Here is a 43,789-nt window from a genome sequence, read left to right on the forward strand (position 1 = left end):
ATCTGCGAGGGTCCGTACGCCGCCATCATGACGGCGATTTCGTTGCTCTGCCAAAGCTGCACGACCTCTTCAGGATATTGGTAGTAGCTCAGAAGCTGATGCTGAAGGTCGATCAGCTTCGTCTTGCAACGCTGCAACTCGTCCTCCGACAGTTGGAAGGGGTCCTTCGCTCCGTCCAAAATTGCAGCAATTGTGAAATTGTATTCGTAGCTGTCGTGCGTCAGCACCTTCCCTTTGTATTTGGGATCCCAGAGGGAGCTCCACGACGTCGGGGCTTCACTTACAAGATCGGGATTGTAGGCCAGGAGATACGGCGCATACACATAAGGCATCATGAAGACTTTGCCGTTCCGCATGACGCCAGGAATCTTGGCCAGATCGCGGAACTGCTCCAGAACTTCCTTTTGGTTCGGTACCATGTTCAGATCGATCGGAGCCAGAAGGTTAGCGTCGATGTAGCGTTGCAACTGGCCAGTATTGGTCGTTATGATATCGGCATCCGCTCCGTTGGAACCCCTTACCTTGGCCCAGATTTCCGCGTCGTCACCTACGAATGTGACTTGAACGTCGGCGTTGTAGGCAGCCTCGAACTCCTCGACCCAATCGTCATCTGCGTAGCCCTGCCAGGTGACAATCCTCAGCGTTTCAGATTGTGCCAGACCCGTTGACGTACCGAGCCCGGCAAGCACTGCCAGTCCGGTTAATAATTTACGCATTCTGCCCATTTTGTTCCCCTTTTTTAGCTTGGATCGGCCATCCCATCAACTTTCCATTGAAACGATCAGCACCCCAGATCTAAAAACATATTGCTTATATGTCAACGATGTTGTTAACATCAGAAACGCGTGGTTAGTCGAGCGCCAGCGTAGGCAGGCTCGGAAAGTCGACGGCGAACAGGATTGGGTTCATGGCGATCGGAATTGGAATTGTTGGCACCGGCCTTGTGGCAGAGCTACACATGCCTGCTATCGCAGCAGTGGAAGGGGTTCGCGCCGTAGCAGTGGCCGACATTGCCGCAGATCGCGCGAAGGATTTTGCTGCTCGATACAATTTGCCGGCTCATTACGCGGATCTTCGCAGCTTCCTGGCTGACCCCCAGATCGACGCTGTGATTGTAGGCACACCCAACCGCTATCACACCGAGGTCGCCATTGAGGCGGCGGCCATGGGCAAACACATCCTCTGCGAAAAGCCGATCACTCACGATCTTGTATCAGGCGCTCACATCATCGAGGCATGCGCCAAGGCGGGCGGTCAGCTGCATATCGGCTTTAACCAGCGCTACGCCAATACTGTCACGGCAGCCCGCAACATTATTCAAAGTGGTTTGATCGGGGAGATAAAGTCTTTCCGGTCCGTCTTTTCGGAGAAATGGGATGAGTGGGTCGACATCGACAACTTCCGATACGATCGAAAGTTGTCAGGTGGTGATGGATCTTACAATCCATCGTATAGACCTGATCAGATACATGCTGAGCCGGGATTTCACCGCGGTCTGCGCCACGCTTCAACACAGTGCGATGCCTGTACCGTTGGATGACAATATACATGTGATAGCCGAGATGGGCGATGGCGTAGCCGGCGTCATTTCCTCAGAACGGTTCTGCCCTGTGCCCGGCGACCTGACGGAGTTCTACGGAACCGAAGGCTCTCTGCATTTGATTGAAGAGGCAACAACCGTTTCGTCGCCGACACCCCTAGCGGTCTTCGTTAACCGGCGATTCGACGATTTGCCGGCGGACATCAGAGCAGCTTGGTATCCTCGTTCGAAGCCCCGCAGGATGAGCGGTGGTGGCTTTGATGGATGGATCGCGCTCTCGCCCCCGCGCAATGACCCGTACGCTACGCAGATTGAGGTATTCGCCGACCTTATTTCCGGCCGCAAGCCGCGGTTACCCTCCGCTAGTGGTTTGGATGGTCTCAGGGCCAATGAGTTCGTTCTTGCTTCACATATGTCGATGATTGAAAGGCGATGGGTGGACCTTCCTCTGTCTCCAAAGTCTGAATGGATAGTCCCGTCGTTTGAATGAAAAGCAAATCACCAAGTTTCCGCACGATTTTCCAGCCAATCGACAAGCTGCCTTGGTTGCCTTCCGGCAAATCGCCTTGCCGGCAATCCGCACCAAAACGGCTGAGAGCGGCTCATTCTTCGAAGCTGATCCTCCGAATCTGGACATGCCGACCGAGTTCGCCCCTCTCTCGCGGAGGATGCTGATTATCTCGCGGGCCGAACAAAACGGAAAGCCATTTGCCCTTGTCGACGTTGCTATAGTGGATTACAATTTTGACAGTATGCGAACGATTTTGCTAGGTCGCGCTGGAGCGGACCGCGCGGCGACATGAGTTGGTTAAGGGTCAAGCGCAAAGCGCCTCGATTTCAATGCCTTCAAACCCGAGATTTGGCGAGTAAAAATGGAAGATATCAAAGGCAAAATTCTCGAGCAAAGTCTCGCAGAGAGCATCGATCTTGTCGATGGGAGTGACCAGCCCGGCATCAAGACCTTGGACAAGGGCCTGAGGATTCTTGACTTTTTTGCCTCCAAGCAGCGCAGCTTCGGTGTCAGTGATATTGCCCGGGAGTTCAGCATGGACAAGGGATCGGCCTACCGGTTCCTGACCACGCTTGAACGAAGTGGCGTCCTCAGCCAGGATTTCCAGACCAAAAAATACGGATTGGGCACCAAGTTCCTTGTATGGGCTTCGCGTGCGGGTCCCATGACCACGGTTGTCCGGGTTTCCCGGCCCTATCTGGAAGAGTTGGCCCAAGTGACCGGGCTGGAAGCACATCTGGCGTTGATGTCCCACCAAAGCGCCGTGTTGGTCGATACAGCTTCCCCGGATACGCCCATGTCCATCCGGAGTCTGGTCGGGCTTGAAGAGCCGCTTCACTCAACGGCCCTGGGTAAAGCAATCCTGGCGTTTCAGCCCGAAGCCAAACGTAACGAGTTGATAAAAAGCATTCCGATGCGCGCTGCGACATCGAATACGATTACCGATCGGGCCAAGCTCGCCGAAGCTGTAGAGGAGATTCGACGGACTGGGATTGCGACCGATTTCGGCGAGTTTATCGAAGTCCTGACCTGTTTCGCAGCGCCGGTTTTCGATGCGGATGAGAGTGTCTTCGCGGCAATGGGCGTATCCGTCATATCGGGCACGCTAACCGAGAAGGATGAGCGCGCGCTGCACAAACAGATCCTGACGGTAACCGACCGCCTGACCAAGCATCTGAATCCCGGACGCTGATCCGCCGGCTCCCGTCGGCCACGAAAGATTCCCACGCTCGGAATTTCCCCACTACCGTGGCCCCCCGGGTTTTGCCGCTGGATGAAATCCATGGTCGCCTGAAGTCCAGCCGCAGCGGCGAAACTATCGAGAGCCTGGGCCAGCCTATATCCGGCATGCTGCGCGGCGGTAGTCCGTCGGCTTGGGACATTGCCCAAGATCTGCGCGGTCGACTGGAAACCTGCCACAATCTGATTGGGAAAGATCGCGCCGCTTGCTTGCACCGCGATGCGGCGACCTGTCTCGGGTCGGCATATCCTCAATTCGATTGACATATATGAAACACTTGTGCCAGCATTGAAAACGCTGAGCAGCCCGCGTGCGGTTCGGTAAAGAAGAACAATACTGGCAAATACCGCTTCTCGGTGCCCGGCATCTCGCTCGTCAGAAGCGGGCCGAGGCTTCGACGGAGAGCCAGACGGACCGACGAGCAATGGGAGACACCAATGACTGACCGCCAAGACGACGTTTTGATGAAGAAACTGTCGGATGCAGCCCGCACCGGAACGATCTCGCGCCGCTCGTTTTTGTACCACGCGATGGCCGCGGGGCTGACGGCGACGACAGCGACGGGCGTGTGGACGCGTTCTGCTCGTGCTGAGCCGAAGCGGGGAGGCACATTCCGCGTCGCCTCGCATGACGGCAGCACCTCGGACTCCCATGACCCGGGAGCATATCTCAATTTTTCGGTCTATTTGCTGGCCAACGCGCACCGCTCCTACATCACGGCGATCGAATCCGACTCCTCACTAGGGCCGGACATCGCCAAGGAATGGAGCGCTACGCCCGATGCAAAGGAGTGGAGCTTCCAGCTCGACCGGCGCGCTGTTTTCCATAGCGGCAAGAAGGTGGTCGCCGACGACGTAATCGCTTCCCTGAACCATCACCGCGGCGAAAAATCCACTTCGGCGGCAAAATCATTGCTCGCGGGCGTGAAGGACGTCGTCAAGAACGACGACTACTCCATCACCATCAAAATGGAATCGGGCACGGCGGATCTTCCGTGGCTCTTGACGGACGTCCATCTAGCGATCTGCCCTGCCAACAGTGACGGCACCTTGAACTGGCAATCCGGTGACGGTTCTGGCCCCTACAAGCTGGTCACCGGCGAGTTCGGCCGCGGTTTCGAGTTGCAAAGGCACGACGGCTGGCATCTCCAGGGCGCTCATTTCGACGCGGTGCAGATCGTCGTCATCAACGATCCGAATGCCCGCCAGACGGCGCTCATCGCAAACGAAGTCGATGCCGTGACGCAGCTTGAGCTGAAGACCCTAGCCCTGCTGGGGCAGGATCCGAGCATCAAGGTCCTCAATCTCCCATCGGGCACGGCGATCACCATGCCCATGCACACAAACGTCGCGCCGTTCGACAATGTCGATGTCCGCAACGCCATGAAACTGGCGATCAATCGCAAGGACATGATCGAGAAGATCACCTTCGGAGCGGCTTCGCCCGGCAATGATTTCCACCATTCGCCAGAGATGCCATATTTTCCGAAAGGCATCCCCCAGCGTGAATACGATCCGGACCAGGCACGCACATTGCTGAAAAAGGCTGGCCTCGACCGGCTGAAAGTGGACCTCAGCACCGCCGACAGCGTCACCTCCGGGGCAGTAGACCTGGCTGTCCTGTTTGCGGAACATGCCAAGGCCGCGGGCATCGAAGTCAATGTGGTGCGCGAACCCAACGATCGCTACTGGTCGGATGTCTGGTTGAAGAAGCCGTTCTGCATCGCGCAGTGGGGCGCGCGCCCGACGCCCGACCTCATGTACAGCACGGCCTACAAGGACGATGCCGCGTGGAATGAATCGAAATGGAACAACCCACGCTTCAATGAACTCCTGCTGAAGGCGCGAGCAGAGCTCAACGACAGCCTGCGGGCCGAAATGTATCGCGAAATGGCAATGATTTCGCGCGACGACGGCGGAACTATCCTGCCGATGTTCCTGAACCTGGTGTTTGCCTCCAGGTCGAACGTCATGCAGCCCGAAAAGATCGCCACCAACTGGGCGCTCGATGGTGCGCGCGGTACCAGCCGGTGGTGGTTCGAGTAGCCAAGCCACACTCCCATCCTCCCCAACTTCCGGGCGGCAGAACAAGTCTGCCGCCCGTTTCATTGTGCAGGTGAATAACCTGCCGCCCGGCGTCAGATTTGGGGAAAAGCCGTCCGCGACAAGCCGCCATCCACCAGGAGATTCTGGCCGGTCATGTAGCTGTTTGCGCTGCTGGCCAGCCAGGCGACGATCTCGGCGATCTCCTCGGGCCTGCCATACCGGCCCAACGGGATGGTCTCGGCGTCTTTGGCGATACGTTCTTCGGCAAATCCCTTCGCCACGGCGTCCGTCAGGATGTAGCCCGGCGCCACCGCATTGACCAGAATTCCGTGTGGTGCGAGTTCCGGGGCAAGGGATGCCGTCATCCCATCCAATCCGAATTTGGAGGCGCAATAGGCCGCGTCCTGGCGCTGGGCGCGTACGGACCATAGCGATGTGATGTTCACAATACGGCCCCATCCACGCTGTTTCATATACGGGATCACGGCCCGGCAAAGTGAAAAAGGCGCCTTGAGGTTGATCGTCATGAGCGCATCGAAATCCGCATCCGCGAATTCATCGGTGGGTCCGAGGATATTCTTCCCGGCATTGTTGACCAGGATGTCTATCTCCAGCCCTGCTATCGTCTCGGCAAGCCGCGCCACATCTGCGGGCCGGGTAAGATCGGCAGCGAGCCCTGTCGCCCCATCCGGGACATTTTTGCAGGACACTTCCGTCGTGCCAGTGACGATGCATTCACAACCCGACTGCATCAGCCGTTGCGCAATCGCGCGGCCCATGCCCCGTGTGCCGGCGGTGACTAGTGCCTTCATACCATTCTACCTTCTGTCTGCAGGCTCGCGCGGGAGCCCTGGTTTTGAAAAACGGATCGATCTGGAGACGCAGTCCGCGGGCAGGCAGACGGGCGTGAATGCCAGGAAAATAGCATTTGCCATTTAACCATTTTTTGCGCATTGTGAATGATGCGTTGTGATATTAGCAAAATACGAGGACATCGCAACAGATCGACCGCCGATGAAACGAGCCTAGGCAAGGGCGTCATAGAATTTCGAGGCACTCGATCCCGCCCTTGCGCAGTTGCAAGATAATGGGTGTCGCAACTGTGAAACAAACCAGCGAAACATGCGCCGCAGAGCGCACAACGGGAGCGATGGTTGACTGATATAGTTTCGCTGATCATAAAGCGGCTCGGCTTGGGTTTGTTGACGATGTTGGTCGTCTCAATTCTGATATTCTTTGCGGTCGAGCTCTTGCCGGGGGACTCAGCGCAAGCCGCCCTGGGTCAAATGGCGACCGGGGAAACCGTGGCCGCGATGCGAAAGCAGATGGGATTGGATGTTCCGGCTATCGTTCGCTACTTCTATTGGCTGCAAGACTTCGTCCACGGCGACTTCGGCACTTCGATGATCAGCCACACAAGTGTGGCCGGCGCGATCCTGGGCCGGTTCGCCAATTCGTTCTTCCTGGCGGGTTTCGCTGCAATCATCGCCATTCCGCTGGCGGTCTCGCTGGGTGTCGCGGCCGCGCTGTTCCGCGACACGATCTTCGACAAGAGCGTTAACGTCACGTCCCTGACGGCCGTTTCCGCGCCGGAATTCCTGTTGGGATATATATTGGTCGTCATTTTCGCGGTTAAGCTCCGCTGGTTTCCGCCGATCTCCAACATCAGGGATGGCGCGGAGATCGGCGAACGCATCTTCCGCAGCTTTCTGCCGGCCATGACGCTTGTCCTGGTCGCTACAGCACACATGATGAGGATGACTCGCGCCGCTATCATCAACGTTCTTGCCGGCCCCTATATCGAGATGGCCCGCCTGAAAGGGGTGCCGCCGTGGCGGGTGATTGTCCGGCACGCGCTGCCAAATGCGTGGGCGCCGATCATCAATGTGGTGACCCTCAGTCTTGCCTACATGATAACCGGCGTCGTTCTGGTCGAGGTGGTCTTCGATTATCCGGGTATCGGCCAGCTTCTAGTGGACTCTGTGTCCAAGCGGGATTTTCCCATCGTGCAAGCTTGCTGCCTGATTTTCGCGGCGATCTTCATCCTGTTGAACATTGCGGCGGATGTCGGCTCAATCCTGACAAACCCCCGTCTCAAGCGTCCCAAATGAGCCCCCTCGGCGTGAGCGTCCTTTCCATTGGTTTCATTGCCCTGATTTGCGTCGCGTTCGCGGCGACGCTCTATCGTGGAGAAAAAGGGGGATCCGTGATCGCAGCGCTGCTGGCAGCGCTGACCGCGATCACCTGGTTTGTCGCTGGCCGAGATGGCGTCGACACGCTGGCCATCGTCGCGGTGGTGTTCGTGCTGGCGATGGTTGCTTCCTATGCTCTTCGCTGGCTCCTGATCAGATTGGTTCCCTCAACTCTTGCCACGGTGTTTCGTTCGGCGCCCCTGACGGCGATGTTCGGATTCATCGTGATCGGCGTCTGTCTCGCCATGGTCATTTTCGCGCCGTTCATCGCGCCTTTCAGTGAGTCCGAGATCGTGTCGAAAGCCTATGCGCCTCCCGCCGCAACCTACTGGCTGGGCACCGATCAACTCGGGCGGGACATATTCTCCCGCATCGTCTTTGGGGCAAGGAACTCCATCCTGCTGTCCCTGACCGCCACGATCGCGGCCTTCCTGCTGGGCACGCTTGCAGGACTCTTCGCCGCGATCAGAGGCGGCGTCATCGATCAGACCCTAGGGCGCTTGGCGGATGTCCTGATGTCGATACCGGCGCTGATCCTAGCGCTGCTGCTGCTGTCTATCCTGGGCACGAACCTGGTCGTCCTGGTTGGCGTCGTGGCCGCCATCTACGCGCCCAGGATTTTCCGGCTGACCCGCTCGGTCGCAGCCAATGTGGTGGTCACGGACTTTGTTGAAGCCTCGCGCATCAGGGGCGAAGGCGACTGGTATCTGATCCGGAGGGAAATCCTCCCGAACATAGCCGCGCCGCTGATTGCAGAGTTCGGACTGCAGTTCTGCTACGTGTTTCTGCTTATCGCGGGGCTGTCGTTTCTTGGCCTGGGCATCCAGCCGCCAACGGCCGACTGGGGTTCCATGGTGCGCGAGAACGCCGTGCTGATTTCATTCGGCAAGATCACCCCGCTGATACCCGCGATGGCGATCGCCCTGCTGACGGTTGGGGTGAATTTCATCGTCGACTGGATGCTGAAACTCACCGCCGGACTGAAGGAGCGCATGTGATGGCACCCGACGACAAGCGGCTGCTTCAGATCCGGGATCTGCGCATTGAAGCCATGGTGGGTGACACCATCTTGGAAATCGTCAAAGGCGTTGATCTTGATCTGGATCGTGGTGAGGTCATTGGCCTTATTGGAGAGTCCGGTGCGGGAAAGTCCACGATCGGGCTTGCTGCAATGGGATTTGCCCGTTACGGGACACGTATTTCGGGCGGGCGAATCACGTTCGACGGACAGGATTTGCGCACCGCCACCGAGGCGCAATTGCGCGCTCTGCGCGGGGCAAGAATTGCCTATGTGGCGCAATCGGCGGCCGCCAGCTTCAACCCCGCCCACAAAATAATCGACCAGCATGTCGAAGCCCCGGTGCTGCATGGATATCAGTCGCGTTCGGCGGCGCAGGACGACGGGATGAAGCTCTACGCAAAGCTTCGCTTGCCCGAGCCGGATGTCATCGGATTTCGCTATCCGCATCAGCTGTCCGGCGGGCAATTGCAGCGGGCAATGACAGCGATGGCCATGGCCTGCCGTCCCGACCTTATCATCTTCGACGAACCCACGACCGCGCTTGACGTGACCACCCAGGTGGAGGTCCTGTCAGCGATACGCGATATCGTCGAACAGTTCCAAACGGCTGCGATCTACATCACCCATGACCTGGCCGTCGTCGCCCAGATGGCCGACCGCATCAAAGTGCTTTTGAAAGGTGAAGAGGTTGAAGAGGCGCCAACCGCGCATATTCTGGCTCATCCCAAGGAAAGCTACACCCGGAAGCTCCTGGCCGTGCGGAGCTACGAGCGGCCTGAAAAATCGCGCTCGTCCAAGACCGCGCAGCCCGAACTCTCCATACGCGGACTGGACGTCGCTTATCGCAGCGGTCCGAAAGTGCTCCATGACGTCAGCTTCGACCTCCATCGCGGCATGACGGTCGCGGTCGTTGGAGAATCCGGTTCCGGCAAGTCGACCACCGCGCGCACGATCATGGGGCTGTTGCCGGCCACCAGCGGTGAAATTCGGCTGAGAGGCGAGATTCTGCCGTGGTCCTTCCGCGAGCGAAGCAAGGATCAACTGCGCCGGATCCAGATGATCTATCAGTCGGCGGACACCGCACTTAATCCGAGAATGCGCGTCAGCGAAATCATCGGCAGGCCAGCCAAGTTCTATGCGGGTCTTGAGGACCGCGCGCTGCACCGTCGCGTCGAGGAATTGCTGTCGCTGATTGAACTTGACCCGGCAAAATTCTACGACCGCCTCCCATCGGAGCTGTCAGGCGGCCAGAAGCAGCGCGTCGGCATTGCTCGAGCGCTGGCGGCCGACCCCGAAATCGTCATCTGCGACGAAGTGACGAGCGCTCTCGACCAGATTGTCGCCGAGGGCATCCTGCGCCTGCTCGACCGGCTGCAGAACGAGATCGGCCTGACTTACATGTTCATCACCCATGACCTGGCGACAGTCCGAGCTGTCGCAGACGAGGTCGTGGTCATGCAGCGCGGGCGTGTGACCGACAGCGGTGCAAGAAGCAAGGTCTTCGCGCCGCCGCACCACCCCTACACGGCACAATTGCTCGCCTCCGAACCAAAAATGGACCCGAAATGGCTCGATACCTACAAAGGCCGCGGGTCTGAAAGGCCCATGTAGGCGCCTGGACACGCCCTTAAAGGGCGACAAACTTTCGGGAATCCTTTTTTGTCGCCCGCGTTCGAGTGCCGTCGAAACTGACATCAGCTCTCGTTTTCCGTTTGCAATATAGCAAACATGTCGTTATTATAATCAACGATTGGATGCGTCCTAGGTCGGGAACCAGACGAATCTTTTCAGTCGGGAAAAGCAAACGGGAGAAGAACGCCGGCGCTGGCCCTTGGCCGAGCGATCGGCGTTGTGAAAGACATGAAAATCACCGGAATTCGGACTGTCGTCGTCAATGCGAAGATGCGCAATTGGGTATTCGTGCGCGTGGATACTTCCGTTCCGGGGCTCTATGGCTGGGGCGAAGCTACGCTGAACTGGAAGACCCGGGCGGTTACTGGTGCGGTCGAAGATCTCGCACAGCTGATGATCGGCACGGACCCGCGCAACATCGAGCAGGCCGTGCGCCGGATGAACAAGCACAGCTACTATCGTCTGGGCATTATCGGAGCCTCGGCGATCAGCGGCATCGAGCATGCGCTGTGGGACATTTCCGCCAAGGAACTCGGCGTCCCGGTGTGGCGGATGCTGGGCGGCAAGGTTCGCGAGCGCGTCGATCTCTATTCGCACCCGGGCCTCGGCGAGATGAAGGCGCTTTACGACGATACGTTCGACCCGTCGCTGCTCGTTGCGTCTTCCCGGGCAGTGATCGAAAAGGGCTTCCACGCCGTGAAGATCGTGCCGCTTCCCTACACCAATGCGACGACGACGCGCACTGCCTGCCGCAACCTTGAAAAGCTTGGCATCGCTCTGCGCGAGGGGCTTGGCGACGATGTTGCAATCATGGTCGATTTCCACGGCCGAGCCTCGACGGTCAGCGCCACGCTGGAATACATCAAGGCGCTGGAGCCGATGGGGCCAATGTTCGTCGAAGAGCCCGTGCAGCCTGGCGACACCAGGGCCATGCGAGAGATCGTCGAGCGCTCGAATGTGCCGATTGCGACCGGTGAGCGGCTGGTCGGATTGCGGGAGTTTGCCGACCTTCTGGACGCGCGCGCCTGCAACATCGTTCAGCCCGACCTCAACCACTGCGGCGGCTTGCTGGAGGGCAAGAAGGTTGCAGCGCTTGCGGAGCTTGCGCAGGCTGGCGTTGCGCCGCACAATCCCAACGGCCCGCTGGCAGCAATTGCATCACTGCATTACGGCATCTCCACGCCGAATTTCGTGATCCTCGAGGCCATGCCGGGAACCGTGCCCTGGTATGACGACGTCGTCAGCGGAATGCCGCAGATGATTGACGGTCGCTGGGCTGCCCCCGACAAGCCGGGCTTCGGCGTCGAAGTCGACGAAAAGGAAGCCGCGAAGCATCCGTTCCAGCAAGAGGTCCTGCATATCCAGACCGCAGTCCTCGACGACGGAACCCTGGTGGACTGGTAAACATGCAAGACTATCCTGAATTTGGCCCGATCATCGGCGGTCAACGCCTGAATGCTGCCGGGCGGCAGACGATCCCCGTGGAAAACCCGGCGACTTTGGAGGTTCTGAACCATCTCGTCCTGGCGACGACGGACGATCTGGACGCAGCGCTCGCCTGCTCCGCGCGTGGATTTTACGCGTGGCGCCGCACGTCCGCCCTTGAGCGTGGGCGGATACTGCGCGCCTCCGCGCAGCTTCTGCGCGAGCGCTCCGACCTGATTGCGCGAACCATGACCCTCGAGCAGGGCAAGGTCCTGGCGGAGTCCAAGGCAGAAATTGCTGGCGTCGCCGACATCTTTGACTGGTGCGCCGAGGAAGGCCGCCGCACCTATGGCCGTGTCATCCCTGGGCGGGAAGACGGCCAGCATTTCGAAATCCGGCGCGAACCGATCGGACCCGTCGCTGCCTTCAGTGCGTGGAATTTTCCGATGAATTTGCCGGCGAGGAAGATCGCCAACGCCCTAGCCGCTGGCTGTTCAGTCATACTGAAGCCGTCCGAAGAGACCCCTGGCACTGCGTTTCTACTCGTGCAGGCGTGCCTGGACGCGGGCGTTCCCGGGGACGTCTTGTCGCTGGTCTTTGGCGATCCTCCGAAAATTTCCGAGCATCTGATCGCGTCGCCGATCATTCGCAAGGCGTCAATCACCGGCTCGATTGCCGCCGGGCGCGCAGTCGGCATGCTTTGCGGGAAATATATCAAGCGTTGTACACTGGAACTCGGCGGCCATGCCGCCATCGCTGTTTTCTCCGACATCGATGTCCAGACGGTTGTCGCAAAGCTCGCTGCAACGAAATTCCGCAACGGCGGTCAGGTCTGCGTTTCGCCGACCCGGTTCTACGTGCAAGACAGGGTCTACGATCAGTTTGTCGATCGCTTCACCGCATTCGCCAAAAACCTTCGCGTAGGCAACGGCCTAGCCCCTGAAAGCCAGATGGGACCGCTCGCAAACGCCCGGCAGATAGGTTCTATCGAGGCCATCGTGGCAGATGCGGTCCGCAAGGGCGCAACCGTCGCCGCGGGTGGCAAGCGCATCAACAATATCGGACATTTTTATGAGCCGACAGTGTTGGTGGATGTGCCGGATGATGCCGCGATACTCGGCGATGAACCTTTTGGCCCGGTTGCTCCGATCCTGCGGTTTTCCGAAGCCGAAGAGTTTGTGGCAAAGGCCAATTCGCTCGAATACGGACTCGCCTCGTCAGTGTTCTCCAACGATCTGACGGTCACCCGGTATGTCAGCGACCGGCTTGAAGTCGGCATGGTTGGCGTCAACGAGGCCGCCTATGGCCTCGCCGAAACCCCGGTGTGCGGCGTGAAGGCCAGCGGCCATGGCCACGAAGGCGGAATTGAAGGCATCGCCGACCACATGGTCACGAAGTTCATCAACGAACGCGTCCAATACTCGGCTTAGAAACTCCCTGGGGGACGGTATGAGGTACACCGCAGCGCACTGGGGCGTTTATCGGATCGGCGATGACGGTGGCCTTACGCCTGTTGAAACGGACGCGGCACCGTCGCGTATCGGCCGGGGCTGGCAAAGCGCGGTCAATCACGAGGGCACCCGGATTGCTGCGCCGGTTGTTCGCAAAGGCTGGCTTGAAGGGGATAAGGGCGCCGGAAGATCCGACGACAGTTTTGTCGAGGTCAGCTGGGACCAGGCGATTTTGATCGCCGGCCGGGAACTCGACCGTGTGCGGACCGAATTCGGGAATGGATCGATCTTTGGCGGTTCCTACGGGTGGGCCAGCGCCGGGCGCTTCCATCATGCCATGGGACATATGCGTCGGTTCTTGAACCTTATCGGCGGCTCGGTCTCGAAAGTGAACACCTATTCCTCGGGCGCGGCCGAAGTGATCTTGCCGCGCATCACCGGATTTACCAACCACCACCTGATCCATGAAATGACGAGCTGGCAACTCGTCGCCGAAAACTGCACGCTGCTGGTCGCCTTCGGTGGCATCTCGGCCCATACGGCGCAAGTCGACCCCGGCGGTTCGTGCCGCCACGAGATTTCCGATTGGCTGGCTCAGATGGCCACGGGCAAGACCCGACTGGTTTCTGTCGCCCCTCGACAAGGCGACCTGCCCGGCGCGGAATGGATCTCCATCCGGCCGGGCACCGACACTGCGATGATGCTCGCCCTGTCGCATGAGTTGCTGGCTGGCGATCTGCAGGACGAGGTCTTCCTGGCTCGTTACACCAGCGGTTGGCTACAATACCGGGATTACCTCCTCGGGGAGACCGACGGCCAGGTCAAAGACGCCGACTGGGCCGCTCCCATCTGCGATATCCGGGCCGATGTGATCCGCTCTCTGGCGCATCGCATGGCCAGGGAACGCACGATGATCAGCGTGGCGTGGGGGCTGCAGCGGGCCGACCATGGCGAGCAACCGGTCTGGGCCGGGCTGGCTCTCGCTGCGATGCTCGGCCAGATGGCGGATCCCGGTACTGGCTTCGCCTTTGGTTACGGGTCGACGGCGCCAATCGGCAGGCCCATCAGGGATATATCGTGGCCCGCAGTGTCACAGGGCAAGAACCCTGTTGCCGACTTCATTCCGGTGGCGCGCATCACCGACATGCTGCTCAATCCCGGAGAGACCTATACCTATGACGGTGAAACAAGGACTTACCCGGATATCCGCCTGATCGTCTGGACCGGTGGCAATCCGTTTCACCACCATCAGGATCTGAATCGGCTGGACCGCGCATGGAGGCGCCCGGAAACGATCATCGTGGCGGAGCACAGCTGGACTGCCACCGCGCGGCGCGCCGATATCGTCCTACCCGCGACGACGCCGTTGGAACGCGACGATTTCATGCTGAACCGGGCCGACGAAACCATGTTCTTCATGACGCAGTACCAAAAGCCTTATGGCCAGGCATTAGACGATTTCGAAATATTCCAGCGCCTGGCGCGTCACTTCGATTTGGAAGAAGCCTTTACACTCGGCCGCGACACCGATGGCTGGCTGCGCGCCATGTGGCAGGATGTGTCCGCAATGGCGACCGACAATGGTTTTCATCTGCCGGAATTCGATCAGTTCCGCAAAAAGGGTCAATGCAGCCTGCCGGCGTCAATTCCACCCAAGATGTTTCTCGGCGCCTTTATGGCCGATCCGGAGGCCAATCCCCTGGCGACTGAATCCGGCAAGATCACAATTTTCAACCAGACAATCGCCGACATGAAACTCGATGACTGCCCGGGTCATCCGAGCTGGCAAAAGCCGATCGAAAGCCTTATCGAAGCCGGCGAAGGAACGTTGCACCTGATCTCCGGACAGCCCGCGACGCGGTTGCACAGCCAGAACGACATGGGCGCCGAAGCACAGGCTTCGAAGATCAAGGGACGAGAGCCCTGCGACATGCATCCTCAGACGGCGGCGGCGCATGGCATCGAGGAAGGTGACCTGGTTCGCATCTACAATGAGCGTGGCGCCTGTCTTGCCGGCGTCAGGCTTGATCCCGGGCTGCGTTCCGATTGCATTTCGCTGGCGACGGGAGCGTGGTTCGATCCACAGATCGTCGACGGACAGCTGCTGGACGTGCATGGAAACCCAAACACGCTGACGCTCGACAAGGGGTGCTCGGGACTGAGCCAGGGAACGGCGGCGCATACGACGCTGGTGCGCATGGAGCGATGGTCCGGTCCGGTTCCCGACCTGACCGTCAATCGGCCGCCCCGCATTAGCCCTTTGATAAACTGAAGCGTGAACTTATGAGCACGCTCAACCGCCTGGAAAATTCGCGGGAGACGACATGAGGTATACTGCGGCCCACTGGGGCGCTTATCAGATCGGCGATGACGGGCTCATTGCCCCCATCAACGGTGACGTGGCGCCATCGCGTATCGGCCGGGGCTGGCAAAGCGCTGCCAGCCACAAGGGCACCAGGATTGCGTCGCCTGTTGTTCGCAAGGGGTGGCTGGACGGGGACAGGGGTGCCGGAAGGTCTGACGACAGCTTCGTTGAGGTCAGTTGGGACAAGGCGATTTCGCTCGTCGGCCAGGAACTCGACCGCGTGCGAACCAGGTACGGAAACGGGTCGATCTTCGGCGGATCCTACGGGTGGTCGAGCGCCGGGCGCTTTCATCACGCCCAGGGGCAAATGCGGCGATTCCTTAACCTCATCGGCGGCTCGGTTTCAAAGAAGGACGCCTATTCCTTCGCTGCTGCCGAAGTGCTCCTGCCTCGCCTGACCGGATTTTCCAATCACATCCTTAGCGAGCAGATGACGAGCTGGTCGCACGTCACCGAGAATTGCACGCTCCTCGTCGCATTCGGTGGCATCTCCGTCCACACGGCGCAGGTGGATTCCGGCGGCACGTCCCGGCATGAAGTGGATGACTGGTTGTCTGACATGGCCAACGGCAAGACCAAACTTGTCTCTGTCGCCCCGCGACAAGGCGACCTGCCCGGCGCGGAGTGGATCTCCATCCGACCAGGTACCGATACGGCAATGATGCTGGCCCTGTCGCATGAACTGCTGGCCAATGATCTGCAGCACGAGGCGTTCCTGGCGCGCTACACCAGCGGCTGGCCGCAGTACCGATCCTATCTTCTGGGAGAGGCCGACGGCCAGGCAAAGCATGCCGACTGGGCCGCGCCGATCTGCGATATCCCGGCGGATGTCATCCGCGCCCTGGCAAAGCGGATGGCTGCGGAGCGCACGATGATAAGCGTGTCCTGGGCTCTCCAGCGCGCCGACCATGGAGAGCAGCCCCTCTGGGCAGGACTGGCGCTCGCTGCGATGCTGGGCCAGATGGCGCGTCCCGGCCTGGGCTTTGGTTTCGGCTACGGGTCGACAACGCCGATCGGCAGGCCTATGCGCGACATCCCTTGGCCAGCCCTGCCACAAGGCAAAAACCCGGTAACGGATTTCATTCCGGTCGCGCGCATTACCGACATGCTGCTCCACCCCGGAGAGACCTATACCTACGACGGTGAAACCAGAACGTACCCGGATATCCGCCTGATATTCTGGACGGGAGGCAATCCGTTCCATCACCATCAGGATCTGAACAGGCTGGATCGCGCATGGAGGCGACCGGACACGATCATCGTGAATGAGCACAGCTGGACCGCCACAGCCCGACGCGCCGATATCGTTCTGCCCGCGACGACGCCTCTTGAACGCCACGATATAATGCTGAACAGGCGTGACAAGACCATCCTCTACATGTCGCCGGCACACCGTCCTTATGGTCAGGCAATGGATGATTTCCAGATATTCGGGCGGCTGGCGCGTCACTTCGATGTCGAGGAAGCCTTTACGCTCGGCCGCGACACGATTGGCTGGTTGCGGGCGATGTGGCAGGACTCACGCGCAGTAGCCAGGGACCGCGGCTATGAGCTGCCGGAATTCGATGAATTCCGCGAGAAGGGTCGCTTCGACCTCCCCGGCTCGATTGCGCCGATGATGTTTCTGGGCAAGTTCATGGCCGATCCCGTCGCCAATCCGCTGGCGACGGAGTCAGGTAAGATCACGCTTTTCAATCAGACGATCGCCGACATGAAGCTGGAGGACTGCCCAGGCCATCCGGTCTGGAGAAAGCCGATCGAAAGCCTGATCGATGCCGCCGAGGGCGAATACCACCTGATCTCAGGTCAGCCGCAGACAAGGTTGCACAGCCAGAATGACATGGGCTCCGAAGCGCAGGCCTCCAAGATCAAGGGCCGCGAGCCCTGCGACATGCATCCGCTGACGGCGGCGGCGCATGGCATTGCCGAAGGGGACGTGGTTCGCATCTACAACCAGCGTGGCGCGTGCCTTGCCGGCGTAAGGCTCGATCCGCGCCTGCGCCCAGATTGCATCTGCCTGGCGACAGGGGCGTGGTTCGATCTGCAAATCGTCGACGGCCAGCCCTTGGATGTGCATGGCAACCCGAACACCCTGACGCTGGACAAGGGTTGCTCTGGCCTGAGCCAGGGAACGGCGTCGCATACGACACTGGTGCGCATCGAGCGCTGGTCTGCTCCGGTTCCGGAACTCACGGTCAATCGGTCGCCACGGATCGCGCCCCTGGCTCGCTGACACTGCGGCCTGAAATGCGAAAGAGCCCATTCGAGCTTTCAAGCTCGAACGGGCTCTTTCAGTTTAAACAGCTTAAGTCTCCGGCTTCCGGGAGATACTGCGGGCGCCGACGCCCGATCAACTGCGGCAATGACGCGAGATGATCGGGTACGATGCTCCGACGCTCAGTCGTAGTGGGGGATGACCCAAGGCGTTCCCGCCGGCTGCGGGACGTCCACCCAGCGGCGTTCATTCATACCGGTATAGGCCGCGTGCATGACCTCCAGATTGTGGATACCGTCATCCAGCGTGCAGAGTGCGATGCCCGGCTCTTCCCCGTGGAGCACGCGTGAAAAAGCCCTCATCTGGTTGAGGTACGGATTGCGGTGCGGCGGATAGAGGTGATGCCAACCGTCCGGCTTCTGAGTCGAATGTATGCCCTTTGTGCGAGGGCGCAGATAGTCGCGCATCTCCTCCGGCAGATCCGGAGCCTCAATGCTCGAGAATACCGTCAAGGGCCCCGTGGTCGCGCCACCAACTGTCGATTGGGACAGGTGAAGGGAGCCCTTCGTGCCGTAAAGTTCGGTCGTGAAATGGAGGAGCGGCGAGAAGCGATCGGATGTGAACGTTCCGGAAGCGCCGTTCGACATCTCGGCGACCAGGTTTACATTGTCGTCCACCGCCTTCGGCATGAAGACGTGACGCAGGCTCGACGCCACCGAATTGTACTGGCCGCCGATGAGATAGCGCACCAGGTCAACCGAGTGGATCGTGATGTCCATCATCGACGCGCCGCCGGAAATCTCGAGGTTCCAGCGATAGTCGTCGATCGAAACGACATCCCAGCTGTGCGAGAACACGTTGCGGAACGTGAAGACATCGCCCAGCACGCCAGCCTGTACGATCTTCCGCGCCAAAATGGAGGCATCCCAGCACCGTTCATTGTGACCGACCCTGACGACAGTCCCGGCCTTGGCGCACGCATCCTTGATCTTCAGCGCGCTTTCCATATTGTGCGCCACCGGCTTTTCCAGCAGCATGTGCTTTCCGGCCTGGGCGGCTGCCACGGCCACGTCCTGATGAAAACGGTTCGGCACCGCGACGATGACCACATCGATAGAAGGATCGGCCAACACCGCGTCGGGATTGCTCGATGTCTGGGCGACACCGTATTTCGCCGCCGCCGCCTCGGCCTTTTCGGCCACGACATCGCAAATAACGGCCATTCTCAGCCCGTCCGTTTTCTGGACCGCCTCGATGTGCCGGCCTCCGATCAGGCCCGACCCGATCAGTGCGACATTCATTTCTGCTTTTTTCATATAGTCCTACTCCCGAAGGTCTTGCCGCCTGCGAATCTTCGCTACGGATTGTGAAAGCGAACCGGGCGATCCCCCGGGGATTTGTCTAAGCGTCCGGATCAAATCCCCAGATCGCGCAGGAACTTGCGCGAGCTGTCGAGGACTTCCATCGGGCTCAGCTTCCAGCCGAAATAGTTGGCTTCGTATTCGATCGTCATGGCGCCATCATATCCGATTTTCGATAGTGCGGAGATCAACGCCGGAAAATCGACCTCGCCCTCTCCCAATGGCGGAAAGGAGAAGTTGGGAAACCGCCCCTTGGCGTCCTTGATGTGCACATGCCGGATGCTGTCCGCCAATCTCTCGACAGCCTTGGCCGGATCCTCGCCGATTGCAACGAAGTGGCTGGGGTCGAAATTGACATAGAGTTTTTGCGGGGCCAGTTCCTCGATCAACTGCTCGTAGCGCGCGGTCTGCGGATACATATGCGGCGCGCATGATTCCAGCCCGACCGAGATGCCCCGGGCTTCGGCTTGCCTGAGGATTTCCCGCCAAGTCTCGATAAAGATATCGAACATCTCGTCTTCGGACTTGCCGGGGTAGGGCTTGGACGAGCAGAGGTGGACATAGTCGACGTCCATCACCTTGACGCGATCGAGCATCCGCGTGACGTAGTCGAGGCCCCGCAAGCGCTCCGCGTCGTCCTTGGCGAAGAAATAGAAGTTCGAGCTGACCGCGGGGATTCCGAGGCCCGCCTCGCGGACGGTGCCTGCCAGCCTGCGACATTCGTCAACCGGCGTTTCGGCCGTCATGTGCGGCGCGAATTTCGAGGGAATACCATCGCAATTGATGGCGAGGTCGGTGTACCCGGCCTTGACGACCTCGGCGGCCGCCTCGGCAAGAGGCAGTTCGGACAGCATCGTACTGTAGTAACTTGCACGCATCTTCTTCTACCTCATTTGCGTAGGCGGGCGCTCGAAGGCGCTCGGAAGTTTGTGGAACATCAATCCCGAGTATGCTGGATACGCGTCCACACCAAGACAAGATTTCGGTCGCCTTCACCCAGCTGCGCTACCCGAACGCGGCTCGGAAGCCCGGGGCCCAACATGCTGCAGGACGCCGGCTTTCGACCAAGGTCACAAGACCTGGTTTCTGTACTCGCGCTCGACGTCTTCGACCTGCACGCCGATGTTCCAGCGGCCATAAGTGCCGACACTGGAGCTTCCGACATGATCCCAGACGACCGGAACGTGCACCAGCGACAGACCTTTGTGCGCATGGGCCTCGGCCAGGGCTGAACGCAGTTCCTCGGGCGACGTGCCACCATCGACGAAATGCAGGCCCGATATTGCCCGGCACAGGCTACGATAGTCGACGGCCACGGAGTCGGATGTCTGGAATTCCGCGCCGTACTGCTTGCGCTGCAACCCGGTGATCGAGCTCATCCGCCTGTTGTCGAGGACGACGAGCGCTCCGTTCACGCCGTGTTCGAGGCCATCGATCAAGGCCTGAGGGTTCATCCAGAACGAACCGTCGCCTGAAATCGCCATCGTGTAATTCGGGTTGTCGGCAATGGCCGAGGCGACAAGACCGCTGACCCCGAATCCCATGAAGGATGCGCCGCCATCCGAGATCGACTGGCCGACCTCATCGTCCTCGCAGACCTGAAGTGAATTGGATTGCACGTCGCCAGCGTCGAACAGTTTGGTGATGTTGTGGCTTTTGGCGAAATCGACGACTGCCTTCAACGCTGCCGGTTGGGTCAGCACTTCACGCTGCCAGATCTCGTCGCGACGGGTGGCGTTGGCATAGTTCCTTGCGCGAAGGTCTGCCCATTCCTTCTTCTTGGCGCCGCATTCCTTCAGCCACGCCTCGGCGCGGGCGGCGCAAATGCCGCGCGTTGCGCAGACTTCGCCCAGTTTCTCGAGGGTGCGCCCGACATCGCCGATCAGGCATGTCGTCCGGTTGTAGTGCGACACGTCCTCGACTTCGGCGTTGATGTTGATGACCTCCTTCGCCGAGGTGTAGCCGATGCCCGAACAGTCGGTCTGGCAGACCGCGCGCGATCCGATGACGATGACGAGCTCGGCTTGGGCGGCGGCGTAGTTTCCCGACAGCGTGCCCTTGGTGCCGCTGATATGCATGTGATTTGGGTGAGCGTCGGGCATCAGGCCCTGGCTGATGGGCGAGATGACGACGGTGGCACCGATATTTTCGGCGAACCGGCGCACCTGCGCCGCGGCGGCCCTGGCGCCGCCGCCGGCCTTGATCACCACGCGGTCATAGCGCGCGATGACATCTGCTGCGGCTTCGATCTGGTTCTGGGAGGCGGGGCCGAGGTCGAATTCCGGCCTTTCCGGAAAGGCCGCGAGATTGATGTCCTGGATCATCGCCGGCTGGATGTTCATCGGCATGTGAATGTAGAACGGACCGGCATTGTTGGGATGGTTGACGCGCACCGCGCCGCGACGAAGGACGTCGCGCATCGCCGCCGGCGTGTGGACGAAATAGCTTTCGCCGGCGATCGCCGTCATTTTCGCGAAGGTCTGCTGCTCCTTCTTGCGGATCTGCTGGAAATTATAGCCCTCGCGCAGCGTCGTTTCATCGCCATAGATGTGATAGACGCCGACGCCATTGGTGATCGCGGTAAGCGAGCCGGCAAGCGCCAGCATGGCGCCCGGTCCGATGGAGGTAACCAAGGCAGGAACTTCGCCATATTGCCAACGCAACGCCGTTGCGGCATGCGCCATTTCGCACTCATTTCGAAAATTATATGTTTCTGTTACGCCAGAATCCGAATATACTCTCAGAACTTCTCCGATATCTGTAGAGCCATGTCCAAAAACTACAAGAAACTTACGGACGCCTTGCTTAACCAGCCCAATTATAAGCGCCTCGCATGCGTTAATTGTTTGGATAGATTCTAAAGAGCCATTTCGTATAGCTTGATTTATTCCTCCAGACTTTGCGATCGCAGCGGCTCTTTTCTGCATTCCTGTTATCATGTGCATTTTTCATCCTCCTGCGGCCTGCGATTGACAAGATGTCGAAGCGATGCATTAATGTCAACAGGGTTGCGATATAAACAACAAACACGCACCCTTACCTGATGGACCCAATGGGAAGGAAAACCACATGAAGCTTTTGTCGACCACGATTTTGTGCACCGGGATCCTCATCGCGGGAGCCGCGCATGCTGCGGACAAGGTAACCGTCAGCATCGCGACGGGCGGCGGTTCGACCCAGGAAGGGGGACGGGCCGTCCTGTGGGGGCCGGCTAGCGAGAAGCTCGGCTACGCCTATATCGATGACACCATCGACGAAGGACTGAACGCGGTTCGGCTGCAGGTCGGCGCTAACAACGTCACCTACGACATCGTACAGATGGCGGCCTACGAAGCCGGTCTCGGCGGCAAGGAAGGAATCCTGACTCCGATCGACTATTCGGTGGTCAACGCGAAGGATCTGATCCCGGGAACCGCGCCGAAATACGCCGTCTGCTTCTATTCGTACTCGCTGACGTTCGCGTACAACACCAAGACGTACGGCGACAAAGGACCCCAGAATTGGGCCGATTTCTTTGACGTCGAGAAGTTCCCCGGTCGCCGCGCCATGCGCGGCAACGCGGAAGCGCAATTGGAAGCCGCGCTGATGGCCGACGGCGTCGCTCCCACGGACGTCTACAAGGTTCTCGCCACGCCGGCGGGCCTGCAGCGGGCGATCGACAAGATCGAGAAGCTCAAGCCGAATATCGCTGTCTGGTGGAAGTCGGGCGCCCAGATAACGCAGCTGATCAAGGACGGCGAAGTCGATATGCTCAGCGGCTGGAACGGCCGGTTCGACACTGCGATAAAGGGAGGGGCAGCCGCCAAGTACGATTTCAATCAGGGCGTCCTGGGTACGGACTGCTTCGCAGTACCGAAGGGCGCGCCGCATGCCGAAGAAGCCATGAAAATGCTGAACGAAATGATGTCAGCCGAGTCCCAGGCCAAGTTTGTCGAGTTCACCCACGATGGGCCGACCAACATGAAGGCTTTCGAAACCGGCTTGATCGACCCGGCGCTGGCCGCGACATTGCCCACCAGCCCGGACAATGTGAAGAAGCAGATCGTGCAGGATGCGGACTGGTGGGTCGAAAACAACGACAAGGCGCAGTCCATGTTCGTTGACATGATGACCCGGTAAGCATCGGATGACGGTTCCGGTTTCTCTCATCGGCATAAGCAAGGCGTTCGGCTCGTTTAAGGCGCTGGACGCTGTCGATCTGGATGTGAAGGCAGGCGAATTCGTAACGCTTCTCGGTCCATCCGGATCAGGCAAGAGCAGCCTGCTCATGGCCATTGCGGGTTTTCTGCAGCCTGATGCTGGAGAAATCAGGATCGGCGACAAGAACATCGTCGGTGTTCCGGCCAACCAGCGGAATATCGGCGTGGTCTTCCAGAGCTATGCGCTTTTCCCGCACATGAGCGTGCGGGAAAATGTCGCTTTCCCACTGAGGGTGCGCGGCGTGTCGCGCACCGAAATGGCTAAACGATCCGAACGAGCGTTGCAGATGGTGCAGCTTGCCGGTCTCGGCGACAGGCGCATCAGCGAACTTTCCGGCGGCCAGCGCCAGCGCGTGGCCCTGGCGCGCGCAATTGTCTTCGAGCCAAGCATCATGCTGCTCGACGAGCCGCTTTCAGCCCTGGACAAGAACTTGCGCGAGCAGATGCAGATCGAGCTTCGCGATCTGCACAAGGCCCTCGGCTTGACGATGATCTACGTCACGCATGATCAGCGCGAAGCGCTGACGCTGTCCGACCGGATCGCCGTGGTGAATGGTGGAAAAATCGTACAGGTCGGCACTCCCATAAGCATCTATACGCGTCCCACATCGACTTTCGTAGCGGAGTTCCTGGGAGAGGCGATTCTTCTTCCTATCGCCGATGCGAAGGACATTGTCCCGCAATCCATGCGCCCCAGCGGCTCGGTCTCGCAACTGATGCTTCGCGCGGAGGATTTGCGCATCGGTTCTGCTCCTCAAGGGGCTGCGGCCCTCTGTGGAATCGTTCGTCAATGCGTTTTCCAAGGGGACAGCTGGTTGCTCGAGGTCAACCTGCCGAACAGCCCGTCGCCCATGCGCGTCAGGGCCCAGCAAGCCGACGACCAGGCTATGTCGCGATTGACCAATGGCGACAGCATCGATCTTTTCGTCAGTCACGATCGAATGCATTTCCTATGACGATCGCGGCGGAAGCCTCAACGGGCGTTCGAGCCCCAAGCGCCACTTCGATGGGCAAGCACGAACGTCGCGCGGCAATGGCATCGGCTTTATTCGTGGCTCCCTGCGCCATCATCATTCTGGTCGCCGTGGCTTTGCCTTGCCTTTGGCTGTTCTGGTTGTCGGCCTTCGGATCCGACGGCACGGTCGGCGGCGAAAATTATGCTCGGGTTTTGACCGGCGAAAGCTTCCTGCGCAGCTTCCAGGTTACGTTCGAGGTCAGTTTCGCCACCGTTCTTGCCTGCATCATCATCGGCGTTCCATTTACGCTGATGATCATAGCCTTGCCGAGACGGTCGGGACGCTTGCTGCTTCTCGCGGTCCTGTTGCCGTTCTGGACGTCTCTGCTGGTCAGGGCATATGCCTGGATCGTTCTCTTGCAGCGGAACGGCGTGGTCAACCAGGCGCTGCAGGGTCTCGGATTGACATCCGATCCACTGCCGCTGGTGTTCAACTATTTTGGCGCCATCCTCGGCATGACCCACATCATGCTCCCGCTTTTCATCCTTCCGGTTCTCGGCTCCATGCGGCAGATCGACATCAATCTGATGCGGGCATCGGCAAGCCTTGGGGCGACCCGCTGGCAAGCGTTGCGGATGATCTTCATTCCGCTTTCACTGCCCGGAATTGTCGCGGGCTCGGCGCTTGTTTTCGTTTCCTGCCTTGGCTTTTACGTGACGCCGGACATCCTTGGCGGCGGCAAGGTCTACATGGTCGCAATGCGCCTGGAACGGAGCCTCGCCAGTTCAGCCAACTGGGGCACCGCCAGCGCGCTCGGCGTTGTCCTGCTCCTGTGCGTGGGCGTCATGATGTTTGCCGGCTTGACCCTTTCAAGAATGTTGCAAAGGAAGAGCTGATGTTTGAAGGTTTTCCCCGGCCGCGATGGCAAAGCGTCTCAGTCAGGATTTTCGCGGTGTTGATTGCGATATTCCTGGCCGCTCCTTCCTTCATCGTTATCCCGATGTCGCTTTCCGGCAGCAATCTGCTCGAATTCCCTCCGTCCTCGTTCTCGCTTCGATGGTACGACAATTATCTCGGTTCGACGAAGTGGCAGGCAGCGACCTGGGCGTCCGCCAAATTGGGGCTTTTGACCGTACTCGTCGCGGTCCCCATCGGATTTGCGGCGGCCTATGGAGCAAGGTCTTTATCCATCAAAATGCGAACGGCGCTTGCCGCGATTGTCCTTCTCCCTGCGCTGGTGCCGACAATCCTGGTCGGAATCGGGCTCTATTTCCTGCTTGCGAAAGTGGGACTGGTCGGCACGGTGCCCGGCGTCCTGCTCGGACACGTCGCGCTTTCCCTGCCGGTGATCTTCCTGATCATGACCGCCGGGTTCAACCAGTTCGATCCGGTGCTTGAACAGGCATCGTATAGTCTCGGCGCAAGCCGGTTTACGACGATAAGGCTCGTTGTGTTGCCACAGCTTGCCTATTCGATCGTGGTCTCGGCCCTACTTGCCTTTCTCACCTCGCTGGACGAGGTCGTCGTCGCGCTGCTGATATCATCCGGCTTCAACTCGACTCTGCCAAAAGTCATGTTCACCGCGCTCAAAAATGAAATTGATCCGACGATTGCGGTGGTTTCGACCTTATTACTGGTCATCGCGAGCTTGGCGACGGTGTTTGTTCTGCTCCGTGGGAAGGTCTATGGAGCCGACTAGCCCGAAAAGAGGCGGGATACTCGCCGCGCTTCGGCGCTCCCCGATGGTAGGCGCAAACCGACCTTGCTCGCACTCGCGAGGAAGGTCGCAAGGTCGAGCTTTGATGCGATACCCGCTCGACACAAGCATCCTCAGCAATGTGACAAAGCCTGCGCGTCGGCCCAACCCAAGATCATGTTCCCATCTTGATGGTTTGGGGCATATAGACCGGCGCTGCCGGCAAAAAAATGTTCAGCTATGCGTCATGGCTACAGCGACTGCTTTCGCCACGAGTTGCGGTTCGGCAAGCGCATGAGCCGACCAACCGCCATTTTTGTGGATTAATTCTATCAACTTGTGAGCGGTGCATTCGAATTGTCGCAAGCCACCTTGCCTGCGAGTCAACCTGGCTCCGACCTCCAGATATTCGCCAGTTCTCAAAGTGCCCACAAATTCTGCGTCGAGTGATTTCAACGAACCCTCGTGATCATCGACGTTAATCATGATCTCCGTCACCGCATCGCCGAAGATTTGGAGCATTTTCGACTGGTCCAGCAAGGCTCCGGAATAGTGCCCATCGGGACTGGACAAGCGCAGGCGGATCAGGCTGTGTTCCATAGTTTCCGTCTTCCATCTGCGTCGGAATGTGCCGCCGTTTTCGCCGGCCACGATGTCGTCATCGTTCGAGGCAAGAGATGCCCGGCGTAGCGGCGGGCATCTCTTCATTTGCTATTTTTGGAAATAGGTCGGCTTGCCGTCTTCGCCCTTTTTCCATTCGTAGATGACGTAGTCCGGACGCGTTGGATCGCCCTTCGCGTCATAGCCGAAGTCGCCAATGGCGGTCTTGAACGAACCATATGCCTTGATGGCATCAGCAACCTTCGTCGCGTCATCGGCGGAGCCGGTTTTGGTGATCGCGGCGGCGATAATCTGGACCGCGGCGTAGGAGTACAGCGTATAGGCTTCCGGCTCGAAGCCGGCCGTGCGGAATCTCTCGACGATGCCATTGGCGGCAGGGTTCTTGCGCGGATCGGGACCGAAGGTGTTGAGCGTTCCGACAACCGCGTCACCAGCGATTGCAGCCAGTTCGTTGGAGACCATTCCGTCGCCCGAGAAGAAGGTCGCTTTCAGTCCCTGATCGGCGGATTGACGCATGATCAGGCCAGCCTCGGTGTGCAGGCCGCCGAAGTAGATCAGCGTGACCCCCGCCTCTTTCATCTTGGCGATGAGAGCTGAGAAATCCTTGTCGCCGATGTTGATGCCTTCATACATCACCTCGTTGAGGCCATCGGCGTTCAGCACCTTCTTCGCCACGTCGACGAGACCTTGTCCGTATGGGCTCTTGTCGTGGACGATGGCCAGCTTGGCATCTTTGAAGTTCGCCGCGATGTAGTCGCCCGCGACCTTGCCCTGCTGGTCATCGCGGCCGCAGGTGCGGAATGTGTTCCAGAGACCGCGCTCGGTAAACTGCGGGTTCGTGGATGCGGGTGAGATCTCAAGCACCCCGTTCTCGGCGTAGACCTCCGAGGCGGGAATCGACACGCCAGAATTGAAGTGGCCAACCACATACTTTACCCCGTCACCGACAAACTTGTTGGCAACCGAGATGCCTTGCTTCGGATCGGAGACATCGTCGCCAACCTGGATCTTGATCTGCTGGCCGAGGATGCCGCCGGCGGCATTGATATCGGCCGCCGCCTGCTCGGCACCCTTCTGGAATTGCGCGCCGAAGGCGGCGTTCGGGCCGGTGATCGGGCCAGCGACACCAATCAGAATATCGGCCCAGGCGTTGCCGCTGATCGCGACAAGCGCGGTCGCGGCAAGCGCGAACATGAGTGATTTTTTCATATGATGGCTCCCATTTAGCATTGTGGGCGTTGATTGATGCTTCGATGCGATGCCCACCTTTGGCGCACAAAGCTGTCCGATTGAGATCAGCGCCGCCGCTGTTCCATATTCGGCGGCAGCACGGCTCTCCGGGTCGTTCAAGACATGAGCTCCACGGCGACGGCGGTTGCTTCGCCGCCGCCGATGCAGACCGACGCAATCCCGCGCCTCAGAGCGTATTTCCGAAGCGCGGAAACAAGCGTGACGATGATGCGCGCGCCCGATGCGCCGATCGGATGGCCGAGTGCGCAGGCCCCACCATGCAAATTCACTTTGTCCTCCGGCAAGCCGAGGTCGCGCATCGCGGCCATTGGCACCACGGCGAAAGCCTCGTTGATCTCGAAGAGATCGACGTCCCCAAGACCCCATCCAGTGCGCTCGCAGAGCTTGCGAATGGCGGCGATCGGCGCGGTCGTGAAAAGATTGGGGGCCTGGGCGTGCGTGACATGACCACGGATTGCAGCGAGCGGAGCAACGCCTCTCCTGTCCGCTTTCGAACGGCGCATAAGGACCAGTGCGGCGGCGCCGTCCGAGATCGACGATGAATTCGCCGCCGTGACCGTTCCGCCTTCTCGGAAGGCGGGCTTGAGTCCTGGGATCTTTTCTATCCTGGCCTTTGCAGGCTGTTCGTCCTCGCTGACGATGCGCTCGGCCTGGCCCGTCGCCACCGCGACGGGAACGATCTCTTCCAGGAAGCTGCCCTCGGCATTGGCCTTCTGTGCCTTCTCCAGGGAGGAAGCCGCGAATGCATCCTGGGCGCCGCGGCTGAATTGGTAGGCTTCCGCGCAGTCTTCGGCGAAGGTCCCCATGAGTCGCCCTTTTTCGTAGGCGTCTTCCAGACCGTCCAGGAACATATGATCGACCAGCCTGTTGTGCCCGAGGCGATAGCCGGAACGCGCACGGTCGAGCAGATACGGCGCGTTGGTCATGCTCTCCATGCCGCCCGCCACGACGATTGCCGCCGAACCCGCAACGATGAGGTCGTGAGCCAGCATTGCCGACATCATGCCGGACCCGCACATCTTGTTCACGGTCGTGGCGCCGGTGCCGAGCGGCAAGCCCGCGCCAAGGGCTGACTGACGCGCGGGCGCCTGGCCCTGGCCGGCGGTCAGCACGCAGCCGAGCAGAACCTCATCAACCAGGTTCGTTTCAAGCCCGGACCGCTCCAGCGCGCCGCGCACAGCGGCTGTGCCAAGTTCTGCGGCTGAGACGTCCTTGAGGTCTCCCTGAAATCCTCCCAGGGGTGTCCTGGCGGCGGCAACGATGACCACCGGATCATGCGTGCTCATTCCGTCAGCCCTCCTGCCCGCACACTCATCGCGGCGCCATGCGCAGCGCGCCGTCGAGGCGGATCACCTCACCATTCAGCATCGTGTTCTCGCAAATGTGCTTCACCAGGGCGGCATACTCGTCCGGACGCCCCAGGCGCGGCGGAAACGGGACGCTCGCGCCGAGCGCATCCCGGACGTCGTGCGGCATGGCCGCCATCATCGGTGTTGCAAAAATGCCCGGAGCGATGGTGGCGACGCGCACTCCATGGCGAGCCAGTTCCCTGGCGACAGGCAAGGTCAGCGCGGCGACGCCACCCTTTGACGCAGCGTAGGCCGCCTGGCCGATCTGGCCATCGAAGGCCGCGATCGAGGCTGTGTTGACGATCACGCCGCGCTCGCCATCGACGTCGGGTGCGCCTTTCACCATGATGTCGGCGACTAGCCGCACCATGTTGAAAGTACCGACGAGGTTGATGGCGATCGTCCGTGCAAAGCTTTCCAGGCTATGGGGCTTGTCTCGCCCCAGGACTTTTTCGCCCGGCGCCACGCCGGCGCAATTCACCAGTCCATGGATGTGCCCAAACGCGTTCCTGGCGAGGCCCACGGCCGCCAAGCCGTCAGCTTCGCTGGTCACGTCGGCACGCTGAAAACGCACCGTGTCGCCCAATTCCGCGGCGACCTTCTCGCCGGCGGCGGCATTTACATCGATGGCCAGGACGTTTGCGCCTTCAGCCGCGAACATGCGCGTGACCGCTGCTCCCAACCCGGAGCCGGCACCGGTGACCAAGAAGACCTTGTCTCTAACTCGCATTTCCCATGCCCGCGCGAGAACGCCTCGCCCGAACATGTTGCAATGAACCAAAGTGGCATACGATGACCGAAGCGCTCAGATTTGATGATCGATTTTGCAATGTTTGCCGCTCGTTTCGCTTCGCGTGCGGGGCACCGCCGAATCCATGGATGAATTCTCCCGCGCATTGAGCCTTGGGCCGGCTTCGCGCCGAAACGAAGCCGGACTTTTGCCGGTCCATTTGTGAAATGCACGATGAAAGGCGCTTGGCTCGGAAAAGCCGATATCGGCCGATAGATCGGCTACACTGCGGCTGCCGCCGAGCAGCGCTTCCATGGCCAAGGCCCTTCGCATTTCATCCTTGATGGAGCGATAGGTCTGCCCTTCCGATTGCAGTCGGCGGCGCAAGGTCGGCGCTTGAATGCGCATTCCCGCCGCGAGTGTTTCGAAACTTGGCCACGCGGACGGAACGGTCGTGTGCAGGCGTCCGCGAATGGCGGCGGAAAGCCCTTCGTCGTGGCGATAGCGCACCAGGATGTTGCCTGGCGCCTGGCGCAGGAATTCCCGCAAGGCGCTGTTGTCACGGATAATAGGCAGCGTCAGGAATTCGGCATCGAAGACAAGTCGGCTCTCCGGCTGATCGAACCGCACAGGGGCGTCAAAAAACAGACGGTAGTCGGTTCCAGCAGGCGGCGCGCTGCATTTGAAATCGACCCAGCGGATCGGCAGGCGCCGGCCCACCAGCCAACAATTCACGCCATGGATGATGATCCAGAAAGTGCGGTAGGCAAAGGCCGATCGCAGACTCGCATCCTTCAAGGTGACTTCGGCAAGTCCGTTCCTGACGATCAGTTCGCCGTGAGGATCGTCAAGAACCACGCGCAGGAAGCGCAGGCCCCTGCGCAGCGCATGTTCCAGCGTCCTGGTTGACAGGAGTGCCTGGCACAGCAGCGCGAAGCTGCCGGCTCGCATCGGCCGTGCCCCTTCGCCGAAGAACTCGTCATCCATGGTCTCGGCCACGGCATGCCACAGGGCACCATACTGTTGCGCGGAGATCGGTTCGGTAATGACCGGCGGCAGCCCGACTCGAGCCAGCAGGGGTTCAATCCGCACGTTATGGCGGCGAAGGCATTCGAGCGTATCGTTCATGAAACAGGGAGCAATCATTCGACGTTCCACCGTTTATGGCTCCGTCGCTCTAACGCTGTCCGCGATCGAATGTGGCGTCGCTCACACCGCGTTGCCGCAAGGTGTTCCTGGCGACTTTCTCTGTCGGCGTTCGCGGCAACGGGGTGTCGGTAATCTCGATGTAGCGCGGGACCATGTGGTGGGGCGCGAGCTCCCGGAAGTGATCGAGCAGACCAGCTGGTTCAAGCGTGGATCCCGGTCTGCGCTGCGCCACAACCATGATGTCTTCCTCGGTGAACTCCGACGGAATTCCGAAAGCCGCGCTTTCAACGATATCAGGATGTTTCTCGGCGACGGTCTCCACCTCATAGGCGGAAATGTTCTCGCCCCGGCGGCGGATCGCCTCGTTGAGGCGATGCTTGAAATAGAGCCAGCCGTCATCATCCATGAAGCCGGCATCGCCAGAATGATACCAGAGGTTTCTGAGCGTCTGCACCGTCTTGGCGTCGGCACGGTAGTAACCGGAAAACATGCTCCAGCTCTTGCTCGGGCGCGAAACGATTTCGCCGATGGTGCCAGGCGGCAGAGGCCTGTCGGCTTCGTCGACGATCGCCACCTCCCAGTCCGGATGCGGCCTGCCGCAGGAGCCCGGCCGTGTTTCGTCGGCCGTGTCCAACGTCACAAAACTGGTTTCCGTCTGTCCGTAACCAGTTACCAGTCTCATGCCGAAACGACGCTCGAACGCTTCCTTGTCCGGAACCATGGGAATGCACTGGCATATCCTGACGGGATTGCCGCCGTCATTCTCGGACTGCGACGCGCGCATGAGGATGACGGCCATGGCGCCGAGCAGATTTGTCGCCGTGGCGCCGCTGGCGCGGACCTGATCCCAGAACCTTGACGCGGAGAACCCGTCGACCAGCGTCGATTGCGTTCCGTAGATCAGGGGCAGGAACACGCCGAACATTTGGGCGTCGGTGTGGAACAGCGGCAAGGCCGAGAAATAGCTGTCGCTGGTCGTATAGCCCAGATTCGACGCCATTGCCGCCGCCCAGGAGTAGCAATGATGGTGCGACATCAACGCCCCTTTGGCGGGGCCGGTGGTGCCTGACGTGTAGAGGATAGCCATCGGGTCGGAGTAGTGGACGCCGGCCAGATCAAAATCCGGCAGCGAGGCCAGGCACTCCTCAAAGCTGACAATCCGATCGATCCTGATGCCCGCCGCACGAGCCTCGCCGGGATCGACGCCGACAAGGATGAGCGTGCGCAGATTGGGCAGGCTGTCCTGGACCTTTGCGAGCTCCGCGAGCGCACCCGCGTCGGCAACGAGCGCCTCCGCGCCGCAATTGTTCAGGTTGTGGCAGAGGAGATCCCCCTTCAGGCCCGGATTGTTCGGCACCTCGATCGCGCCGAGGCTTGATGCCGCGAACCACGTCGCAACGAGTTCAAGACAATTGGGCAACAGCATAGCCACGCGGTCCGATCGGCCCACGCCCAGTTTGCGCAAGCCGCACGCCAGCCGGCTCGACATGACCAGCGTGTCCTCGAAACTTGCAGAACGCCCACAGACTTCGAGGAACTTCCTGGTTCCAAGCCGTTCAGCCTGTTTCAACAATATCCTGGGGAGGACCCGGCGTTCGAGGTCGTCCGCGTGTTGGCCCGGGATGTAGAAAGGTGATGAGACGTCGTGAATGGTCATGGCCGCGATCAAAATTCTTTTGCTCGCGCCTGGGCCTCTGGAGAGAGGAAGCCACTGACCGTGGCTTTGGTCTCAAGTGCCATTGCGTCCACCAGGGATGAGTGAAAGCCCTCGTTGATGGCATGCTTGATGTCGGAGACCGCGCTTGCCGGACGCTCCGCGATCGTGAGGGCCAGTTTTCTTGCCTCGTTGAGCAATTCGGCTTCGGCGACCAGTTTCCACGCGATCCCGACCTCAAGAGCCTTTTTGGCATCATGCCGTTCGCCGAGGATCATCAGTTCCTTGGCGACCTGCGGCCCGACCTGCTTGGTCAGCAGCGCCGTCACGCCCCCGGTCACGAAAAGCCCGTAGGTCACCTCTGGAAAGAACCAGCGGGTGGTGTCGGCGAACAGCCGGAAATCGCAATTGATGGCCCATTCGAGCGCACCGCCCACGCACCAGCCGTGCACCGCGGCAATGACGATTTTCCTGGATCGCATGATCTGCAGGGTGACGTTCTGGATCGCCTCGACCCAGGCCTGGGTCGCCGCCTCGGACACGGTCTGCGCATCAAGATCCTTGAGGTCGTCGCCTGAACAGAAGGCGCGCCCTTCGCCATGGAGAATGATGACACGAGTTTCCGCTTGCGCCTCAACCATGGCCAGCGCCTCGGAGAGTTCATCGACGAGTTGCCTGTTCATGGCGTTGAGCCGTTCTGGCCGGTTCAACTTGAGCCAGGCGACTGGTCCTTCGGTCCTGGAAATGACTGCGTGCGTCATGGTGCCCTCCTCAAACGATCATCGGTTCAGCGTAGGAGCCCCAGACGTCCCGCAGCGCGCCGCAAATCTCGCCCAGCGTCGCCCGCGCCTTCACGAGTTCGATCGTCTTGGGCAGCAGGTTGATGTCGTCAGACCCGGCTTGCTGGGCGAGCTCTTGCAGGAGAAGCCGCACGCGCTCGCTGTCACGGTTCGCGCGCACCGCGTTCAGGCGGTCGATCTGAAACTGGGTGCATTGATCGTCGTAGGGGTGGATGTGAACTTCCGCCGAACTGCTCGTCTCATCGGCATACTTGTTGACGCCGACCGAGATTTTTTCGCCGGTATCGATCTTCTTGAAAGTCGCGTAGGCGGAGTCAGCCAGCTCCTGCTGGAACCACCCCTCCTCGACCAGCTTGATAGCACCGCCGCGCTCGGTCACCTCGTCCAGCACCTTCCAGATTTCGGTCTCCATGTCGTGGGTCAGGCGCTCGACAAAATACGAGCCGCCAAGCGGGTCGATCACCGAGGTCACATTGATTTCCTCGCGGATGATCTGCTGGGTCCGGATCGCCAGTTTCATCGCCTCTTCGGTCGGAATGGCGAAGGCCTCGTCGAGGCCGTTCGTGTGCATGCTCTGGCAGCCACCGAGCACCGCGCCGAGGGCTTGGATAGCTGTCCGCATCAGATTGTTGTGGTGCTCGACTTTGGTGAGGCTCATGGCCGCCGTCTGTACATGCACCCGCAGCCGCATGGATTCCGGCTTCTTGGCGCTGAAACGCTCGGACATGATCTTGGCGTAGACGCGCCGCGCCGCCCTGAACTTGCAGATCTGTTCGAAGAAATCCTGTTGGCTGATGAAGAAGAACGACAGCCTCGGCGCGAAATCGTCGATGTCCATGCCGGCATCAATGACCTCCTCGCAATATGCGATCGTAAAGGCCATGATGAAGGCTATTTCCTGCAACGCATTTCCGCCGACGTCGGACAAATGATATCCGCTGAGGCTGATCGGGTTGAGCTTCGGTGTTGCCTTGGCGCTGTGCATGATCAGGTCGCGTAGCAGCCTGACGGCGGGCCGCACCGGATAGATCCATTCCTTCTGGGCGACATATTCCTTCAGCGGATCCGCTTGTAGCGTCCCGGTCAGCTTGTGAAGGTCGTAGCCGCGCTTTTCCGCAACGGCGACGAACATGGCATAGACGACCCAAGCCGAAGGGTTGATGGTCAGCGAGACCGAAATTTGCTCAAGGTCAATGCCATCAAAAAGACGGTCGACATCATCCACAGTATCGATCGCGACGCCGACACGCCCCACTTCGCCGAACGCCATCGGATTGTCCGAATCCAGACCAAGCAAAGTCGGCAGATCGAAGTCGGTCGAGAGCCCGGTCTGCCCCGTCTGGATCATGTACTTGTAACGTTGGTTCGTGGCTTCCGGATTGCCGAAACCCGCCACCTGCCGGATTGTCCACGGGCGCCCGCGGTACATCGTGGGATAGGCGCCGCGTGTGAAGGGATAGGCCCCGGGAAAGCCGAGGTCGCTCGCGGGAATGTCGGCGACGTCCGCCGCAGTATAAATCCGCTTCAGCGGAATCCCGCATTCCGTTTCATAGTCAGGCTTTTCTTCGGGTCTGCTTTTCAAGGCTGCCGCGAGTTCGTTTGCTTCCCACTCGGCTTGCTTTTCTCTGACGCTTTCTATCGCCGGTGCTGAAAACAGATTCATGTCGCCGGCACCTCATTGTTCCAGCCCAGCAAAAGGCGGGCAGCCACGGAGTGATCCATGTTCCGGTTCATCACGGCTTGAATGTGCTTCTCGACCTCGCCAGCCTCATCATTGAACTTCTGCTGGAAAAGGTGCCTGGCGGTGCCGAGTATCCGCGTCTTGCAAATGCCGCGTTGGCGATCCGCCAGCTCGCCACTTTCCCGCAGATGCTGCCAGTGGCGGCCAATGGCGTTTTTCAGGTCGCTGATCCGCTCACCCGAAACCGAGCTGACCGCCAGGACCGGCGTGTTCCAGCCGGAGGCAACCTTGACTGTTCCAAGCGCCATCATGCCTTTCAAGGCCGAGATCGTGGCCGCCGCCTCCGGCTTGTCGCATTTGCTGACAGCGTGGATGTCGGCGATCTCAAGGATGCCTGCCTTGATCGCCTGTATGTCGTCGCCGAGCCCGGGGGCGGATAGAACCACGATGGTGTGAGCCGCCGTCACGACCTCCACCTCATCCTGGCCCACGCCGACGGTTTCGATGATGATTGGCGAGTATCCGGCGGCATCGAGGATATCGACCGCCTGGAGCGTCGAGCGGGCCAGGCCGCCGAGATGACCGCGCGTTGCCATGCTGCGAACGAAAGCCTGGCAGGATTCGGCCGCATCGTTCATCCGCACCCTGTCGCCCAGAATGGCGCCTCCGGAAAACGGACTGCTCGGGTCGACCGCGATAACCCCGACCTTGGACCCGTCCGAGGCGAAGACCTTGATGAGGGCTGAGACAAGGGTGGACTTGCCCGCACCAGGCACGCCCGTGATGCCGACAATATGAGCCTTGCCGCTGTGCCTGTAGATTTGCGCCAGCGCTTCCGAAGCCTCGGCATATCCAGCTTCTGCGCGGGAGATCATCCGGGCAATGGCCAGAATGCTGCCGGCGAGGACGTCGCGCACCAGATCAACCGAGGGGACGTAGGCGGCGCGCCTGACGGGTCTGGCATGGGTGAATGCGGTCATATGCGGCCACGGGCGGTAATCAGGTTCCTGATCGTCGTGACGATCAGATCGGCGCGGGCTTCCTGCGGTACAATCGCGTCGACCCCGCTTTCCAGCAGCGCCGCATAGTCCTGCTCCGGGATCACACCGCCGGCGACAACGAAAATGTGCTCGGCCTTCTGCTCCCGAAGGCAACGCCCCAGTTCTCGGAACAACGGGACATGGGAGCCGGACAGAAGACTGACCCCGATGACATCGACATCTTCCTGGATCGCCGCGTTGACGACTTCGCCAGGTGATTTGTAGAGGCCGGTGTAGACGACCTCCATGCCGGCATCCCGCAGGATGCGGGCGACGATCTTGGCCCCCCGGTCGTGACCATCAAGTCCGAGCTTGGCGACGAGCACGCGAATGGTGCCGAGTGAATGCGCCTCGGCATCCGCTCCCGGGCTGAAGTCCTGGCCTGTCATGGTGACGGTCATTTCTTCGATTTACCTTTCACTCGGCGGCAATGCCGGAAAGGCCTGCGGTCGCGGCGAGTCCGGTTTCGATCGACTCGGAAATGATGGTCAGGCCGAGATCGAGTTCCTGCTCGGAGATCGTCAGCGGCGGCGCGATTCGAAACACACCGCCCATCCCTGGAAGCTTGACGATGTTCATGCTCAGGCCGCGTCTGAACGCCTCGGCTGCAATCCTGGCGCCGAGCTGGTGGTCGGGATCCCGGTGCTCGCCGTTCTTGACGATCTCGACCCCGAGCATGAGGCCGCGCCCACGCACGTCACCGACACATTCGTAACGCTGTTTTAGTGCCGACAGGCCGTCGAAAAGCCGCGCGCCCAGAACAGCCGCGCGTTCGACGAGTTTCTCCTCCTCTACCACATCGAGCACGGCGAGACCCACGGCCGCCGGCAGCGGATCGGAGACATGCGTGGTGTAGAAGAGAAAACCTTTCTCATAGGCGGCCTCTTCGATCTCGGCCGTGGTCATGACCGCCGACAAAGGGAGGCCCGCACCGATGGTCTTGGAGAGTGTCAGAATGTCCGGAGTCACCCCGTCCCGCTGAAAAGCGAACATGCTTCCCGTCCGGCCTATGCCGGTCTGCGCCTCGTCGAGGATGAGCAGCATGCCGCGTTCGCGGCATTTCTGCCTCAGCGCCGCGAGATAGCCCAGCGGCAGCTCCAGCATGCCGCCGCTCGACAGGATCGGCTCGGCGACAAAAGCCGCGAGGTTGCCGGTCGACTGGCTGTCGACCAGGCCAAATGCATCGTCCAGCTCCGTGCGCCAGTCCAGGGACCCGTCCACATGCTTGAAGCGCGGGCGGAAACTGTTGGGTGCGGGGATTGCAAGCGATCCAACAGCAGCAGGTCCATAGCCCTTGCGGCCAGCGCTGTAGGTCGCCGACGCGGCGGCTCCCGTCATCCCGTGCCAGCTCTTCGAGAAGGCTACGATCTCGTGCTTGCCGGTTACCAGCTTTGCCATGCGGATGGCTGCTTCGTTCGACTCGGCGCCCGTCGAAAGCAACAGCGACCGCTCGAGGCCAGGTGCCAGAGCGGCGAGGCGTTCGGCAAGTTCGACCACTGGACGCGACAGCATGCCACTGAAGAGGTGTGCGACCCTCTCGACCTGGCGGCTGACCGTCGAAACGATCCTCGGGTGGGAATGCCCGAGCAGTGCGCTCATCTGGCCGGAGGTGAAATCGAGGATGGGCCGGTCGTCCGCATCGTAGACGAATGAGCCAGCGGCGCGTTCGATGATGGCGGGCTCGAACGTGCCGCCATAGCGTATGAGGTGGTTCCTGGCCGAAGCCCAAAATCCGCTGTCCAAGTTTTTCGCCATCCCACACTCCCGTAAAGACGCTCGACAGACAACTAGCGGCTGGCGTGACTGCAGTAAAATTGATAGTATTCGGATTCCGATATCAGCAGAATTGATATGCAAGCTCCACTCGATCTCAGGCTTCTGGCGACGTTCGTTCGTGCGGCCCACTCGGGAACCCTGAGTGCGACAGCGATACAGGTCGGGCGCACGCAATCCGCAGTGACCATGCAGATACAGCGGCTTGAGGAGGCGCTTGGCCAAAGCCTGTTTCACCGGAGCGGCAGCGGAGTCCGCCTCACCGGAAACGGAGAGCGCTTCCTGGCCTATGCCGAGCGCATTCTCAAAATTCACGACGAGGCGGTTTCGGCACTCTCGGACAAGGGCTTGCGTGGATCGATGACTTTCGGCAGCCCGGAAGACTATTTAATCGCGTTCTTTCCCACGCTCTTGAAGAGCTTCGGAAACATTCATCCCGATGTCGAAATCAAGGTTGTTTCGGCGCCGACGGTTGAACTGCGCACGCTCCTGCATTCAAGGCAAATCGACTTGGCGCTTGTCTCGATTCCCGATGCAAGCGCCTCGAGGGATATCGTGAGAACGGAAGCGCTCGTGTGGGTGGGCAGCAAGCCGACACTGGAGCTTCACAATTTTGGCGACACCGTTCCCCTGGCATTGCCGGCATCGAATGCCATGGACCATAGAGCAGCCTGCGACGCCATGGCTCGGGCCGGGCTGCGCTATAGAATATCATATGCCAGCAACAGCCTCGCTGGCTTGATAGCCGTCGCCCGCTCTGGTCTGGCTGTAAGCGTCATGACTCAGGAAGCTGTGCCGCCTGATCTTTTTGTCTTAACGTCACCGCTCCCGCAGTTGTCCCGGCTTGGTGTTTTGATCGCTTTTGCCGATTCCGAACGGTCACCTGCGGTTGAGGCGTTTGCCAATCACATCAGGCGTGTGCTTCCGTCGCTCTGAGATCGCTTGGGTCAAACTCGTTGTAGGCTCGGACGCGACGCTCAGCGGTTCCTCGCGATGACTTGAAAAATAGCCCCTACGGCGATGCGATTTTGTTTGCTGTCCCTCGAGACAGGTCCCGCCCTTGAATACCCAGCTGTCGGCCAGCCGTCTGAAATCTCGCCAACGGTGGCTCGAGCCCTTGCGGCGCCGATGGCGCCGGCAAGTAGAATTCCGTTGCCGTCGCAGGCGATGCCGGTTAACGCCCTCAGCGCGGCTGCGACGTTGTCGGGACCACGCACGCGCTTGGTTTCCTGAGATGCGCCTGATCTGCGCAAGTCGTACCGCGGCATTGTCGATGTTGAGGATTTCGAGGTGGTCCTCGTTCTCCAAGCGGTATTTGTTGACGCCTACGATCACTTCTTCGCCCCGCATCGACCGCCGCCTGGCGATGCGTCGCGGCTTCCTCGAGCATCCTCTTTGGCATGCCGGTAGCCACGGCTTTCGTCATACCGCCAAGCGCTTCGATCTCTTCGATCAGCTCCCAAGCCTTGGCGACCCTCTCCCCATGCAGGATCGCAAAAGCGTAGATTTGCTTCAGGATGTCTCGCGCATGGATCGCCGTCGCCGAGCACCGCGTTCGACAACCTTGGCAACTGCGCTTTTGGATCGTCAGGGGTGATCTCAGGCAAGAGACGATTGCGCCACACGGGCAGAAGATCCCATTCATAGATATGACGCCGCATGGCCCGGGTGCTGTCCGCCATCGGCGCTGTTGTGAGCCACCTCTCACCGAACTCGCCAAAACTCTTCGCCTCTTTCGGGCACCGTCTGTCTCGCTGCTTCTCAATCGCGGGCGATCGTCCTTCGCCAATCGCCCGCTTGGCATCCAGACACTTCTCCCGTGCCCGGGCGAGTGAGATTCCGTCGTGTCCGTACTTCCCGAGATACACGGTCTCGCGCCGGTTGTTGAGCCTGTAATCCAAGCGAAACGAGATCGCTCCACTCGGCATGACGCGAACCTACATGCCATCGCGGTCGGCGACCTTGTGGATTTCGTCCTTTGGTTTTCAACGCTTAGAGGGCAGCGTCCGTCAACATCCCAACCTCGTTCCTCAAAAGTACCGTCAGTACAATTTGGACGGACCGTGGCAGAAAAACCCTTTTATTTTCAAATAGCAAAAAAGTACCGTCACGAGTCCTGGACGCGATGACGGCACTTGGAAAAATCGTGGTGGCAATATGTGGAAGGCCCGTCAGGCAGGCCGCCAGGATCAAACTCTATGTGCCAAGCCATCGAATGTCCTAGAGATGATTTAGTTTTATTTTCAATGCCTTGCGTCTTAGCGTCGCGTAATTTCGGCGGCGTTTGTCAGGCCTAAATCACTCCCAATGCAGCATTCAGATGGCCTGGAATCGTCATGATCATGGCCCCCACTCCCATGAAGACGGAGCACCCCGATGCGGGTGTTCTTTTTGAGACCAGTGAGCTGCCGTCGCTTAGCCTCTCCCTCTACGTCATCAGAGAGCAATTTTCGGACATGCTACCTCGCTTCGAAGCACGTCGATTCAAGCATTTTCATTTCACAGTAGAGGAAAAGGACGCAGAGGGCAGATGGCCTGTGCGCAGCTGGGGTATGGGAACCACTAGGCCGACTACTGGGAACCGGACGGGAATGAGCTACAACGCCCAACAGCATAGCTACGAAGAGATTCGAGAGGCCATCTCGATATCGTAGTGCGGCCCAACGATCCTCCTCGACAGTGGGCATCTCTGATTTCGGAACTCGCCGACGAGTTCGCGCGACGGGAAGGAGGAACGCCGGCGGGCGCCCGGGTCAGCCATGGCGCCAATTCGCTCATCTCTTCGATACCGAATTGGCCCGCGACGCCTTCTGGGACTTGTTTCGCCAAGGTATGATTACGCTCGGTCTAAACGACTATAACCCGGCTTGGCCTTGGTTTCGGGTGTCACACCTTGGCCGTGGCTGGAGCGCGTAAAGACAGTCATCCAACGGCAGCAGCGTATGCTTGCGGAAAGCGACGATGACCTCGATCGACAGCACCGTCGACTTCGGGTCTTTAGGTCCAGTCGGCAGATCGGCGACCGAAGTGCGCCCCTTCCACTTGATGACCGTCTTCTGATTGATGCCGTAGCGCTTCGAAAGCGCTCTCAGGCTCTCTTGACTATTTTGTATTGCTCGACGGATTGCCTCTGTCGTTGTGGCGCGCCCATGCAGAACCTGGCCCATAGTGCCTCCTTCCAATCAGGGGAAAATAATGCACCATTAAAGGTCGGGATGAAACACCTAGGTGACTTGATCATGCGGTTCGCAACTGCTGTACCGAATGCTCTCACGCCGAAGGACGAGGTCACCCGTTCCCCTGTCCAAAAACCGTTCAGTAAGCTGATGCAAGGCGCGCCAGCTAATTCCGCGCGCCATCGTCACCTAATTTGAGAACGGCGTTGACACCCGCACCGAAACGGATTCGCGCGGCGACCACGCCTGTGGCCGCAAAGTCCCCCGTCAAGAAACCGCGCAAAGTTGCTGCCAAGGCTTAGCTGCCGGATCGAACCGGCTGTTTTTAAGGCGGCGGATCAGACATGGCGAAGCCCGTCCGGCGGACAGGGCTTCTTTCTGTGTCTCAAGCGGATTTCACTCTGCGGCGCGCGAGGTGTTGGCTGCATGGGACAACGCTCGAACCGTCGTGGCGCACTTTTCCATCGGATTAACGGAGTATCGTCGGGGTTATCGAGGGCGGTCCGGCCGTCTGTCGATCGGCGCGTTTTCCGAAAACGGCCGTTCCGGCGCTAACCTCACCATATAACACCTCCTTACGGATAGGCGGATCGATTGCAGGCGAGGCCTTGAGAAACCACACCTCGCGGCACTTTGGGTTGGATCAGCCATTTGCCGCGCTATCCTGTCGGGGCACCACCCGGTTTCATGATTCATCCATTTCCAAGACGATCCCACGAAAGCTTCGATCACAAAGCGCGACCTGGATCGGTTGACCTGTTGGCCTACTTTCACCAGGCCCGGGCAATGCCAAGAAACTTGCCATCACCGCCAGCCCCACAGTGAGGCGGGGGCACACGACTTCTTCCTTCGGCTATCACGCGCCAGCCCTGCTGACACGCGATTTGCGACCGTTAACTGTTCCTCTGTTTGGACGTTGACGCTTACACTTTATTAGCGTTAGGAATGTGTTAATATGAGCAAGCGCTAAAAAAACGTCGATGATGAACGAGGGGACTCTACGCCATAGACTAAAGGGAACGCAGCGGCTGACAGAAATCAGCAGCTACGTCGTCGAGCCCTGATCGTATTGTCTGAGAGGAGAATGGCTTAAGCTTACAAGGCGGGTGTGAACAGGTGTGGGGGCATCTGTATTTGCAAATGAGTGCAAGTAAGGGTGGGTTTAGGGGTGATTTGTTCTCGAACCATGGGTGGCGATTGCATTGCAATATCGTTTTGCGACGCATCCAAAGCCGGCGATAACGCCTTCAGTTTCGTTGACGGTACGGCTGTCGCTTTTCCCTCCTCGCAAGATTTTTCTCGATTCTTTGAGCGACGACTGCGCAAAGACATTTTTGCTTCATCGATAGCGAGTTTTCCGCCTGGACAGGCACAAAGCCCCCCGGGTTCAGGTTGCAAATTTTCGTCGGGCGTCAAGCTGCGTTCAGGGGAAGCGTGGCCGCCTGGCGTCCTTGGAAATGTCATTGGGCTGAGTGCGGACTCATATGATCCTGGCGCTCTTGCGCAGGATCAAGCCCACTTTCGAAAATGGCGAGTTTGCCCACATGGGGTGCATTTTTGATCGGACCACGCAGCAGGCGGCCCGAAGCGGCAACCTTTGACCGACAAGAACAACGAGTACGATAGGGGATTGGCATGGGAACGACCATCGGCACAATCAGCAACGACAATCTCGTCGGCGGCAGCGGTGATGATGTGCTGTCGGGAGGAGCCGGAAACGACCGCCTGAATGGCGGATCTGGCGCCGACACGCTGGATGGAGGCAGTGGTTTCGATACGGTATTAGGCGGATCCGGAGCCGACACCCTCATCTATCGGGCCTGGGAAAATCAGTACAAGATTGGCAGCCAGGTCTACGGTACGGGGACAACGGTCGGACAAACTGCTTTTTCCGGTTACGACATCTACGATGGGGGCAACGGCAGTGCTGCGAAAGGCACGGCGGAGATCGATACCCTCGTTATCTATTTGAGCAATGATCAACTGCTTAACGCGTCATTCATGACAACATTCAACGCTGAACTTGCCCAGTTTCGTGCGTTCATTGCGGCAAACTCCAATGCTAACACCGGCCAAGCGGGTCAAGCAGAATTTACCTTCACAAGCATTAACCTCAAAGTCTCTGCGATCGAGCAGGTTTCTTTCGGTCTCGATCCGACTGCGCCCGTTGGCTTCGATGATACGAATGCAGCGGACCAAGTGCGCGAGGCCGGCGTCGGCCCGGGGAATACACTGTTCGCGGGCGATCCCACGGCGGCAGGCAACGTGCTGCTTAATGATACGGATTCCGATGATGGCCAAGCCACGCTGGTCGTGTCTGCGGTTCGTACAGGTGCGGAAGCTGGATCTGGAAGTGCCGGCACGGTCGGATCTGCGTTGGTGGGCACCTATGGCTCACTCACCTTGAATGCGAATGGAACTTATACGTACGCATTAAACAACAGCGACGTGGACACTAATGCGCTGGCAGATGGGGTCACAGTCAGTGAGGTGTTTACGTACACCGTGCGTGACCCTCACGGGCTTACCGATACTGCGCAGCTGACCATCACCATCACCGGCACCAACGACATCGTCTCGATCACCAGCGGTACTCAGAATGGCGCCGTCGTCGAAGATGCCCCGACCACTCCAGACACCACCGATTCCCTCAGTGCCGCAGGCACCGTCTCCTTCACCGACGTCGATCTAAGCGACGGCCACACCGCGTCGTTCA

Annotated in this window: 34 protein-coding genes and 3 pseudogenes (1 of these 37 running past the window's edge); 18 read left to right on the top strand and 19 right to left on the bottom strand. The window is 59.7% G+C overall.

Annotated elements, in window-relative coordinates; all coding sequences use genetic code 11:
• Positions 1-725, bottom strand: the 5' portion of a protein-coding gene (locus tag FJ930_RS10120; RefSeq protein WP_141837230.1) for an extracellular solute-binding protein. It extends 307 nt beyond the left edge of the window; the window shows 725 of its 1,032 coding nt (coding positions 1-725); it begins with the start codon at positions 723-725; the stop codon falls past the left edge of the window.
• 182 nt (positions 726-907) lie between these two features.
• Between FJ930_RS10120 and FJ930_RS10125 the strand changes: the two genes are divergently transcribed.
• From FJ930_RS10125 to FJ930_RS10145, 5 genes are all read left to right on the top strand, one after another.
• The gene (locus FJ930_RS10125; protein WP_141837232.1) at positions 908-1,540 is read left to right on the top strand and encodes a Gfo/Idh/MocA family oxidoreductase; all 633 of its coding nucleotides are present in this window, start codon (positions 908-910) and stop codon (positions 1,538-1,540) included.
• Positions 1,470-2,030: a hypothetical protein gene (locus FJ930_RS10130; protein ID WP_348642720.1), complete on the top strand. Its 561-nt coding sequence runs from the start codon at positions 1,470-1,472 to the stop codon at positions 2,028-2,030. The genes FJ930_RS10125 and FJ930_RS10130 overlap by 71 nt, the downstream gene beginning before the upstream one ends.
• Positions 2,023-2,343: a hypothetical protein gene (locus tag FJ930_RS10135; RefSeq protein ID WP_141837236.1), complete on the top strand. Its 321-nt coding sequence runs from the start codon at positions 2,023-2,025 to the stop codon at positions 2,341-2,343. Before FJ930_RS10130 ends, FJ930_RS10135 begins: the two co-directional genes overlap by 8 nt.
• 69 nt (positions 2,344-2,412) lie before the next feature.
• On the top strand, positions 2,413-3,243 hold the full coding sequence (locus FJ930_RS10140) for an IclR family transcriptional regulator (RefSeq protein WP_141837238.1): 831 nt from the start codon (positions 2,413-2,415) through the stop codon (positions 3,241-3,243).
• A gap of 485 nt (positions 3,244-3,728) precedes the next feature.
• Positions 3,729-5,336 carry an ABC transporter substrate-binding protein gene (locus tag FJ930_RS10145; RefSeq protein WP_141837240.1) on the top strand — a complete coding sequence of 536 codons (1,608 nt, stop codon included), beginning with the start codon at positions 3,729-3,731 and terminating at the stop codon, positions 5,334-5,336.
• Positions 5,337-5,428: 92 nt separating this feature from the next.
• Here FJ930_RS10145 and FJ930_RS10150 read toward each other — a convergent pair whose 3' ends face one another.
• Positions 5,429-6,148: an SDR family oxidoreductase gene (locus FJ930_RS10150; RefSeq protein ID WP_141837242.1), complete on the bottom strand. Its 720-nt coding sequence runs from the start codon at positions 6,146-6,148 to the stop codon at positions 5,429-5,431.
• 342 nt (positions 6,149-6,490) lie between these two features.
• Here FJ930_RS10150 and FJ930_RS10155 point away from each other — a divergent pair, with 342 nt between their 5' ends.
• The 7 genes from FJ930_RS10155 to FJ930_RS10185 all read left to right on the top strand — a co-directional run bounded on the left by FJ930_RS10155 (position 6,491) and on the right by FJ930_RS10185 (position 17,655).
• On the top strand, positions 6,491-7,447 hold the full coding sequence (locus FJ930_RS10155; RefSeq protein ID WP_141837243.1) for an ABC transporter permease: 957 nt from the start codon (positions 6,491-6,493) through the stop codon (positions 7,445-7,447).
• A gap of 11 nt (positions 7,448-7,458) precedes the next feature.
• Entirely contained in the window at positions 7,459-8,526 is a 1,068-nt protein-coding gene (locus FJ930_RS10160) for an ABC transporter permease (RefSeq protein WP_246676859.1), read from the top strand.
• Entirely contained in the window at positions 8,526-10,160 is a 1,635-nt protein-coding gene (locus tag FJ930_RS10165) for an ABC transporter ATP-binding protein (RefSeq protein ID WP_141837245.1), read from the top strand. Before FJ930_RS10160 ends, FJ930_RS10165 begins: the two co-directional genes overlap by 1 nt.
• 249 nt (positions 10,161-10,409) lie before the next feature.
• Positions 10,410-11,585, top strand: coding sequence for an enolase C-terminal domain-like protein (locus FJ930_RS10170; protein ID WP_141837247.1), 1,176 nt, complete (start codon positions 10,410-10,412; stop codon positions 11,583-11,585).
• Positions 11,586-11,587: 2 nt separating this feature from the next.
• Entirely contained in the window at positions 11,588-13,036 is a 1,449-nt protein-coding gene (locus FJ930_RS10175) for an NAD-dependent succinate-semialdehyde dehydrogenase (protein ID WP_141837249.1), read from the top strand.
• Positions 12,972-15,329, top strand: a complete 2,358-nt coding sequence (locus FJ930_RS10180; protein WP_210245350.1) for a molybdopterin-dependent oxidoreductase — start codon at positions 12,972-12,974, stop codon at positions 15,327-15,329. Before FJ930_RS10175 ends, FJ930_RS10180 begins: the two co-directional genes overlap by 65 nt.
• A gap of 52 nt (positions 15,330-15,381) precedes the next feature.
• Positions 15,382-17,655 carry a molybdopterin-dependent oxidoreductase gene (locus FJ930_RS10185; RefSeq protein ID WP_141837251.1) on the top strand — a complete coding sequence of 758 codons (2,274 nt, stop codon included), beginning with the start codon at positions 15,382-15,384 and terminating at the stop codon, positions 17,653-17,655.
• 164 nt (positions 17,656-17,819) lie between these two features.
• Here FJ930_RS10185 and FJ930_RS10190 read toward each other — a convergent pair whose 3' ends face one another.
• The 3 genes from FJ930_RS10190 to FJ930_RS10200 form a co-directional block, all read right to left on the bottom strand.
• The gene (locus FJ930_RS10190) at positions 17,820-18,953 is read right to left on the bottom strand and encodes a Gfo/Idh/MocA family oxidoreductase (protein ID WP_141837253.1); all 1,134 of its coding nucleotides are present in this window, start codon (positions 18,951-18,953) and stop codon (positions 17,820-17,822) included.
• A gap of 98 nt (positions 18,954-19,051) precedes the next feature.
• Positions 19,052-19,876 (bottom strand): sugar phosphate isomerase/epimerase family protein, encoded by an 825-nt coding sequence (locus tag FJ930_RS10195; protein WP_141837255.1) that lies wholly within the window; start codon positions 19,874-19,876, stop codon positions 19,052-19,054.
• A gap of 192 nt (positions 19,877-20,068) precedes the next feature.
• The gene (locus FJ930_RS10200) at positions 20,069-21,943 is read right to left on the bottom strand and encodes a thiamine pyrophosphate-dependent enzyme (RefSeq protein WP_141837257.1); all 1,875 of its coding nucleotides are present in this window, start codon (positions 21,941-21,943) and stop codon (positions 20,069-20,071) included.
• Positions 21,944-22,067: 124 nt separating this feature from the next.
• On the opposite strand from FJ930_RS10200, the gene FJ930_RS10205 reads away from it, so the two are divergent.
• The 4 genes from FJ930_RS10205 (at position 22,068) to FJ930_RS10220 (ending at position 25,852) form a co-directional block, all read left to right on the top strand.
• Positions 22,068-23,117: an ABC transporter substrate-binding protein gene (locus FJ930_RS10205; protein ID WP_141837259.1), complete on the top strand. Its 1,050-nt coding sequence runs from the start codon at positions 22,068-22,070 to the stop codon at positions 23,115-23,117.
• 7 nt (positions 23,118-23,124) lie between these two features.
• Positions 23,125-24,153, top strand: coding sequence for an ABC transporter ATP-binding protein (locus tag FJ930_RS10210; protein WP_141837261.1), 1,029 nt, complete (start codon positions 23,125-23,127; stop codon positions 24,151-24,153).
• A 77-nt stretch (positions 24,154-24,230) separates the two neighbouring features.
• Positions 24,231-25,049 carry an ABC transporter permease gene (locus tag FJ930_RS10215; protein WP_181763334.1) on the top strand — a complete coding sequence of 273 codons (819 nt, stop codon included), beginning with the start codon at positions 24,231-24,233 and terminating at the stop codon, positions 25,047-25,049.
• Positions 25,049-25,852 carry an ABC transporter permease gene (locus FJ930_RS10220; RefSeq protein ID WP_141837265.1) on the top strand — a complete coding sequence of 268 codons (804 nt, stop codon included), beginning with the start codon at positions 25,049-25,051 and terminating at the stop codon, positions 25,850-25,852. The genes FJ930_RS10215 and FJ930_RS10220 overlap by 1 nt, the downstream gene beginning before the upstream one ends.
• A gap of 231 nt (positions 25,853-26,083) precedes the next feature.
• On the opposite strand, the gene FJ930_RS10225 is transcribed toward FJ930_RS10220, so the two are convergent.
• The 11 genes from FJ930_RS10225 to FJ930_RS10275 form a co-directional block, all read right to left on the bottom strand.
• Entirely contained in the window at positions 26,084-26,449 is a 366-nt protein-coding gene (locus FJ930_RS10225) for a 3-aminobutyryl-CoA ammonia lyase (protein ID WP_141837267.1), read from the bottom strand.
• Positions 26,450-26,560: 111 nt separating this feature from the next.
• Entirely contained in the window at positions 26,561-27,679 is a 1,119-nt protein-coding gene (locus FJ930_RS10230) for a branched-chain amino acid ABC transporter substrate-binding protein (RefSeq protein WP_141837269.1), read from the bottom strand.
• A 137-nt stretch (positions 27,680-27,816) separates the two neighbouring features.
• Positions 27,817-29,007 carry an acetyl-CoA C-acyltransferase gene (locus tag FJ930_RS10235; RefSeq protein ID WP_141837271.1) on the bottom strand — a complete coding sequence of 397 codons (1,191 nt, stop codon included), beginning with the start codon at positions 29,005-29,007 and terminating at the stop codon, positions 27,817-27,819.
• Between the two features lie 25 nt (positions 29,008-29,032).
• On the bottom strand, positions 29,033-29,800 hold the full coding sequence (locus FJ930_RS10240; RefSeq protein WP_141837273.1) for a 3-hydroxyacyl-CoA dehydrogenase: 768 nt from the start codon (positions 29,798-29,800) through the stop codon (positions 29,033-29,035).
• A gap of 75 nt (positions 29,801-29,875) precedes the next feature.
• Positions 29,876-30,958 carry an AraC family transcriptional regulator gene (locus FJ930_RS10245; protein WP_141837275.1) on the bottom strand — a complete coding sequence of 361 codons (1,083 nt, stop codon included), beginning with the start codon at positions 30,956-30,958 and terminating at the stop codon, positions 29,876-29,878.
• Positions 30,959-30,977: 19 nt separating this feature from the next.
• Positions 30,978-32,519: an AMP-binding protein gene (locus tag FJ930_RS10250; protein ID WP_246676860.1), complete on the bottom strand. Its 1,542-nt coding sequence runs from the start codon at positions 32,517-32,519 to the stop codon at positions 30,978-30,980.
• Positions 32,520-32,614: 95 nt separating this feature from the next.
• The gene (locus FJ930_RS10255) at positions 32,615-33,364 is read right to left on the bottom strand and encodes an enoyl-CoA hydratase/isomerase family protein (protein ID WP_141837279.1); all 750 of its coding nucleotides are present in this window, start codon (positions 33,362-33,364) and stop codon (positions 32,615-32,617) included.
• 10 nt (positions 33,365-33,374) lie between these two features.
• Positions 33,375-35,066, bottom strand: coding sequence for a methylmalonyl-CoA mutase family protein (locus FJ930_RS10260; protein WP_141837281.1), 1,692 nt, complete (start codon positions 35,064-35,066; stop codon positions 33,375-33,377).
• Positions 35,063-36,064: a methylmalonyl Co-A mutase-associated GTPase MeaB gene (gene meaB, locus FJ930_RS10265; RefSeq protein ID WP_141837283.1), complete on the bottom strand. Its 1,002-nt coding sequence runs from the start codon at positions 36,062-36,064 to the stop codon at positions 35,063-35,065. Before meaB ends, FJ930_RS10260 begins: the two co-directional genes overlap by 4 nt.
• The gene (locus FJ930_RS10270) at positions 36,061-36,525 is read right to left on the bottom strand and encodes a cobalamin B12-binding domain-containing protein (protein ID WP_181763335.1); all 465 of its coding nucleotides are present in this window, start codon (positions 36,523-36,525) and stop codon (positions 36,061-36,063) included. The genes meaB and FJ930_RS10270 overlap by 4 nt, the downstream gene beginning before the upstream one ends.
• A gap of 16 nt (positions 36,526-36,541) precedes the next feature.
• Positions 36,542-37,879, bottom strand: coding sequence for an aspartate aminotransferase family protein (locus FJ930_RS10275; protein WP_141837330.1), 1,338 nt, complete (start codon positions 37,877-37,879; stop codon positions 36,542-36,544).
• Between the two features lie 96 nt (positions 37,880-37,975).
• On the opposite strand from FJ930_RS10275, the gene FJ930_RS10280 reads away from it, so the two are divergent.
• Positions 37,976-38,833: a LysR family transcriptional regulator gene (locus FJ930_RS10280; RefSeq protein WP_141837285.1), complete on the top strand. Its 858-nt coding sequence runs from the start codon at positions 37,976-37,978 to the stop codon at positions 38,831-38,833.
• Between the two features lie 149 nt (positions 38,834-38,982).
• Here FJ930_RS10280 and FJ930_RS30375 read toward each other — a convergent pair.
• The 3 pseudogenes from FJ930_RS30375 to FJ930_RS10295 all read right to left on the bottom strand — a co-directional run.
• Positions 38,983-39,365: pseudogene (locus tag FJ930_RS30375) on the bottom strand (methylmalonyl-CoA mutase family protein); the annotation flags it as partial.
• Positions 39,366-39,886, bottom strand: a pseudogene (locus tag FJ930_RS30820) (Arm DNA-binding domain-containing protein); the annotation flags it as partial.
• Between the two features lie 911 nt (positions 39,887-40,797).
• Positions 40,798-41,064: pseudogene (locus FJ930_RS10295) on the bottom strand (IS481 family transposase); the annotation flags it as partial.
• 1,644 nt (positions 41,065-42,708) lie between these two features.
• Here FJ930_RS10295 and FJ930_RS10300 point away from each other — a divergent pair.
• A partial coding sequence (locus FJ930_RS10300) for a VCBS domain-containing protein (RefSeq protein ID WP_210245352.1) occupies positions 42,709-43,789 on the top strand: 1,081 nt, incomplete at its 3' end.

The sequence above is a fragment of the Mesorhizobium sp. B2-4-15 genome (assembly GCF_006658505.1).
Taxonomy (GTDB): Bacteria; Pseudomonadota; Alphaproteobacteria; order Rhizobiales; family Rhizobiaceae; genus Mesorhizobium.

Excerpts from the sequence above, each read along its gene's own strand:
- FJ930_RS10215 (WP_181763334.1), top strand. The coding sequence starts at position 24,231 with ATGGCATCGGCTTTATTCGTGGCTCCCTGCGCCATCATCATTCTGGTC.
- FJ930_RS10130 (WP_348642720.1), top strand. The coding sequence starts at position 1,470 with ATGCTGAGCCGGGATTTCACCGCGGTCTGCGCCACGCTTCAACACAGT.
- FJ930_RS10235 (WP_141837271.1), bottom strand. The coding sequence starts at position 29,007 with ATGAGCACGCATGATCCGGTGGTCATCGTTGCCGCCGCCAGGACACCC.
- FJ930_RS10150 (WP_141837242.1), bottom strand. The coding sequence starts at position 6,148 with ATGAAGGCACTAGTCACCGCCGGCACACGGGGCATGGGCCGCGCGATT.
- FJ930_RS10170 (WP_141837247.1), top strand. The coding sequence starts at position 10,410 with ATGAAAATCACCGGAATTCGGACTGTCGTCGTCAATGCGAAGATGCGC.
- FJ930_RS10225 (WP_141837267.1), bottom strand. The coding sequence starts at position 26,449 with ATGGAACACAGCCTGATCCGCCTGCGCTTGTCCAGTCCCGATGGGCAC.
- FJ930_RS10275 (WP_141837330.1), bottom strand. The coding sequence starts at position 37,879 with ATGGCGAAAAACTTGGACAGCGGATTTTGGGCTTCGGCCAGGAACCAC.
- FJ930_RS10220 (WP_141837265.1), top strand. The coding sequence starts at position 25,049 with ATGTTTGAAGGTTTTCCCCGGCCGCGATGGCAAAGCGTCTCAGTCAGG.
- FJ930_RS10195 (WP_141837255.1), bottom strand. The coding sequence starts at position 19,876 with ATGCGTGCAAGTTACTACAGTACGATGCTGTCCGAACTGCCTCTTGCC.
- FJ930_RS10175 (WP_141837249.1), top strand. The coding sequence starts at position 11,588 with ATGCAAGACTATCCTGAATTTGGCCCGATCATCGGCGGTCAACGCCTG.
- FJ930_RS10165 (WP_141837245.1), top strand. The coding sequence starts at position 8,526 with ATGGCACCCGACGACAAGCGGCTGCTTCAGATCCGGGATCTGCGCATT.
- meaB (WP_141837283.1), bottom strand. The coding sequence starts at position 36,064 with ATGACCGCATTCACCCATGCCAGACCCGTCAGGCGCGCCGCCTACGTC.
- FJ930_RS10125 (WP_141837232.1), top strand. The coding sequence starts at position 908 with ATGGCGATCGGAATTGGAATTGTTGGCACCGGCCTTGTGGCAGAGCTA.
- FJ930_RS10280 (WP_141837285.1), top strand. The coding sequence starts at position 37,976 with ATGCAAGCTCCACTCGATCTCAGGCTTCTGGCGACGTTCGTTCGTGCG.
- FJ930_RS10230 (WP_141837269.1), bottom strand. The coding sequence starts at position 27,679 with ATGAAAAAATCACTCATGTTCGCGCTTGCCGCGACCGCGCTTGTCGCG.
- FJ930_RS10145 (WP_141837240.1), top strand. The coding sequence starts at position 3,729 with ATGACTGACCGCCAAGACGACGTTTTGATGAAGAAACTGTCGGATGCA.
- FJ930_RS10205 (WP_141837259.1), top strand. The coding sequence starts at position 22,068 with ATGAAGCTTTTGTCGACCACGATTTTGTGCACCGGGATCCTCATCGCG.
- FJ930_RS10200 (WP_141837257.1), bottom strand. The coding sequence starts at position 21,943 with ATGCACATGATAACAGGAATGCAGAAAAGAGCCGCTGCGATCGCAAAG.
- FJ930_RS10260 (WP_141837281.1), bottom strand. The coding sequence starts at position 35,066 with ATGAATCTGTTTTCAGCACCGGCGATAGAAAGCGTCAGAGAAAAGCAA.
- FJ930_RS10255 (WP_141837279.1), bottom strand. The coding sequence starts at position 33,364 with ATGACGCACGCAGTCATTTCCAGGACCGAAGGACCAGTCGCCTGGCTC.
- FJ930_RS10190 (WP_141837253.1), bottom strand. The coding sequence starts at position 18,953 with ATGAAAAAAGCAGAAATGAATGTCGCACTGATCGGGTCGGGCCTGATC.
- FJ930_RS10240 (WP_141837273.1), bottom strand. The coding sequence starts at position 29,800 with ATGCGAGTTAGAGACAAGGTCTTCTTGGTCACCGGTGCCGGCTCCGGG.
- FJ930_RS10140 (WP_141837238.1), top strand. The coding sequence starts at position 2,413 with ATGGAAGATATCAAAGGCAAAATTCTCGAGCAAAGTCTCGCAGAGAGC.
- FJ930_RS10270 (WP_181763335.1), bottom strand. The coding sequence starts at position 36,525 with ATGACCGTCACCATGACAGGCCAGGACTTCAGCCCGGGAGCGGATGCC.
- FJ930_RS10185 (WP_141837251.1), top strand. The coding sequence starts at position 15,382 with ATGAGGTATACTGCGGCCCACTGGGGCGCTTATCAGATCGGCGATGAC.
- FJ930_RS10210 (WP_141837261.1), top strand. The coding sequence starts at position 23,125 with ATGACGGTTCCGGTTTCTCTCATCGGCATAAGCAAGGCGTTCGGCTCG.